Raw genomic sequence first — 54359 nt, 5'->3', positions numbered from 1 at the left:
CACAAAACGCTTCCAAATCCAAGCCCGTCAACGCCCGCATTTGGCGGTCGTCTGTAATCGTATTCACATCTAGCATGCCCAAAAATGCTATTTGGGAACAACTCTTGTGGATATCCTGGCCGGGTTTGCAGCGTAAAGAAGGAACCGGCGCCGTGAGCTACGCCCTGCGGTGGGTGCTGTTTGGGATTGTGGGCGGCAGCACGCTGCTGCTGCTGGGACTGCTCTTCGGTCTGAGCACCCGGTAGCATAGCGCACCTGCGCCACGGCTTACCGCTGCTCCGTGGCAGCATGCCCCAGCTGCCGCACCAGCAGGTAGCCCAGCAGCAGCAGCGCGGTGAGCAGCAGCGTGGCGCCGTAAGTGCCCGGATAGGCAAATGGATGAAGGAACCGCTCCAGCAGATCCTGCCCCAGCGCCAGCGGATTCGATACCACGTTCCAGCTGTTGTAGCGCAGGAACCGCCCGAAATACACGCCCAGGCTCCCCAGCAGCAGCGCCACCACCACGAATACCCAGCCCCCGCCCCGGCCGAAGGCGCGGGCATACAGGCGCTGCATTTCCTGCAACGAGCAGAAGCCCAGCATCAGCCCGTTCCAGGCGAAGGACAGAATCAGGACCAGATCGTACCACCCGGGCACCGCGGGCCAGGTGTACAGGTGAAAGAAATCGGTGATGAGGTAGGGCGCGTTGGGAAAGAAGACCAGCCACACGCCCGTAGCGGGCAGCAAAACCCGGCGTCGCACCGGTCCGGCCGCCAGGCTCAGCATGGTACTCATTCCGAAAGGCACCACGGCCAGAAACAGGTTCCAGAGCAGGAAAACGTAGGTGAGCTGGTGCGTGAGGTAGATGCGGCCCGCCAGCAGCGCCACGCTCGCGGCCATGGAAGCCCCAAACAGCAGCAGCAGCCCCAGCCGCTGGCGCATGTAGTCGAAGGAAAGCAGCGGCGGGGAAGCAGGCATAAGGCAGCAGGGGTGCGGAAAGCGAAGTACGGAAATTTTGCGCGGGCCGCGAAGGCCGCCGGCGCAGAATGCACTGGCCCGGTCTTACCCACCGTTCCTGCGTACCTTTGCCTGCCCGGAATCCGGCTTGCCGCCTTTTCCGCATCTTGCCCCGCTCCCACTAATCCGGACCGCCCCAATGAGGCTTACCCGCGTGCCCCTGCTGCTGTGCCTGCTCACCAGCTCTCCGCTGGCGCTGCCCGGCTTCGCCCAGCAGCCTGCTTCCCGTCCTGCCACCAAGGCCCTGCCGCGGCCAGCTGCGGCAGCACCGAAAACAGCTTCACCCAAAGCCCCGACGACGTCCGCCCGCCCGACTCCGACCGGCCAGCCCGCCGCGAAACCCTCGGCGGCGCCCAAACCGGCCGGCGCCGCAGCCCCCGCCCGAACCGCCGGGCCGGCTACGGCAGCGACGCCCAAACCGGCGGCGCCCAAGCCCACCGGTCCGCCCCTGCCGGCCAACCTGGGCGGGGCCGACCCGAACACCCGCTACCAGAACGGCAAAACCCTGATCGGCCAGACGCGCTACGAGTTGGCCATGCAGGAGCTGGAGCCCATTGCCCAGCCCAAAGCCCGCTTTGCGCGGGCGCCAGAAGCGGCCTACCTGTACAGCATTGCCGCCACGCGGGCTAAAAAATGGGCCGAGGCTGAGCAGATGCTGAACCTGCTGCGTACCGAGTACGCCACCTGGCCCGGCCTGGCCGACGCATTTTTTCTGCAGGCTCAGGTATCCTTCGAACTGAGTGAGCCCGAAAATGCCCTCCAGATGCTCAGCCAGCTGCCCGCCGGCCAGCTCATGACGGAGCGCGAAAACATGAAGGCCCAGTACGCGCCGCGCATCAAGGACAAGCTGGTATTCCAGAAGCTGCTGCAGACCTACCCCCAGGATGCCGCCCTGGGCCGGGCCTACGCCGACAAGCTCGCCACCGGCGGCTGGTACACCGAAGCCGACAAAGTCACCCTCGACCAGCTGATCACCCAGCTCAGCCTCGACCGTAGCCGCTACACCCCGCGGCCGCGGCCCGCCAAAAAGAGCAGCTACAACGTGGCCGTGCTCCTGCCCTTCGAGTTCAACGACCCGAGCTGGGAGAAAATCCGCAAAAACCAGTTTGTAACGGACCTCTACGCCGGCCTGCGCCTGGCCCAGGACTCCCTGCAGCGGGAAGGCCGCCCCGTGCAGCTGTTTTCCTACGACACCGGGGCCGACACGCTCCAGCTCAAGCAGGTGCTGGCGCTACCCGAGCTGGCCGGCATGGATCTGATCATCGGGCCGGTGTACAAGTCGGGCAGCAAGCTGCTGGCCCGCTACGCCCAGCAGCACCAGATTATCTGCGTCAATCCGTTGTCGCAGGACGGGGACCTGGTGCTGGATAATGGCTGGCACTACCTGTTTGAGCCCAGCTCGGCCACCCAGGCCCGGCAGGCGGCCCAGCTTGCCTTCAGCCAGTTTACGGCCCGCACCGCCGTGGTTCTGTACGAAGACACCAAGGACGAGGCGGCCTTCGCCCAGGCCTACAAGACGGCCTACGAAACGCTGGGCGGCAAGGTGCTGGCCCTACGCCGCATCAACTCCGACGTGGACGAATCCCTGGCCGCCGGCTTCGCGGGCCTCGACTTAAAGTCCGTCGGCCACCTTGTGGTAGCTTCCGACGCCCGCAAGATCGGGCCCTACACCCTGGGCGTGCTCCAGGCGCAGGGCGTGCGGGTGCCCCTGCTCACCTATGCTTCCTGGTTGGATAATGCCCGTCTCAGCCTCGGCCAGCTCGACGCCCGCGACGTGTATTTCATCCAGCCCAAGTACCTCGACAAGACGCTGCCCGGCGTGCGCCGCTTCCGCCAGCTGTATCTGCAGCGCCAGAACCTGCCACCGTCGGTGTTTGCCTTCACCGGCTTCGAGCTGCTGTATTACTTTGGCTCCCAGCTCCACCAGCACGGCCCGGCATTTCAGCAAAACCTGGCGGCCTCCGGCGCGGTTTCGGGTAGTGTATTCCAGGGCGTCGGCTACCCCGGCGGCGCCCACGACAACCAGTACGTGCCCTTTACCAAGCTCGAACGGCTGGAGGTGGAAGTGCTGAACCCGGTGGGCATCCGGTAGCGGCCCGGCCGGTGCCGGCTGCCGGCGTGCAGCCCGGCCACCCGGTATTTTCGAGTATCATTCCCATGGTCCGCCCCGCGCATGCGGCGCGCTACATCCCTCTCTTTCTATGTCTGCTGTTTCTCCCGAACTCCTCTTCCCTACTTCCGACGCGCTGTTTACCCGCGCCAAAAACCACATTCCCGGCGGCGTCAACTCGCCGGTGCGGGCCTTCCGCGCCGTGGGCGGCCACCCCATCTTCATGCAGTCGGCTAAGGGCGCGTGGCTGACCGACGTGGACGGCAACCGCTACCTCGACTTCATCAACTCCTGGGGCCCGATGATTCTGGGCCACGCGCCGGATATGGTGCTGGAGGCCGTGCAGGCCGCTATTCCGGCTTCGCTGTCGTTTGGGGCGCCCACGCGCCGGGAAGTGGAAATGGCCGAGCTGATTAAGAAGATGGTGCCCAGCATCGAGAAAGTGCGGCTGGTAAATTCGGGCACCGAGGCCACCATGTCGGCCATTCGGGTGGCGCGGGGCTACACCGGGCGCGACAAGATCCTCAAGTTTGAGGGCTGCTACCACGGCCACGGCGACTCCTTCCTCATTGCCGCCGGCAGCGGCGCCCTCACCCTGGGCACCCCCGATTCGCCCGGCGTTACCGAAGGCGTGGCCCGCGACACCATCACGGTGCCTTACAACGACCTGGAAGCCACCCGGCAGGCCGTCGAAGCCAACCAGAGCCAGATTGCGGCCCTGATTCTGGAGCCCGTCGTGGGCAACATGGGCCTCGTGGCCCCGGCCGAAGGCTACCTGCAGGGCCTGCGCGAGCTATGCACCGCGCACGGCATCGTGCTGATTTTCGACGAGGTGATGACCGGCTTCCGCCTGGCCCGCGGCGGCGCCCAGGAGCTGTTCGGCATCACCCCCGACATGACCACGCTGGGCAAAATCATCGGCGGCGGCATGCCCGTAGGGGCCTACGGCGGCCGCCAGGACATTATGGACTGCGTGGCCCCGGCCGGCAAAGTCTACCAGGCCGGCACGCTCTCCGGCAACCCCATTGCCACCGCCGCCGGCATTGCCCAGCTCACCTACCTGCAGGAGCACCCCGAGCTGTACGACGAGCTCAACCGCATCACCACCCGCATTGCCGACGGCACCCGCCAGATTGCCGCCGAGCTGCGCCTGCACTACACCGTCAACCAGGTGGGCTCCATGTTCAGCGTGTTCTTTACCAGCCAGCCGGTGGTGAACCTGGAAGACGCCAAGACTTCCGACACCGAAGCCTTCGGCCGCTACTTCCGCGCCATGCTCCACCGCGGCATCTACCTGGCCCCGGCGCAGTACGAGGCGCTGTTCGTGTCCACGGCCATAACCGATGAGCTGGCGGACGTGTACCTGACGGCCTGCCGGGAGTCCATGCGCGAGGCCCACGGGCTGTAGGATTTGGTTTTTGGGGAGTGGTTTTTGGTTGTTAGCTTGTCATCCGGCGCCTGGCTCCGGATGACAAGCAAGACCCGCGGGACTACCGGCCGAAAACAGTTTTTTCGCCCGGTTTCCGAACCACAGCGGCAAGCGGTTACCTTTGCGGCCAAACTGTACTGCTGCCATGTCCCGACTTCGCCTCTTATTCCCGGCAATTTTCCTGCTGTACGTTATTTGCCTGGCTCCTTGCTATGCCCAGACGGAAGCCCCGGCGGCGGCCAACAAGCGCCTGTTTGACCGTACGGTGGATGAGCTCAACTTCCGGACGATGGAAACGGTGTACGACAAGTCGTTTACCCGCAACAAGTTTCCCGTTTCGCTTCGCTCCCACCAGGCCCGCAAGCAGTTCGACGGCTTTGGGGCCAACACGGACCTGAAAAAGCTGTTTCAGAATTACAACGACGCCTCGGAGCGCTTCAAAAGCCGCTTCGGCAAGGGCCGCACCGACCTGGTAGAATTCGAGAGGCAGCTTCGCAGCGTGCTGCTCGATAAGAACTTCGAGTTCTTCATCCGCAACCTGCCCCGCGACGAGCGGGTGGCGCTGATCCGGGCCGAGGAGCGCGTCATCAAGCAGGCGGCCGCCCAGTTCAATGCCTCGGAAGACCCCGCGCCCGATGATCTGGCGGCCGACGGCGCCGCCGTGCCCCCCGCCGATGCCGGCGCCGAGCCCCCCGTTACGGCCCCCATCGAAGACCCCGCGCCCCAGCCCGAAGCCCAGGTCACGGGAACTACCACCATCACCGGCCCCGCCCAGCGCGGCGCGGAGGCCAGCCGCCACGACTGGCTCGACTACCTGACGCTGCTGCTGGCCGCAGCCAGCACCCTGCTGCTGGCCCACGTCATCCTGAACGTGCTGCCCGACCTGCGCGCCCGCCTCGACGGGCTGGCCGAAGAGCTGGAGGAGCAGCGCCCCGATATCGTCCGGCCCAAGCGCCCTGTTGCCGGGGCTTTGCCCGAAGACCGGTACGAGGATGAGGAAGCGAATTAATTAAGAATCAGTAATGAGCAATTAGTTGCTGCTAATGCCCATTTCTGGTCTGTAACAGCAGTAAGCGCCATTACTGAAAATTCTTAATCAGTAATTCTTAATTAGTAATTACCCCACCCATGATTCTGACCGACCAGCAGATTCTCGCCGAAATCCAGCGGGGCAACATCGTCATCGAGCCCTACGACCCCAGCTGCCTCGGCACCAACTCCTACGACGTGCACCTGGGCCGCTACCTGGCTACCTACCGCGACGCCGTGCTGGACGCGCGCAGGCACAACGAAATCGACGTATTTGAGATGCCCCGGGAAGAAGGCTTCGTGCTCCAGCCCGGCGTGCTCTACCTCGGCGTGACGGAAGAATACACCGAAAGCCACGCCCAGGTGCCGTTTCTGGAAGGCAAGTCCAGCGTGGGCCGGCTGGGTATCGACATTCACGCTACCGCCGGCAAGGGCGACGTGGGCTTCTGCAACACCTGGACCCTGGAGATTTCCGTCACCCAGCCCGTGCGCGTCTACCCGGGCATGCCCATCGGGCAGCTTATCTACTTCGCCGTCCAGGGCGACGTGCAGACGTTCTACAACCGCAAGGCCAACGCCAAGTACAACGTCCGCACCGATAAGCCAGTCGAGTCGATGATGTGGAAAAACGAGTGGTAAAGGAATAAAACCTTGTCATTGGGCCGGCCGCAAACCTGTCGTTGCGACGACCGGGCAGCCAGCCGTCAGCTGAAACAGACAGGAGGCCTCAAGGCAGAAAGCCGTTGTGGAAGCATCCGCCGGGGCTTTTCGGCAGTGCGCGGCTAGGGGCACTGTTCAGAATGGCTTGCTGTACGGTGCGCGTAATGACTGCCCTTGGTCGGGCGTTAGACTGGTGGCTCCGGCAAAACTCACCCGAACTCCCTGGCACAGTTTTTCGTTAGTAAAGCCATACCAGCCTTGGTTTAGTGCTTTCGCACTGCCTGCCCGGGCTTTCACGGAACTGTCAAGCTAACGTTTCTATATCATGAGAAAGTCACTTGCTATCGGCGCGCTGCTCCTGGCCACTACCCTCGGCGCGCAGGCGCAGCCTTCGCTGGTTCAGCCCCAGGATAAAACCCAGAGCTCTCCCCGCCTCTCGTCCGACGTGCAGGCCCGCGCCAAGCGCCTCTCCGACCAGATGGCCCGCGACCTGCGCCTCAATGGCTACCAGAGCACCAAGCTCCGCGCCATCAACGAGGACAAAGTAGCCAAGATGGCCGCTATCGAGCGGCGCAACGCCGGCAACGCCAAGCTGATCGACGAGCAGTGCGGACTCGTCTGCAAGGAGCGCGACCAGGAGCTGCGCGCCGTGCTTTCCACCGACCAGTACAGCGACTACTACGATTCCCGCTCGGATTTTTACCGGTTCGACAAGGACTTTGCGGCCCGCGCCGTGAACACCAGCTTCGTTAACTCGGTGCAGAACCCGCTGCCGGCCAGCAGCAAGGGCGCAACCATCGGGCCGGCCAGTACCCCGGCGCCCGCCACCCGCTCCACCAACGTCCGAGGCCGCTAGTCGCGCCACTAGCCTAGCAAAAAGCCCCGCTGAAGTGATTCAGTGGGGCTTTTTTTATGTTCCGGCCGGCTGGTTGGGGGGCTAGTTGCTGCCGCCTTTCGCGGCTTCCTCGTTGAGGTGGTTCATCAGTTCGGTGCACAGGTCGCGCATCTTCTTCACCATCACCATGTCGGAGGTGGCGGTGTGCAGGCTCTCGGCCATGGCCCCGATGGTATCGACGTAGAAGTGCTTCATCTCGTCGACGGGCATGTCCTTGGTCCAGAGGTCGATTTTCATCGTACCGGCCTGGTCCCGGTCCCAGAGGGCAATGTTGATGGCTTTGGCAAAGTGGATATCGGGGCCCGCATCGGTGGCCTGCCAGCTGATGGCCTCGGGTACCTTCTGGTCGTCGAGGGCAATGCTGAAGCGGATTTCGGATTTTTTCATGAGGCGAAAAGAGTATAAAAGAACGTCATGCAGAGCGTTAGCGAAGCATCTTGCGTGAAGCCGTTGGATTAGTAATCCAACATCAGCACGCGAGATGCTTCGCTGCGCTCTGCATGACGTTCAAACTTGGTTTGTTCAGGCCGCGTAACCGCCGCTACACGTAGTTGTTGAGCATCACCGGCATCACCAGCATCAGGATGCTTTCGTTGTCGTCGGGGGTGGTGGGCATGAGCAGGCCGGCGCGGTTGGGGGTGCTCAGCTCCAGGGTGATTTCCTCGGAGTCGATGTTGGACAGCATCTCGGCCAGGAAGCGGGCGTTGAAGCCGATTTCCATGTCCTCGCCGTCGTACTGGCAGGGCAGCTTCTCGTTGGCTTCGTTGCTGAAGTCGAGGTCTTCGGCCGAAATGGTCAGCTCGGAGCCGGCCAGGCGCAGGCGCACCTGGTGGGTGGTCTTGTTCGAATAGATCGAGATGCGCTTCACCGAGTTCAGGAAGTCGGCGCGGCTGATGATGAGCTTGTTGGGGTTGCTGACCGGAATAACGTTTTCGTAGTCGGGGTACCGCTCGTCGATCAGGCGGCACACGAGGCGCATCTGGTTGAAGCTAAAAAAGGCGTTGGAGTTGTTGAACTCCACGCGCACGGTGGTCGCCTCGGAGGGCAGCGCGCTTTTGAGCAGGTTGAAGGCCTTGCGCGGAATAATGAGGTTGGCGGTCTGCCCGGCGCCCACGTCGGAGCGGCGGTAGCGCAGCAGGCGGTGGCCGTCGGTGGCCACGAACGTCACCTGGTTGTCGGCCAGCTGCACCAGGATGCCGGTCATGGCCGGGCGCAGCTCGTCGGTGCTGACGGCGAAGATGGTCTTGTTGATAGCCCGGGAAAGCGACGACGACGGCATCTCAATCGGGGCCGAGCCTTTCACCACGGGCACGCGGGGGAAGTCGGTGGCATTCTCGCCGGCAAGCTTGTAGCGGCCGTTGGAGGAGCTGATTTCGATGGTGTAGGTTTCCTCGTCCAGGGTGAAGGTCACGGGCTGGTCGGGCAGGTTCTTGAGCGTGTCGAGCAGGATGCGGGCCGGGGCGGCAATGCGGCCACTCTCGCGGGCTTCCACAGGCAGCTCCGTAATCATGCTGGTTTCCAGGTCGGAGGCCGTAATCGTCAGCTTGCCGTCCTCGATTTCGAAGAGAAAGTTCTCCAGAATCGGCACCACGGGATTGTTCGTGACCACGCCGTTGATGCTCTGGAGCTGCTTGAGCAGGGCGGAAGACGAGACGATAAACTTCATAGGGGCGGAGGGTTTCGGGCGTTTGGGGAAGAGGACAAAGATAGGGAACCGCCGCGGGGTTTTCTAGCGCCCCAGGGGCCGCAATGGCAAGCCGTCGGCCGGCCCTAGCCGGGGCAAAGTAGCGGAAACCCGCAACCTGATTCGACAAAACGCCGAATAAATTAAACTCCGCTATTGTACGCGGGGCCAAAACCGCTTTATTTGAGTCCTTACTCCCGATGCCCGTCCGCTGATGCCCGCCCCTTCCCTCTACCATCTGGTCTACCAGAGCTCTGCCACCGCCCCCTTCAGCGACCAGGACCTGGAATCCATTCTGCGGCAGTCCCGCGCCTGGAACATGGCCCACGAGCTGACCGGGGTGCTGCTCTACAGCCACGGCAACATTATGCAGGTGCTGGAAGGCACCGAGGAGGAAGTGCGCTACATCTTCGGGCACATCGAGCGGGACTACCGCCACATCCGGCTGGTCAAGCTTTCCGACGGGCCCATTGCCCGGCGCAACTTCTCGCAGTGGAGCATGGGCTTCAAAACCGTCGACCCGCAAGACTTTGAGCACCTAAACGGCTACCTCAACCCCACCCGCCCCGGCTACCTGACTACCTACTCCGACAACGAGAACATTTCCCTCCACGAGCTGCTGGCCACCTTCGTAACGGAAAACGAGATTCGGTACTAGCAACTGGCCAGACTTGTAACAATTTTCGTTGTAACAATCTATATTGTTACAACGAAAATTGTTACAAGTCTTTTTTCACGTTGTTTTCTACCGCATGGCTGATTCCATCCGCACCCAACTTGGGCTAACCCAGGAACGAATGGCCGACTGGCTGGGCATGAGCCGCGTGAGCGTGACGCTGGCCGAGCAGGGCCATCGGTCCCTGCCGCACAGCGCTGCCCTGCAGGAAGGCCGCCTCTCTTTTGCCCGCCTGGGCCGGGTGCTCGACGCAACTGGGCAGACCCGCCCCGCCCCGCCGCCCCTGCCCCCACCCGCTCCCGACCCGGAGCCTCTGCTGGCCCGCCTCGATTACTGCCAGCACCACCTGCGTAATCTGCGCTACAAGCTGAAGCTGATGCAGGCGCGGGCCGCCCCCTACGAGGCCCGCCTGAAAGCCCTGCCCGCCCTGCGCGCCTGGACCGGCCCCATCCGCAACCCCGCGCTGGAAGAAAGCTGGCTGGCCCTGTTTGAGGCCGAAGCCGTAAGTACCCTGCTCGACGACTGCGGGACCGGGCCGCAGAAGCTGCTGACAGCGCGCATCGCCGGACTGGAGCGGGAGGCCGAGGTGCTGGGGGAGCTGGGGGAGGAAGGGCACCAATAAGGCGTCAAAGTCCTTATCTTGTCTGAACAGGCAAACCGCCTTCCGATGAACAAGCAGACGATCTTAGAGCCTGTTAAAAATTAGAATTTTCGAATGTTCACCTCGCTTAAACAGGGTAAAAACAGCATTTCTCGTAGCCAGCCAAGTAAGCGCTCTACTTCAAAATTGTCATTAGATGCAGAAAATGGCATCGCGCAACATAGTGCTTCGCTAATTTTTAACAGGCTCTAAAACTTGGCATACCGCTGCTTGCGCCGCCACGCCCGCACCGCGCCGAACAAGGCCAGCAGCAGCAGCGGCACCCCGAGGTTAAGCAGCTGCCAGCGGCGCTTCTGCTCGATGACTTTGAGCTTATCTAGGGGGCGCAGGGTGATTTGCTTGCCGCGCACCGAAATCAGGCCGCTTTCGTCGAGCATGTAGTCCACGGCGTTGAGCACCAGCTCGCGGTTGGCAAACTCGGTGTTGGCGAGGCGGTCGAAGCCCAGGCGGTAGGGCCGGCCGGTTTTGGCGTCCAGTTCCGAGCGGATAAAGTCGCCATCAGACAGCACCAGCACCTTCGCGGGCCGGGCCTGGGCCGACTGCGCGGGCTGAAACTGGGTGGTGCCGGGCACGGCGCGGTTGGCGTAGAGCGAGCGGAACTGCCCTTCGAGCAGGTAGCCCACGGGCTTGAAGCGGGACTTGTAGAGCCTCTGCTCGGGCTCCAGGCGGGCGTCGTTGAGGTTGATGGGCACGGGCGAGGGCAGCACCCGGGTGTAGCGGGAGGTAAAGAGCAGCGGCGTCTTGCGGATGCCCACGGCCCGCACCGTGTCGAGGCTGCTGACGAACTTGGTGTACACCGCGTCGAGGTTGCGGGTGATGGGGTGCTGGCTGAAGTTGTTGATGAGCGGGTAAAACTGCCAGGGCATGGGCTCGACCTTGGGCTTGTCGCCGCTCATGCCGGTGATGAGCGGAATCACGCCGGAGTTGAGGTCGAGCAGCAGGTCGGGGTTGATGCGCACGCCGTACTTGAAGAGCAGGTCGTCGAGGCCGACCTGGAGCGGGAAGGACAGCATGCCGCCGCGGTTGGCGCTGTCGAGATTGACGCGCATGGCATCCACAAAAAACAGCGCGCGGCCGCCCTCCACGATGAACTTGTCGAGCTTGAACTTCTCGGGCTCGGAGTAGGCCGTGGCGGGCTTGGCCACGATGATGGCGCTCAGGCTGCTCAGATCCTGGGCCCGCACCTTGTTCAGGTCCACGCGAAACACGTCGTAATGCTCCTGCAGAGAGCCGATGATGTCGCCGGCTTCCACGTTGCTCAGCTCGCCGTGGCCTTCGAGCACGCCGATGCGCTTGCGCGGGCCGGGGCTGAGCTTGCGGATGGCGCTGGCCAGCGCGTATTCGAGGCCCTCGATGCTCTGGTTGAGGCGCACGTCGGAGGGGGCGGCCTGGTTGCCGCGCAGCAGCAGCACCTGCTCCTCCTTGCCGCCCGCCGCCACCGTGGCCCAGGGAAAGATAATTTTCTCCACCCGCTTGCCGTTTTCGTTGGCCCCGAGGTTGGTTGGCTTCAGCCCTTTCTTAAACAGGGACGCATAGTAGTCGTTACGGGCCTTTTCCGTGGGCGCCGCCGACGGGTCGACAAACACGAAGTGCAGGTTGGCACCGCCGTACACCTGCATTTCGTTCAGCGTCTCGCGCACCGACTGCTGCAGGCGGCGGAAGGCGGGCGGAAAGTCGCCGTCGAGGTACACCGTCACCGTCACGGGCTGCTTGAGTTCTTCGAGCAGCTGCCGGGTAGCCGGGGCCATGGTGTAGCGCTTTTCCTGGGTCAGATCGAGACGGAAGAAGAACTGCTGGCCGATGAAGTTAAAAATCAGCAGCAGGCCGATAACGGCCCCGAAGCGGAGCCAGTCGCGGCGGCGGGAAGTGGGGGGCGTGGTAGGCGTGGGTTGGGTTTCAGGCATTGTTCTGTCGTGGACCCCTCCCCCCCGGCCCCCTCCCCAAAGGGAGAGGGGGTGCCAGACGAACCAGGGCTTTAGAGTAGTAATCAAAGCCCCTCGCTTTGGGGGAGGGGTTGGGCTAGGGGTTGGGCTAGGGGTGAGGCGTTACCAGTTCCGGCTTTGCAGCACCAGCTTCGTACCGAGCAGCATAGCCGCCACCAGGGACAGGAAATACGTCAGGTCGCGGGAGTCGATCAGGCCCTTGCTGATGTCGCGGTAGTGGGCGGCAATGCCAAGCTGGCCGATATAGTAGGCCGGCGCGCCGTCGAAGACCGACGCCAGCGAGTCGAAGCCGGAATACACCAGAAAGCAGCCCACCACGGCCACCAGAAAAGCAATGATCTGGTCGCGGGTGATGGCCGAGGCAAAGATGCCGATAGCCGCAAACACCGCCGCCAGCAGCGCCAGGCCCAGGTAGGAGCCCACCGTCGCGGCCGAATCGATGTTGCCCACCGGCGCGCCGAGCTGGTAGACCGAGTAATAGTAGAGCAGCGTGGGCACCAGGGCCAGCAGGGCCAGCAGCAGGCAGGCCAGGTACTTGCCGCCGATGATCTGCCCGTCGGTGAGCGGGCGGGTGAGCAGCAGCTCAATGGTGCCGGCCTTCTTCTCCTCGGCGAAGGTGCGCATGGTGAGGGCCGGAATCAGAAACAGGAAAATCCAGGGCGCCATGCTGAACAGCGTCTGCAGATCGGCGTAGCCGTAGTCGAGCACGCTGCTGTCGGGAATCACCCACACGAACAGGCCCGTGGCCACCAGAAACACGCCGATGACCACGTAGGCCACCGGGGAGTTGAGGAAGGAGTTGAATTCTTTGCGAAGGATGGCAAGCATGTAGTTAAGATGCTGATGTTAAAAGAACGTCATTCCGAGCGAAGTCGAGGAATCTCGCGTGCTGATGTTGGAGTACTAATCTGACGTCAGCACGCGAGATGCTTCGACTTCGCTCAGCATGACCGACAACTATGGTGATTCACTTCGTCAACTCCTGAAATACCTGCTCCAGGCTTTGCTCTTCCTGCCGCAAACCCAGCAGCACCCACCCCTGCTGGGCGGCCAGCCGCGAAATGGCCCCGCGCTGGTCGGTGCCGGCGGCGGCCCGGATGCGGTAGGTGTGGCCCGCCTCGGCCTCCACGTGGCGGATACCGGGCAGGGCCTGGAGCGGCGTTACGTCAATCGGCTGCTCAAACTCAGCGCGGATGATGGTTTCCCCCGCGGCTTTGCCGCCCAGCTCGGCCACCGGGGAGTCGGCCACCAGTCGGCCGCGGTTGATGATGACGGCCCGGCTGCACAGGGCCGTGACCTCGGGCAGAATGTGGGTGCTGAAGATGACGGTCTTGTCCTGGCCCAGCTCCCGGATCAGCTGGCGGATTTCCTGGATCTGGTTGGGGTCGAGGCCGGTGGTGGGCTCGTCCAGGATCAGCACGCCGGGGTCGTGGATCAGGGCCTGGGCCAAGCCCACGCGCTGGCGGTAGCCTTTCGACAGCGCCCCGATCAGCTTGTTCTGCTCCCGCCCCAGCCCGACCCTGTCGACCAGCTGAGCCACGCGCTGGCGCAGCCCGGCCCCGCGCAGCCCGTGCACCGAGCCGATAAATTCGAGGTACTCGTGCACGTACATGTCGAGGTAGAGCGGGTTGTGCTCGGGCAGGTAGCCCACCCGGCGGCGCACCTCCAGCGGGGCCGTGCGCACGTCGAAGCCGTCGATGAGCACGGTGCCGGCCGTGGGCGGCACGTAGCCGGTGGCCATCTTCATGGTCGTGGACTTACCCGCGCCGTTCGGCCCCAGAAAGCCCAGGATTTCGCCCTTGCCCACCGTGAAGCTGATGTCGTCCACGGCCTGCTGGGGGCCGAAGGTTTTGGTAAGATGCTGGATTTCGACCATTTTATGAGTTGCCAGTTGTCGGTTGTGGGTTACCGGTTGCCGGTTATCGGTTTTTTTTAATGTAGCCGTCAGAACGAACTGGCAACTGGCAACCCGCCACTGGCAACTCATTTCCCGGGCTGCAAAGGTCGTACATCTACCTCCGATATCAGCACGCCGGGCGGGGATTCCAGCACGTGCAGGATTGTCGCGGCCACCTCTTCGGGCTGCAGCTTACGCGGATTGGGCGCTGCGCCCGGCGTGGCGCCGTTGAAGTAGGTTTCTACCGAGCCCGGATTTACGCAGGTCACTTTGATGCCGTCGGCGCGCACTTCCTTGAACAGGGACTCCGAAAAGCCGCGCACGGCGAACTTGGTGGCGCAGTAGCCGGCCATGTTCTCATTGCCCACGGTGCCGGCCAGCGAGGCCACGTTGATGATGTGGCCCAGCTGCTGCCTTTTCATCTGCGGCAGCACCGCCCGGCAGCAGTAAAACGGGCCGTGCACGTTGGTATCGAACATCGTGCGCCAGTCGTCGGCCCCGAAGCCATCCACGGGACCCATAATCCCCTCGCCGGCGTTGTTGATGAGCACGTGGACTTCCTGGCCCACTTCCCGGCGCGTATTCTCGTAGGCTTCCTGCACCGAAACCTCACTGCGCACGTCGCACTCGATAAACTGAAACCGCTCGTGCGCCAGCCCGTCCGGCGCGGTGCGGCCCCAGCCGGCCACGATGGCGCCTTTGGCCAGCAGCGCGGCGGCCGTGGCGTGGCCGATGCCTTTGCTGACGCCTGTCAGAATAACTATCTTGCCGGTCAGGTCCATAGTATGCGTGATGTTTGGAATGGCTAGTAAGCGGCAAGGTAACGTCCTGCTGCGGCTTTTGAGCAGGTGGGCCGGTATGGCAATGGTGCTGCTGCTCGGAGCCTGCGGCGAGGACCACGAAACCGACTGCCTAAAAAGCACCGGCAAAGTAGTCACGGAGCGCCGTGCCCTGGCGCCGTTCGGCATTGTTACGGCCTACGACAACGTGGACGTGACGCTGGTGCAGGACGCGGAAACCTACGCCGAAGTGCGGGCCGGCCAGAACCTGCAGTCCGACCTGGAGCTGACCGTTGCCGACGGCCACCTCACGATTCGCAACACCAGCCGCTGCAACTGGGTGCGTCGCTACGACACGCCCCGCGAAGTCACCCTGCACCTGCCCCGGCTCACCGACCTGTTCCTGCGGGGCCAGGGCAATGTGCGCACCGCCGGGAATTTCCGGGCCGACACGCTGTTCTGCCACCTCGTCGGGGCCGGCGACTACGACCTCGACATCAGCAGCAACTACCTCAACCTGGACATGTACGAGCTGGGCGACATCAGCATCCGCGGCCGCGCCGACGACTGCCACCTGACCGTGGGCGGCAGCGGCCGGCTCCGCGCCCAGGGCCTGCAAACCCAGCAGTGCTACGTCAAGATGACCCGGGATTCGGAGGGCGACGCCTTCGTGGCCTTCACCGGTTTCCTGGACGTAGTGCACGATGGTACCGGCACGGTACACTACCAGGGCAACCCCCAGCAGGTCGGCGTCCGGATCACCGATAAGGGCAAAGTGGTGCAGGGCAATTAAGGATTGCCGGCCGCTAGATGTCGCCCAGCTGGGGCCGGATCAGCAGCTCTTCAATTACCGCCTGGGGCGACAGGGAATAGGCTCCGAAAGCGGCAGCGGCTACGTCTTCGGGCCGGATAAACCGCTCGGCGGGCAGATCGACGCCTTCCCAGCTGGCGGTGAGCGTGGCCCCGGGCAAAATGGCCGTTACCCGCACCCCGTGCTCCTGCAGCTCGGCCCGCAGTACTTTGGTCATGCCGTAGAGGGCAAACTTGGCAATGCAGTACGAGCCCCCGTTGGGGTAGGCCATGATGCTGGCCGTGGAGCACATGTTGAAGATATGCCCCTGGCGCCGCTGAATCATGGCCGGCAGCAGGGCCCGCGTCAGGTCGTAGGCGCTGTACAGGTTTACGTCGATCATCTGGCGCAGCTGGGAGCCGTCGGCGGGCTCATCCTGCAGGCGGCCGGGAATAAAGGCGCCGGTGTTGTTGACCAGCACCTCTACCGGCACGCTCAGGCCCTGAACAAACGCCGCGAAGCGCGCCGTCTCGGCGGCCTGGCTCAGGTCGGCGGCCAGCGTGTGGACCGGCACGCCCGGCGTCTGCTGCTGCAGGGCGGCGGTCAGCTCGGCCAAGCCGGCGGCCGAGCGGGCGCAGGTAACCACGCCGAAACCCGCCTGGGCAAACCGCAAAGCCACGGCCCGCCCGATTCCTTTCGTACCACCCGTGACAACGATATATTTTTGCATTCCTTTGCTTCCGGTTGAGGTTTTTACGTATGGACAGCTAGCTGGCCTACCGGGCCTGCGCCTGCTTCCTTGCTGGCGCAAATTTCCGCTTTCTTTCTTCTCTTTTACTTTTTATGGTTAAAACCTTCGGCGAGTTCCTGATTTTCATGCAGAGCATGCTTACCAGGAAAGAGCGGTTCGCGGTGCTGTGGCAGCGCACCCTCGATGAAGCCATCCTCATTGGCATCGACTCGGTGTTCATCGTCGCCATCGTCTCGGCATTTATCGGGGCCGTTACCTGCGTCCAGATTGCCTACAACCTGATTAATCCGCTGATTCCCAAGTCCACCATCGGCTTCATGGTGCGCGAGATGACGATTCTGGAGCTGGCCCCCACCATCACCAGCATCGTGCTGGCGGGCAAAGTCGGCTCCAGCATTGCCGGCGGGCTGGGCACCATGCGCATCACCGAGCAGGTGTCGGCGCTGGAAGTGATGGGTATCAACTCGGCCTCCTACCTGGTGCTGCCGCGCATCATTGCGGCCATGCTCATGTTTCCGCTGCTGGTTATTCTGGCCATGGTGCTGTCCATCACGGGCGGCTACCTGGCCGGCACGCTGTCGGGCGCCATGTCGGCGCAGGAATACGTGGAAGGCATCCGCACCGATTTTGTGCCTTACAACATTGCCTTCGCCCTGATCAAATCGGTGGTGTTTGCCTTTCTGGTATCCGCTATTTCCTCGTTCAAAGGCTACTATACCGAAGGCGGCGCCCTGGAAGTAGGCGCGGCCAGCACCGGCGCCGTGACCAACTCCATTATTGCCATTCTGCTGGCCGACTACGTGCTGGCGGCCGTACTTCTATAATAGGGTCTTGGGGACTTAGGGTCCTGGTTTTTGGTTATTGGCTGACTTGGGCCTTGACCTCAATGCCAGAAACGATAAACCAAAAGCCAGGCACGAACAACCAAGACCCCAAGGTTCCAAGACCTCAAGACCCCAAATGATCGAGATTCATAACATTCAGAAATCCTTCAATGGCAACCCCGTCCTGCGGGGCATCAACTGCACGTTCGAAACGGGCAAGTGCAACCTGCTGCTCGGCGGCTCGGGCACCGGCAAAAGCGTGCTGCTGCAGTGCATTGTGGGGCTGATGAAGCCCGACATCGGCAGCATCACTTTCGACGGGATGGTGTTTACCAACAACAAGGTGGACATCAAGCAGGAAATCCGCCGCAAAATCGGGATGCTGTTCCAGGGCGGTGCGCTCTTCGACTCGATGACGGTGTACGAAAACACCGAGTTCCCGCTCAAGATGCTCACGCCCGAGATGAGCCGGGAGGAGCGCCGCGACCGGGTGGAGTTTTGCCTGAAGCGCGTGGGCCTGGAAAATGCCGGTACCAAGATGCCCTCCGAAATTTCGGGCGGCATGAAAAAGCGCGTCGGCATTGCCCGCGCCATTGCGCCCAACTGCACCTACCTGTTCTGCGACGAGCCCAACTCCGGCCTCGACCCGGCCACCAGCATCAAGATTGACGAGCTGATTCACGAAATCACCCACGAGTACGGCATCACTACCGTCGTCATCACCCACGACATGAACTCGGTAGTAGAAATCGGCGACCATATCATCTTCCTGCACAAGGGCCAGAAGCTCTGGGACGGCAACAAGGACGAAATCCTGAATACCACCGTCCCCGAGCTCAAGGAATTCATCTTCAGCAGCAGCCTGGTGCGCGCGGCCAAGAAGGTAGACGACGAAAATGAGGGCGGGCTGGCCGCCATTGTGGAAGAAAACCTGAAAGAAGAGCAGGATAAAGAAGCCAACAGCTAAGCGGGCGGCTCAAATCAGACCCCAAAAAAGCCCTGTGCAAGATTGTACAGGGCTTTTTTGGGTCCACTGCTTACGCTTACCGGCGGCCCAGGCTCTCAACGTGCGCCAGATGGTGGCGCCCATGCCAGGCGTACAGAGCCAGGGCTTCATCCAGGGTGAACTCGCGCTCCAAGCCGGGATGGTAGAAGGTACGCCGCCACTGCGCCTCGGTCAGGTGCTGCAGCAGGATGGTCCAGCGCTGATGCAGCGCTTCGAGCAGCAGCAAAGACACCGTGATGGGCGTTGCGTCCACGTCGGGCAGCTCGGCCCAGGCTTTCTCGTCGTAGGGCCGGATGGTGGGGTTGTCCTCAGTCAGGGCCAGGCGGTAGCGCGTGTAGCAGTTCAGGTGGGAGTCGGCCAGGTGGTGAATCACCTGCCGGCCGCTCCAGCCGCCCGGGCGGTAGGGCTGCAGCAGGGCCTGGCCGCCCACTTCCCGGGCGGCGGCCCGCAGTTGGGCCGGCAGCGCGGCCAGCTGCTCGGTGTAGGCCGTGCGCTCGGCTGAGCTAAGCGGTCCGGTGGGCAGCTCGGCCCGGCCGATGGGGAAGCGCAGGTGGTCGTCGGAAGGGGCGGTAGTCATGGCGGCAAAGTAAGCAGGAAAGGCTGCCCCGCCAACGGAACAGCCTTTCGGGTGAAGCAGGCCGCGGCCGAATCTAGCCGTTGCGCTTGTTGAGCTCGTCGCGGATTTTGGCCGCTTTCTCGTAGTCTTCCTTTTCCAGAGCCTGGGCCAGCATCTTGGTCAGCTCATCCAGCGACACCTGGCCGCTGGGGTCGCGGGGGGCCGGCTCGGGCTTGGTGCCGGCCGTCAGGTCATCGTCCTCGTCCTCGTCGTCCTCGTCGGTGTCCTCATCGGCATTCTCGTCGAGGTCGCTGAGGATGATGCCGGCCTCGCTGAGCACGCTTTCCACCGTGAAAATCGGCACGCCGAAGCGCAGGCCGATGGCAATGGCGTCGGAAGGCCGGGCATCCAGCTCGAAGGTGGTCGCGCCGTCGGTGCAGACGATCTTGGAATAAAATACGCCTTCCTTCAGATCCGAGATCAGCACTTCCAGCACCGCCACGTGGACGTGCTCGGCAAACGACTTAAACAAATCGTGGGTGAGCGGGCGGTTAGGGCTGATTTTTTCGATCTGAATAGCAATACTTTGGGCCTCGAACATGCCAATGATGATCGGCAGACGCCGGTTGCCGGTTTTCTCGCCCAGAATCAGGGCAAAAGAACCAGACTGCGACTGGCTGGACGACAGGCCCAGGATTTCAAGCTGAATTTTTTTCAAGGGTCTTGGGACTTAGCTTCCGCGGACCTGCGGTAGGGTCGTTGGGACTTCGGTGAGGGCCTTCCTACGTACAAAGAAAGTAAAGGCCCCGTAATCGGCGGGCGAAACGGGTAAAAAAATTGGGAATCCGGAACAATCTGGCTACGCCACGTTCCGGATTCCCAACTCAGGGCTGCTTAGCCCAACTCTTTCACCGCCTGGGTAAGCTTGGGCAGCACCTCGAATACGTCGCCGACGATACCGTAGTCGGCTGCTTTGAAGAACGGTGCCTCGGGGTCTTTGTTGATGACCACAATCACCTTGCTGGAGTTCACGCCGGCCAGGTGCTGAATAGCGCCCGAAATACCGCAGGCAATGTACAGGTTCGGCGACACGGTGATGCCCGTCTGGCCCACGTGCTCGTGGTGAGGGCGCCAGTCGACGTCGGACACGGGCTTGGAGCAGGCCGTAGCCGCGCCCAGCGCCTTGGCCAGGTCTTCGATGAGGCTCCAGTTTTCGGGGCCTTTCATGCCGCGGCCACCGGAAACCACCTTGTCGGCTTCGGGCAGCAGGATGCCGCCGGCCTGGTCCTGCATCACCACCTGCTTGGGCGCATCGGCGAAGTCAGTATCAGCCAGGGCGGCGGAGAAGCTTTCTACCGGGGCCGTTTTGCCGGCTTCGTGCAGGGCCTCGATGGAGTTTTTCTTGACGGCAATGATTTTCCGCTCCCCGGACAGCACCACGTCGGCAAAGGCTTTGCCCGAGAAGGCGCCGCGCTTCACCGTGAAGCTGCTGCCGCTGGCTTTGGGCAATTCCACCACGTTGGTGGCCAAGCTGGCCTGCAGCCGCACCGACAGGCGCGAGCCTACCGAAGCGCCGATGTTGGAATTGGCCAGCACGATGATCTTGGAGTCTTCCTGGGCGGCAGCGGCGGCGATGAGCTTGGTATAGGCGCCGTTCACGAAGTCCTTCAGCCGGGGCTCAGCGTCGTAGAGCACCTTGCTGATGCCCTGCTCGCCGAGCTTGGCCAGGTTGGCTTCGGTAGCGACGCCCACGGCCACGGCCGTGGCCGTGGTGCCGAGCATCTGGGCCACCTGGCTGCCGTAGGAAGCCACTTCCAGCGAAGACTTTTTTACTTCGCCGTTATCACATTCAACAACTACTAGAACGGACATATTCTTGGTTTTTTGTTTTTGGTTCTTGGTTTTTGGAAACTCAGATTGAGACTGGCTTCAGGGAGTTGGACAGCATCCAAAAACCAAAAACCAGTAACCAAAAACCAATTAAATCACCTTGGCTTCGTTGCGGAGCAGCTTGATCAGGTCGCCGGCGGTTTCGGCCGGGATGAGCTTCACCCCCTGCTTCTTGGGCGGCAGCGCGTACTCGGCTACTTCGGTGCGGGGCCCTTCGCCCACGGCTTCCACCACTTTCAGCGGCTTGGTGCGGGCCGTCATGATGCCGCGCATGTTCGGAATGCGGGGCTCGCACATCGGCTGCTGGCACGAGGCCACAAACGGGGCGCTTACTTCCACAATCTCCTTACCGCCTTCGATTTCACGCTCCAGCGTGGCTGTCGTGCCGCTCATATCGAGCTTCATGGCCGGGGCTACGGTCGGGATACCGAGCATTTCGCCCACCATGCCGTGCACCTGGAAGCCGTTGTAGTCGATGCTTTCCTTGCCCATCAGAATCACGTCGTAGGCTCCTTCTTTGGCTACGGCGGCAATCTGCTGGGCCACGAAGTAGGCATCTTTCGGCGCGGCATTCACGCGGATGGCGTCGTCGGCCCCGATGGCCAAAGCCTTGCGGATGTTGGGCTCGGTGTCGGCCTCGCCAACGTTGAGGACGGTGACCGTACCGGCGCCCTGCGCTTCTTTGAGCTCAATGGCGCGGGTCAGGGCGTATTCGTCCCAGGGATTAATCACGAACTGCACTCCGGCCTTGTTGAACTCCTTGTTATCGGGCGTGAAGGAAATCTTGGTGGTCGTGTCGGGTACGTTGCTGATGCAAACGAGAAACTTCATCTACGGCTGCTTGGGATGGAAGATAAACTACGGGAAAGCCCCTAATTTCGGGCGAAGATACAGAAAACTCCCTCCCGATGGATATTACGCCCACGCGCCTCGCCCAACTCCTGCGCTTCTACGCCGATGATCCGAACGACCCGTTCACCATCTACGCCATTGCCACCGAGTACCGCGCCGCCGAGCCCCACCGGGCCATGACTTACTACCAGACCCTGCTCGACGAGCACCCCGACTACGTGGGCACCTACTATCACGCCGGCAAGCTGCTGGAGCAGTTACAAAAGCCCGAAGACGCCGAAAAGGTTTACCGCCGCGGCCTGCAGGTGAGCCGGCAGGCCGGGCAGCTGCACGCCGCCAGTGAGCTGCAGCAGGCGCTAAACCAGCTGCTGGGCCTGGACTACGAGGACGAATAGCGCGCTGCCGTTGCGTGGCAGGGGCCGCTGGCCGCTCCGCTCCTACTGCACCGCCACGCCGCTGCCCACCAGAAGCTTTTGAAAAAACAGCAGGTGATAAGGCAGCGCGTTCTGCCAGTAGTCCCAGGTGTGGGCCCCGGGCCGCTCGGTGTAGTCGTGCGGGGTGTGGTTGTAGAGGAGGCGGCGGTGGACTTCCCGGTTTATGTCGATCAGAAAGTCGTCGGTGCCGCAGTCGAGGATGAGCGGCAGCCGGCTGGCCCGGAGCTGATCGGCCATGTTCACGACTGAGTTGGCGGCGTACAGGCCGGGGTTGGCGCTTTCGGCCCCCAGAATCGGCTCGAACAGGCTCCGGCGGGCCTGGGCCTCCTGCGGAGTGAGCTTGCGGTTGGTAATCGACAGGTCCAGCGCCCCGCTCATGCTGCCGGCGGCGGCAAACAGCTCCGGGTGGCGCGCCGCCAGGTACAGCGCCCCGTGGCCGCCCATCGACAGGCCGGTAATCACGCGGCCCTTGCTGCTGCGGACCGTGCGGTAGGTATTGTCGATTTTGCCGATGACGTCCCGGGTGAGGTAGGTTTCAAACTGGCTGGCCTTATCCAGCGGGCTATCCAGGTAGAAGCTGAACGTTTCGCCCTCGGGCAGCACGATGATCAGGTTGTACTGGTCGGCCAGGGCATGGACGAGGTTTTTGTCGGGGGTTTTCCGCAGCCAGTCGCCGAAGTGGCCGTAGGCGCCGTGCAGCAGGTAGAGCACGGGGTAAGCGGCCTTTTTATTCTTGGCGTACGAGCCGGGCAGCACCACCGCCGCGCGGTAGGTTTTCTGCATGGCCGCACTCGGAATGGCCACCGTATCGACCCGGGCGGCGAAAACAAAAGCACTTTGGCTGAGCAGCAGCCCGAAAAACAGCAGACGGAGCGTAGTCATAAACGAAATGGGAAACGGGGCGAAAAACAAGGCGGCCGCTTTTGGCAAAACCGGGCCGGGGCGAAGGTAAATAATCCGGGGCTTGGCTATCTTGCTTCCCTATTCCCAGCTTGCCTCTCCTGCTCCATGACCTTCCTCCCTTTCTCCGAAACCCACTGGCCCGCGGCTCGCGCCATTTACGAGGAGGGCATTGCCACCGGCACCGCCACATTTACTACCGAAGCGCCCGAATGGGACGAGTGGCACCGGAGCCACCTGCGCCACAGCCGCCTCGTGGCCACCGACGCCGCCGGCTTGGTGCTGGGCTGGGCGGCCCTGTCACCGGTATCGGGACGGTGCGTGTACGGGGGCGTGGCCGAAGTCAGCGTGTACGTGGGCGCCGCGGCCCGCGGGCGGGGCGTGGGCCGGGAGCTGCTGCGCGAGCTGATTGATACCTCAGAGCAAAACGGTATGTGGACTTTGCAGGCCAGCGTTTTCCCCGGCAACGAAGTCAGCCTGCGCCTGCACCGGGCGCAGGGATTCAGGATAGTCGGCCACCGGGAACGAATCGGGCAGCTGCGCGGCCGGTGGCAGGACACGCTGCTGCTGGAGCGCCGCAGCCTTATCGTCGGCACCGCGGTCTGATTGTTCAGCTGTTTTTAGGGTTATGCTGCCTGTGCCGACGCCTCAAAATCCGGGCGCAGTTTGCAGCATGGGCTTTCCTGCCTTCTGGCAGGCTCACTCCTTCGACGCTGTCACGGCAACCCCCAAAGCCTTTCGCCCGTGCGGAAGGCTTTTTTACTATATTCAGCCACCGCTCTATTCTGCCCCAACCTTTGCACCAACCCATGCCGCTCCCCTCCATCACCTCGTCGCCGCCGGCCTGGCCGCCCCTGCCCCTGGCCGACTGGCAGCCCACGCTGACCACCCTGCACCTGTGGACGCAGATTGTGGGCAAAATCCGGCTGGCCTGCACGCCCCTGGTCAACCACTGGTGGAATGTCCCGCTCTACCTCACCGCCCGCGGCCTGACCACCTCGGCCATGCCCTACGAAGACCGCTCCTTCCAGATTGATTTCGACTTCATCGACCACCAGCTGCTGCTGCAGTGCAGCGACGGGGCCCGCCGTACCCTGAAGCTGGAGCCGCGCAGCGTGGCCCGCTTTTACCACGAGGTGCTGCGCCTGCTGGCCGAGTTGGGCATCCGGGTGAAAATCTGGAAGGTGCCCGTAGAACTTGAGGAGCCCATTCCCTTCGACGAAGACGAGCAGCACGCCAGCTACGATGCCGCGGCGGCCCACCGCTGCTGGCTGGTACTGAGCAGGGCCGGCCGGGTGCTGGAAGTATTCCGGGGCCGGTTTGCGGGCAAATGCAGCCCCGTCCATTTTTTCTGGGGCAGCTTCGATCTGGCCGTCACGCGCTTCTCGGGCCGCCGGGCCCCCGCCCGCGAAGGCGCCGACCGCATCACCCGTGAAGCCTACTCCCACGAGGTTATCAGCCACGGCTTCTGGCCCGGCACCGGCAACCAGGAAGCCGCTTTCTACGCCTATGCGGCCCCGGTCCCGGCTGGGCTGGCTGAGCTTCACGTCCACCCGAAGGAGGCTTTCTACAGCGAGGCCCTGGGCGAATTCCTGCTGCCTTACGAAGCCGTCCGTACCGCCGCTCACCCCGAGCAGCAGCTGCTTTCCTTTCTGCAGAGCACCTACGAAGCCGCCGCCATGCTGGCCCGCTGGGACCGGACGGCCCTGGAGCGGCTGGATTAGCACTGGGCCGCCCGGCGGGCTGCCGCAACTTGTGTAGGCAGGTTGCAGCGGGCCGCCGGGCCGGCGAGGGTCAGCAGAATACGGCAGTCAAAAAAAGCCCTCATTTCTGCAACCTCAGGCTTTATCACCCCGTAAAATGCACGTTTTACCCAGGCGGGCCGAACTTTAAAGCCGGCGCTGGCGTCAGAGGGCATGCGCAAGACCATTCTGCTTGGGCTGGCCGTGCTACTCAGCGCCGCCACCCGCACCTTGGCCCAAACGGAGACCATCGAGTACAAAGACTCGCCTTTCGTCCGCCAGATTCGCCCTGACCGCTCCGGGCAAACCATCACCACCAACATGCTCTACCCGGGCCAGTTTCAGGTAGACGCCACGGGGAATCACCATGACCCGTTCGGTCCCACCGGCGCCCTGGGTCGCCCCGCCTCAACCGGCGTGCTGCGCGTGGGTTTCTTCAATACCATCGAGCTGCGGGCGGCCCAGAGCTACGTGGCCCCGCTGCCCGGGGCCGGGCGCACTACCCCGGACGGCAGCCCGGCAGCAGGGCCAGCCGGGCTGGCCCCGCTCACGTTAGGCGCCAAATTTCTGGCTTCCAGCACCCAGAATAGTCGTTCACAGGTGGTGGTGCTGGCCGAGATGACCATGCAGAACGGCGACAAATCCTTCCCCAACAAGATCCTGGAGCCCGGTGGGCGTCTGCTGGTGTCTCAGATTATCGGCAACAACTTCCGGCTCGAATCCAACCTGGGCTTCCGGCAGCGCGGTTTCCGGGCCGCCGATACCAAGCTGGGGCAGTATCTGGGCACGCTGGCGTTGCACGGCCCGCTGGGTCGCCAGTTCAACTTCTTCGCCGAAGGCTACACCACTTGGCGGCAGCAGCAAAAGCTGGCTCCCAGCTTCACCAGCGGCGTTTCCTGGCGCCCCTATCCGGGCCTGCGCTTCGATCTGACGGCCGGCAGCAGCCTCTCCCCGGCTTCAGCTGTTCCCAGCAAGGGCCTCACTGTGGGCGGCGGCCTGAGCTTCCGCCTGCCCCTCCACTAGCTCGCTTCAGCGGGGCACGCCGGTAGCCGGGCGCGCATAGCCGGGCTACTTTTTTAGCCGGTACTTGCTGATTCAGGATCTTTATTTATATTTGAACAATAATAAATATTCTTAAAACAGGACATGAGTAAGTTCTACTCGTTGTTGGCAGTTGCGGCAACCTTGCTGCTAACGGCCCCATCCGCCCGGGCGCAGTCGGCGGATATTCCCCGGCAGGCTTCCCTGACGGGTTTCGGCGACCCGGAGCCAGCCGATCCACGCTACGTGAAAGCCAGCGAGCTGGCTCTGCTGCAGGAGCCGTTTCAACCGCTCAGCAAAACCTACGGCGAGCCTGAGCAGGAACCTATCCGGTTGGCTAAGCCGAAAAAAAAACCGGCTTCCGACGCGGCCCCGACCCGGGCGCTGCCCAACTCCAGCATGTCGCTCCGCAAGCACTAACGGTCGGAGCCAAGGCTCCGTAGTTTCAGAAAGGCCCGGATTTCCTGAGGAAATCCGGGCCTTCGCCGTTAGCGTTTTTTAGTTACTGCTTCCGGCACAATCCGGGTTGGTGTTTGTGCCCCGGAGATAATGCCGGTAGCGCTGCGCGCAATGCCGGTGATAACGGCTGTCATGTTGGGCAAATCCAGGCTTTCCACCTCGTCGTCCACGCTGTGGTAGCGCTTGTCGGTCGGAATCTGGTCGGTGCTGATGGTGTGGGCCGGCACGCCAAGCCGGGCCAGGGTAGCATTGTCGGAGCGGTAAAACAAGTTCTGGTCAGGATACGGATCCGGTTCGAAGCGAAAGGGCGTGCCCACCAGGTTTTGCTGCAGCAGCTTACCGAAGTCTGACTTGTCGAAGCCCGTGATAAAAGCCGTATTCGGCCCGAACTTGGCCTGCTTGCCAATCATTTCGATGTTGAACATGGCTGCTACCTGCTCGGATACCACCTGCCGCGAAAAGTAGCCCGAGCCATAGCCCCCGATTTCCTCCCCCGTAAAGGCGACAAACACCAGGGTGCGGGCATTGTCGTCCTTCTTTTTGAAGTGCTCGGCCAGCGCTACCACCGCCGTGGTGCCGCTGGCATCATCGTCGGCACCGTTGGCAATCGAGTCGCCGGCCACGGCGGGCAGCAGGCCCAGGTGGTCGTAGTGGGCCGAGAAAACTACCAGCTCCGCGGCCCGGGCCTTGTCTTTGCCGGGCAGCACGCCCACAACGTTGCGCAGCTCGATGGTGCGGATGCTGGTGTTGGCCGCCACCCGGAATTTTACGGCGGCATTCGGCGTCGGCATCAGCACCACCACGCTGGAAAAAGCCGTGGGCTTTTCGGCGTGCAGCCGGTTGGTGCGCAGGCGCTTGGCCAGCCGGGCAAACTCGGCCGCATGGGCCGGGTCCAGGATGACGAGCAGGTTCTCCGTGGGCTCCAGAATCTGGCGAAACAGCTGGGGTGGCAGCGCCTGCTCCCCGATTACCATCACGCGGGCGGCCGGGTCGTCCTCATCGGTCCAGTTGAGCTTGGCTTCTCCGGACACCAGCAGGGCTTTGTCTTTGGCAATGCTGACGCCGTTGACGGTGACGAAAAGTGCGGCGGTGCGGGTTTCGTAAGCCGGAAAAGTTTGTTCGTAAGTGGTCAGCCCCGGCAGCAGGCCCAGTCCCAGCCGCTGAAACTCGCCGCTCAGATACTGGGCAGCTTTCAGGCCACCGGGCTGCGCAGTGGCCCGGCCCTGCATATCATCGGCCGACAGGGCGCGCACCACCCGCTCCACGGTAGCGGCAGAAACGGTGGAAGAAGCAACAGGAGAAGGACCAGGTTTTTTTTGGGCTAGCAGTGCTATAGGATATAAGCAGCCACATAGCAGGGCGAAAAGGATTCTTTGCATCATGCAAAATAACCCTTTTGCAAAGTTATTGAGTAGATTTTCCCGCCGATCGGCAGAAATTTCGCCGTTTTTCTGCTATTCCTCCGCCTCAGATATGGTAAGCCAATGGATTTTACCCGTTTCGTTTCGCTCGGGCTGCTGCTGGCCAGCGGCCTGACCACCGCTTGTCAGACGCCTGCGCCCGCCACCGGAGCAACGAGCCGGCCGGTTTCCCCGACGGCTTCGGCTACCACGCCCCCGGCAGCGCTGCGCAACACGCGCTGGGTGCTGCGGACCCTCGGGAGCCAACCCGTAGCGGCCGCCGACGCGCGGGAGCCTTACCTGCTGCTCCGCGCCACCGAGCAGCGGGCGGAGGGCCACGGCAGCTGCAACCGCTTCACCGGCCCGTTTGAGCTGCCCGCCGCGGGCCAGCTGCGCCTGGGCCCGCTGCTGGCTACCCGCATGGCCTGCGCTGACCCGGGCGCTACGGTCACGGAAGCCGGCTTTATGCGGGCCCTGGAAGCGGCCCGCACCTACCAGATCAGCGGCGACACCCTCCGGCTGTACGACGAGGCCGCTGCCCAGCCCACCGCCGTGCTGCATGCCGTATACCTGCGGTAGCCCTCCATAAGCAAGGGGCTGGAAACGACGCCTACGTCATTTCCAGCCCCTTGCTTATATCTTACGTTCCGTCTTAGCCCAGCGTCAGTACCAGGTCGTCGGCGTTTACCAGCGTGCCTTCCACCAGCTGCAGGCTCTGCACCGTGGTATCGTCGGGGGCGGTGATGGTGGTTTCCATCTTCATGGCTTCGATGATAAACAGCGGCGCGTTTTTCTTGACCGGCTGTCCGTTCTGCACCAGCACCTTCGAAAGCATGCCCTGGAGCGGGGCCCCGATCTGGCGCGGGTTGGCCTTGTCGGTTTTCTGGTTGCGCACCGTCTTCACTTCCACCGACCGGTCGCGCACTTCGAGGTTGCGGGTCTGGCCGTTGAAGGAGAAGAACACCGTACGGTTGCCGTCGTCGTTTACCTGGCCCACCGAGCGCAGCTTCACGATGACCGATTTGCCGCGGGCAATGTCGATGATGGTTTCCTCCCCGGGCCTGAGGCCGTAGAAAAACACCCGCGTGGGCACCACCGACACGTCGCCGAATTCCTGCAGGTGCGCCCAGTACTGCTCGAATACTTTCGGGTAGAGCAGGTACGACAGCAGGTCGGTGAATTTGCCGCCGGCGCCGAACTTGGTTTCGAAGGCTTTCATCTCCTTCTTGAAGTCGATGGGCTTGAGGTGCTCGTTGGGCCGGTCGGTGAAGGGCTTTTCATCCTTCAGAATCAGCTTCTGCAGCTCCTTGGGCCAGCCGCCCTCGGGCTGGCCGATGTCGCCGCGGAACAGGCTCTGCACCGACTCGGGGAAGCTCAGGGTGTGGCCTTTCTCCAGCACGTCGGCCGTGGTCAGGTTGTTGGTGACCATAAACAGAGCCATGTCGCCCACCACTTTCGACGACGGCGTGACCTTCACGATGTCGCCGAACAGCTCGTTCACGTCGGCAAAGGTGCTTTTCACCTGCTCGAACCTGTCGCCGAGGCCCAGGGCCGCCGCCTGGGGGCGCAGGTTGGAATACTGCCCGCCGGGAATCTCGTGCTGAAATACTTCCGAAGTGCCGGCTTTGAGGCCCGACTCGAACGGGTAGTAGTACTCGCGCACCGTTTCCCAGTAGTTGGAGAATTCGTTGAGGCTTTCCTGGTCGAATTCACGGTGCCGGGGCTGTCCGCGCAGCATTTCCACCACCGAGTTGAAGTTGGGCTGCGACGTCAGACCCGACAGCGAACCGATGGCCACATCAATCACGTCCACGCCTGCTTCCACCGCTTTCAGGTAGGTAGCGGGCTGCAACGATGAGGTATCGTGGGTGTGCAGGTGAATCGGGATTTTGACCGTGTCGCGCAGGGCCGTAATCAGCTCAGTGGCCGCGTAGGGCTTCAGCAGGCCGGCCATGTCCTTGATGGCCAGAATGTGGGCGCCGGCATCCTCAACCTGTTTCGCTAAGCGCAGGTAGTAGTCGAGCGAGTATTTCTGGTTGCGCTTGGGGTCGAGAATGTCGCCGGTGTAGCAGATGCTGGCCTCGGCCAGGCCCTGGGTTTTCTTGCGCACGAAATTGATGCAGGACTCCATGCCCGGCATCCAGTTCAGCGAGTCGAAGATGCGGAACACGTCGACGCCGGTTTCCCAGGCCTGCTGCACAAACCGCTCGGTGAGGTTGTCCGGATACGCCTTGTAGCCCACCCCGTTGGCCCCCCGAATCAGCATCTGGAGCAGAATATTGGGCACGGCCGCCCGGATTTTGGCCAGCCGCTCCCAGGGGTCTTCGTGCAGAAAGCGCAGGGCCACGTCGAAGGTCGCGCCGCCCCACACCTCCATCGAGAACGTCTGCGGGTGCATTTTGGCGTAGCGCTCCGCCACCTTCAGCAAATCGAAGGTGCGCATGCGCGTGGCCAGCAGACTCTGGTGGGCGTCGCGAAAAGTGGTGTCGGTGTAGTGAATCAGCGGGTCCTCGCGCAGCCATTTGGCGAAGCCCTCGGGGCCCAGCTCGGTGAGCTTGTCCTTGGTGCCGGGCTGATAGGGCGCCACCGGATCGAAAGCGGGCAGCCGGGGCTTGCGCAGCTCCCGGTTGGGGTCCACGAGGCCCTTCACGTCGGGGTTGCCGTTGACGATGATGTCGCCCACGAAGCCCAGCACCTTCGAGCCGCGGTCCTGGCGGGCCTTGTACTTGAACAGCTCGGGCGTGTCCTTGATGAAGTCCACGTTGGCGTGCCCGCTCACAAACTCGGGGTGGGCAATGATGTTCTGCAGAAACTGGATGTTGGTGCGCACCCCGCGGATGCGGAACTCGTCCAGGGTGCGAGCCATCTTGGAGGCCGCGCCTTCCAGCGTAGGCGCGTGGGCCGACACCTTCACCAGCAGGGAGTCGAAAAACGGCGAAATCTTGGCGCCCTGGTACACCGAGCCCTGGTCGAGGCGGATGCCGAAGCCCCCGGCCGAGCGGTAGGCCACGATGGTGCCGTAGTCGGGCTTGAAGTCGTTTTCGGGGTCTTCGGTGGTGATGCGGCACTGAATGGCGTAGCCCGTTTTCAGGGGCCGCCCGCCCACCTCCAGCCCGATTTCGGGGGCCGAAAGCCTATAGCCGTCGGCAATGTAGAGCTGGGTTTTGATCAGGTCGATGCCGGTTATCATCTCCGTCACGGTGTGCTCCACCTGAATGCGCGGGTTCACCTCGATGAAGTAGATGCGGTCCAGCTCGGGGTTGACCAGGAATTCGACGGTGCCCACGTTGTTGTAGTTCACGGCCCGGCAGATGCGCAGGGCGTACTCATACAGCAAATGGCGCTGGTGGTCGGCCAGGTCGAGCGACGGGGCTACTTCCACCACTTTCTGGAAGCGCCGCTGCACCGAGCAGTCCCGCTCGTAGAGGTGCACGATGTTGCCGTAGTCGTCGGCCACGATCTGCACCTCGATGTGCTTGGGCCGCTCCACGTATTTTTCCAGGAACACGGTGTCGTCGCCGAAGGCTTTCAGGGCCTCGTTGCGGGCCTCAAAGAAGCCGCGCTCCAGCTGCTCATCGTCCCGAATCACGCGCATACCGCGCCCGCCACCGCCCGAAGCCGCCTTCAGCATCACCGGGTAGCCGATCCGGTTAGCCTCGCGCTGAGCCGTTTCGAAGTCGTTCAGGTCGTCGATGCTGCTTTCGATGATGGGCACCTGGCACTGCACAGCCACGCGCTTGGCGGCCACTTTGTCGCCTAAGGCTTCCATTACTTCCGGGCGCGGGCCCACGAAGCGGATGCCTTCCTCGCCGCAGCGGCGGGCCAGGGTAGCGTTTTCACTCAGGAAGCCGTAGCCGGGGTGGATGGCGTCGACCCCATTCTCCTTGGCGACGCGCAGAATGCCCTCAATGTCGAGGTAAGGCTTGAGCGGGTCGTCGTCGCGGCCGATCTGGTAGGCTTCGTCGGCTTTGTAGCGGTGCAGGGAGTAGCGGTCTTCGTAAGTGTAGACGGCCACGGTGGGAATTCCTAGTTCCGTGGCGGCGCGCAGTACCCGGATGGCGATTTCGCCGCGGTTAGCGACCAGCAGTTTGCGAATGTTCATAACTCAGAAAAGGCGTTTTGGCGGGTGGTGGGCATTCAGGACCGAAAGCTAGGCAAAAGCCCGGCAAGACCCGGAGGGCAGCAGCGAATTTTTGCTGAATTGACGGTATTCGCAGTCATCCTATTCTACCAATTGCGGATTTAGGTTACAATATATAAACCTTGGGTGCGCGGCCTAGTTGTCAGCGCAAACTTCCTTCCCGCTTTCCGCATGGATTTTTCGCAAAAGAATATTCTCGTTGTCGGTGCCTCCTCGGGCATCGGGCTGGCTACGGCCGAGCTACTCCACAAGCTGGGCGCCCACCTGTTCACGGCTTCTCGCCACCTGTCGCCGGAACTGGAAGCGCTGGGCACCACTTTCCTGCCCTTCGATGCCACCCAGCCCCTGCCCGCCGAGCTGCTGACGGCGCTGCCCGAAGTGCTGCACGGCGTGGTGTATTGCCCCGGCAGCATCAAGCTGCGCCCCTTCGAGCGGATTCCGCTGGACGATTTCCGCGCGGAGTTCGAGCTGAACGTAATGGGCGCCGTGCAGGTGTTGCAGGCCGTGATGAAGCGGCTGAAAAAGGCCGAAGGCGCGTCGGTGGTGCTGTTCAGCACGGTGGCGGCTACTACCGGCATGAGCTTCCACGCCAGCATTGCCACCGCCAAGGCCGGGCTCGAAGGCCTTACCCGCGCCCTGGCCGCCGAATACGCCGGCAGCAGCGTCCGCGTCAACGCCGTGGCCCCGTCGCTGACCGATACGCCCCTGGCGGCAGCGTTGCTCAACACGCCCGAGAAGCAGGAAGCCGGTGCCAAGCGCAGCCCCCTGCAACGCGTAGGCCAGCCCCTGGACCTGGCTTACATGGCCTCCTTCCTGCTTTCCGACCACAGCTCCTATATCACCGGCCAGATTATGCCGGTTGATGGCGGCATGGGACGGCTGAAGTAGGGGCTTGGTTTTTGGGGTCTTGGGGTCCTGGATTTTTCTGACTTTCAGCCTGGATGAGGCATAACCGGCTTAAGGACCTTGCTCCTGCCCCGCTGCCAGCCGTTTTCGCCACTCCACTTCAGACCTCAACAAAGCTTCTGCTTGTTCGTAGAGTTTTGAGCGGGAAAACAGGAAGGTTCTGCGCAAGCCCAGAATGACAGCCTTTCCCGCAACCAAGACCCCAAGACCCTAACCAACCAAGACCCCGAATGAAAATCGTCATCTTCTGGCACCGGCGCGACCTGCGTCAGCACGATAACGCGGGTCTGGCGGCGGCGCTGCAAAGCGGTTTGCCCGTAGTACCACTCTTCATCTACGACCGCGAGATTCTGGACTTACTGCCCAGCCGCAAGGATGCCCGCGTCACGTTCATCTATGACCAGGTGGAACGGCTGGGCGGGCTTACGGCCCAGGCAGGCGGCACTTTTCTGGCCTACTACGGCCGTCCTGAGGAGGTATTTGCGCAGCTGGCCCAGCGCTACGAGGTGGCCGCCGTGTATACCAACGAGGACTATGAGCCCTACGCGGCGGAGCGGGACGCGGCTATTGCGCAAGTGCTGCACGGGCGCGGCGCGGAGTTTCACGCTTTCAAGGACCAGGTGATTTTCGCTAAAGACGAGCTGCTGGGTAAGTCCGGCAAGCCGTCGAAGGTGTTTGGCGCCTACAGCAAAGCCTGGCTGAATGCCTTGCGCGACGAGCAGCTGGAGCCGTATCCATCCCGGGAATTCTTCCGGGCCGAAAACCTGCTGCCGCTGCCGGATGCTCCGGCCCGGCCGACGCTGGCCGAAATGGGCTTTGAGCGCTACGAGCAGTTTGTGCCCGCCGCCGAGCTGCCCGCCGCGGCCCTGGTGGAGAACTACCACAACACCCGCGACCAGCCCGGCCTGGTGAACAGCAGTACGCGCCGCTCGGTGCACCTGCGCTTCGGTACGCTGAGCGTGCGGGAGCTGATGCGGCAGGCCCGGGAGCTGAACCCCAAGCTGCTGGGGGAGCTGATCTGGCGCGACTACTTCATGATGCTGCTCTGGCATTTCCCTTTCACCGCCTCCGAAAGCTACGACCCCAGGCTGCGCCAGGTACCCTACCGCAACAACGAAGACGAATTCAACGCCTGGTGCGAGGGCCGCACCGGCTACCCGCTGGTCGACGCCGGAATGCGGGAGCTGAACCAGACCGGCTACATGCCCAACCGGGCCCGAATTGCGGCGGCCGGCTTTCTGGTCAAGCACCTGCTCATCGACTGGCGCTGGGGCGACGGGTACTTCGCCGACAAACTGCTCGACTACGACATGGCCAACAATGTGGGCAACTGGCAGTGGATGGCGGGCACCGGCGCCGTGGCCGCGCCCTGGTTCCGGGTGTACAGCCCCCAGAATCAGCTGGAAGCCTACGACCCGCAGCTGGCCTACGTGAAAAAGTGGGTACCCGAATTCGGCACCACCAGGTACGTCAAGCCGCTGGTCGACCACAAATTCGCCCGGCAGCGCGCCATCGACACCTTCCGCGCCGCCTACCGGGCGGCGGGAGAATGAGGGCTCCGAATAACGTCATTCCTAACAACGTCATACCTCGGCTGCGCTCGGTATGACGTTCTTTCGCTCTGCGTGACAGTCTAACCGGAAATACGCCCGAACTTAACCCGACAGATCCGCAACCTCAACCCAACCCACCGGTTATACCACTATGGAAAAAGAGCGCATCAAACAGGCTTACCTCAGCTACGTGCTGAATAAAAACACCCCGCCCGCGTCCGTCTTCAAGCTGACGCAGAAGCTGGGCCTTCCCGAGGCCGAATTCTACCGCCACTATGCCACCTTCGCCGCCATCGACCGCGAAATCTGGGGCGACTTCGGGCGCGATGCCCGGGAGCGGGCGGCGAAGGAGCCGGTGTGGGAAACGTACGGGGCCCGGGAAAAGCTGCTGGCCTTCTACTTCACCCTACTCGAAATTCTGAAGCAGAACCGCAGCTACGCGCTCTGGTCGCTGCGCAAGTATATGCCGCCGGTGCCGGGCCTCACACCCCGGGTGCTCGACGACTTCCGCCAGGACTTCGAGCACTTCGTGGCAGACCTGCTGCGTCAGGCCCGCCAGACCGAGGAGGTAGCCTCCCGACCGCTGGTACAAGACCAGTACCCACGCTTTTTCTGGGCCCAGGTGATGTTCGTGCTGGGCTTCTTCGCCAAGGATGATACGCTCAACTTTGAGCGCACCGATGCCGCCGTGGAAAAGGCCGTCACCCTCAGCTTCGACCTGGTAGGCCGCAACTCCCTGGATTCGGCCCTGGACTTCGCCCGCTTCCTGATTCGCCGCCGCTAATGCCGGACCTGTCTGATACGCCGGGCCGGGACCTGAATTCGGCCCCGGCTGATGACGCGGCGGAATCCCGCCAGCTCTCCTCCATTCCAACTACCAAGGTGGCGCGGGCGGCCCGCTTCGCCAAAACGGGGCTGAAGGTGGGCGCCAACTACGTGAAGCACTACGCCCGCCGCTCGGTAGGCGCCGAAAGCAGCACCGACGACCTAAACCAGGCCAACGCGGCGGAGCTGTACGGTACGCTGAGCGAAATGAAAGGCTCGGTGCTGAAGGTGGCGCAGATGCTGGCCATGGAGAAAAACCTGCTGCCCGCTGCTTACGCCGACCAGTTTGCCAAGGCCCAGTACCAGACCCCGCCGCTGTCGGGCCCGCTGGTGGTCAAGGTTTTCCGGGATGCCTTCGGCCGCTCGCCCTACGAGCTTTTCGAAGAGTTTGACCTGAACGCACGCCAGGCTGCCAGCATCGGCCAGGTGCATTTTGCCCGCCAGAACGGCCAGCCGCTGGCCGTGAAGGTGCAGTATCCCGGCGTGGCCGACAGCATCCGCTCCGACATCCGGCTGGTGAAGCCCATTGCCCTGCGCGTGATGGGGCTCGATGAAGCTCAGGTGCGGCCCTACCTGGAGGAAGTGGAAACCCGGCTGCTGGAAGAAACCGATTACGCGCTGGAATTGCGGCGGGGCACCGAAATCGGGGCCCGCTGCGCCCACTTGCCCCACCTGGAGTTTGCCCGCTACTACCCCGAGCTTTCCTCCCCCCGCATCCTGACCATGGACTGGCTGGGCGGTCAGCACCTGAAGGAGTTTCTGCCGGCCAATCCCAGCCAGGAAATCCGCAACCAGCTGGGCCAGGCACTCTGGGACTTCTACGCCTTCCAGATGAACACGCTCCGGCAGGTGCACGCCGACCCTCACCCCGGCAACTTCCTGCTCCGGACCGAGCACGGCGGCACCGTGGGCGTGCTGGACTTTGGCTGCGTGAAGGAAATTCCGGCCGACGTGTACACGCTGTTCACATCCCTGCTCACGGCCGAAACCCTGGCCGACGAAACCCGCCTAGCCGCGCTGCTGACCGAGGCCGGCATCCTGCGCCCTGAGGATACGCCCGCCCGCCGCGCCTTTTACCTCAGCACCATGCAGGCCTCGCTGGAGCTGGTGGGGCGCCCCTTCCGCCAGCCTACCTTCGACTTCGGCGACCCCGCGTACATGACGGCGCTCTACGCCCTCGGCGACGACCTGATGCAGCAGCCCGAGCTGCGCCAGCAGCGGGAGCCGCGCGGGTCGGAGCACTTCATCTACCTGAACCGGACGTACGTGGGTTTGTATGCTTTGCTGACCGAGCTGCGGGCCGTGGTGCAGACCGGAGCCGCGTGAGTTTTGGTTTTGCCAAACTATTCCGGTAGGCTTGAGTTGTATTTGCCGACCGGTGGCGCATTTATGTAGCTACATCAAATGAGCTACTGGTCGGCATTCCCACTCTTCACCATTTTTTCATCTTATGAAAAAGATCTGGACCCTTTGCGCCGCGCTGCTGAGCGTGGCCACAATGGCTTCGGCGCAGAGCAAAATAAGCTGCTGTACCCGGCCTGCGGCCAATGCCACGGAAACCTTTGCGATGCTGGCTACCAACGAAGACTTTTCCGGCGGCCACGACTCGCCTCTGCCCTACGCCTACGAGGGTCAGGGTGAAATGATTGAGTTCAAAACCACCGATGGCCAGACCGGCAAAGGCTTTGAAATCAAGAGCAACGTGCGCTCCGACAAGTACCTGTTCATTATCCACGAGTGGTGGGGGCTGAATGACTACATCAAGAAGGAAGCCGCCACTTACGCCAACGAGTTGAAAGGCGTCAACATCATTGCCCTCGACCTCTACGACGGTCAGGTAGCCACTACCCCCGATGAAGCCGGCAAGCTGATGCAGGCCGTGAAAACCGAGCGGGCCGAGGCTATCATCAAAGGGGCCCTGCTGCACGCGGGACCCGGTGCCAAAGTTGCCTCCATCGGCTGGTGCTTTGGCGGCGGCTGGAGTCTGCAAACGGCGCTGCTGGCCGGCCCGAAAGCGGTGGGCAGCGTGGTGTACTACGGCATGCCCGAAAAGGACGTGGCCAAGCTCAAAACGCTGAATACCGACGTGCTGGGCATTTTTGCCACCCAGGACAAGTGGATCAACCCCGAGGTGGTGGCCCAGTTCCAGAAGGACATGGTTGCGGCCAAGGAGAAAGTGACCATCGTGAGCTACGATGCCGACCACGCTTTCGCCAACCCTTCAAATCCCAAATACAGCAAGGAATATTCGGCCAAAGCCCACGAGCTGGCGCTGGCTTACCTGCGCAAGAACTTCAAGCTGAAGTCGTAGCCCCGGCGGCCTGCTTGCAGGCGTTATCAGTTTGCAGAAAAGCCCGATTGCGGAAGCAGTCGGGCTTTTTCTGTGGCTTAATGCCCGAGACAATAGTTCGGGAAAGCTGATACATTTAGCTCACTGCTTTGGCACCGCCCTGCCGGAGCCGGCAGGCCTCATTGTCCCATAAAATCCCTCATTATGGCAACGCTCCCCGATCTGCTGACTGAATACGGTGAAAGCCACCATAACCCGACCAACAAGCTGGTGCACTGGGTGTGCGTGCCGCTGATTATGTTTTCCCTGCTGGGTCTGCTGTGGTCGGTACCAATGCCGAAGGCCGTGCAACAGCTGAGTCCCTGGCTGAATCTGGCCACCCTCGTTATGGGGCTGGCAGTGATGTATTACCTGCGCCTGTCGGTGCGGCTGTCCATCGGCATGGTGCTGGTGTGGGCACTGATGGCTGGCGCCCTGCGGCTGGTAGAAGCCGGGGCCGCCCTGCCGCTGTGGACCGTGTGCGTCCTGATTTTTGTGCTGGCCTGGATCGGGCAGTTCTGGGGGCACAAGGTGGAAGGCAAAGAGCCCAGCTTTCTGAAAGACCTGCAGTTTCTGCTCATCGGTCCGCTGTGGCTGCTGCACTTCGTGTACCGGGCCCTGGGCTGGCGGTATTAGGTGAAGTGGTGAAAGGTGAAGTGGTGAAAAAGCGTTTGTCATCCTTCACCTTTCACCACTTCACCATCTCACCGCACCGGCTCCAGCTCCCAACCGGTCGAGAGCAAAGCGGCCAGCTCGGCTACGCTTTCGGTGAGCTGCTCCCAGCTGTTGAGCACGAAATACTGATCCTGCAGGTGCTGCTCGCTGTAGGGCGTGTGCAGCACGGTGGCCAGATCGAAGGGCTGCCGCCGGGGGATGTCGCCGAGGCAATGGTGGATTTCGCCCGACGAGGAGAGCAGGCCGGCCCCGTACATCCGGGCCTCGCCCCGCTCCAGCACCAGTCCGAACTGCACGGTGAAGCCATAGAGCCGCTCCAGCCGGGCCAGCGCCGGCGCATCGTGCAGATGCTGGGCGGCTACGTGGCCCAGAAAGTGCAGGAAATCGGCGAAGGCGCGGTCCATCAATAGCGGTACGTGGCCAAATACGCCGTGAAACAGGTCGGGCTCCTCAATGAAGTCGAATTGCTGCATGGAGCGAATCCAGACCGTGGCGGGGAACCTGCGCTGGGCCAGCAGGCCGAAGAAATCGGCGTCGTTGAGCATGCCACGCACGGGCTCCAGCTGCCAGCCGGTGGCCTGGTGCAGCCGCTGGCTGACTTCGGCGAAGTCGGGGATAGCGCCGCGGTGCAACCCCACTTTGGCCAGGCCCTGCCCGAAGGCCGTGGCGGCGCGCTTGTGCAGCAGCGCCGTCTGGCGGTCGAACAGTACTTTCCAGACCAGCTGATCCTGGGTAGTGTAGCGGGCGTAGTCTTGCTGTAGCATGGCAGAGGCATAAAAAAGCCCGGCTCCTGGAAGGAGTCGGGCTTTCGTGTGATTTCAGAGTTTGGGTAGCATGACTACTTACTTTCCGGAATGGCAACGCCGCCCGACTTCGTCCCGCACGGGACGAATATTGGTTAGGCAGAAGCGTTTCGCGGACTGGTTCATCATGACAGGGGCAAATATAGAAAAGCATTAAGATAAGTTGTGTCCCGACCCGGTATATTTTTCGATCCGTAGCTAACCAGGGCTCAGCAAGAGGGTAACTAACACGTTTTCAGAACGAAGTCCCTACGCAAACGCCTGGCCCGTTAAAAAGCCGCCATTACGCAGGGCAGGATCTTCAAGGCTGAAAGCGGTACATATTCCGGACGATAAACGCCGGAGCTGCCGCGTGCTTCACTTCCTTGGCCGCGGAAAAAAGCCGGGGGCCAAGCGACACGGTACGCCGCAACAGACAAGTTTTACCGTCGGCGCGTCCCGGCCCTGCCAGCACTACTTTGCAGGGTCTGGTCCGGCAGCCGGGTTTTGCTTATCACCTGCATGGGCGTGCCATCCCAGACGATTTGGCGGCCGTCGGCGGAAAGCGGAGCTTGTCGTGGCCTTTCACCTGCCCGCCTTCCGCTTCCTGGCAGATAAAATCGAGCACCAGCTCCCGCGGCGCCGACTGCATCCCGTTCAGCTGCGTGGGCAGCGTCACCAGGCGTTGGCTACCGTAGTCGAGGTAGGTCAGGGAGCCACGCCACGGCTGCACGGCGGCCTTCAGCTCCTGCATGATGACGGCAGCGGGCAGCGGCATTGGTCTGGGCCGGGGCCACGCCCGCTGTTGGCAAAAGCAGCAGCAGAGCCCCATCGGCCCGGCGCGAGGACGGCGGGCGGGCACCAGACAGGAGCTTTTTCATCTCGGGCAGGGCCTAGGAACTACAGCTGGCCGTTGGGTTCGTAGCCCATGCTCAGCCGGGTGTCGCCGGAGATTTTCAAATCTACTTTTACCTGTTGCGTCGAGGGGTTCAGCAGCACCGCCGTGGAGCCGGCCATGAAGCGCAGCGTGCCCCGGGCCCCGGGCGCCAGCGTAGTTTTGCCGAAGATGCCGCCGTCCCGGGGCCGCTCCTTGATTTCGACGGACACCTTGCCCACGTTGTGCGCTTCTACCTTGAAGCTGCCAGGCTGCCCGCCGCCGAGCACGAACTGCTTGCCCGGCTCGATAACGAGGCCGGAGCGGATGCCGGCCCAGCAGGCAGTGGCTGCTACGAATACGGCGACGAGCGTCAGGAGCAGAAATACGGGACGGAAGGAGGATGAAGTACGCATGTCAGCAAGGGGTTGAAGTGGAACGATGTCCCAAAGAAACGGCCCCCTGTCCCCTGAAACGCCCCGATTTACAGCCTGGGACGTCCCAATACATAGTTTGGCACCTGCGCCCCTACCCTTCGCGCCCGGCCGCGCCGGGGGTAATGCCCCGCAGCTTTTTGAATACCCGGTTGAAGGTGGACTTCGAGTTGAAACCCGCTTCCAGCGCCACCGCCAGCAGGGTGTAGTGCCGGAATTTCGGGTCCCGCAGCCGCTGCTCGGCTTCCCGCACCCGGTACTCGTTGATGAAGTCGTTGAAATTCTGCCCGCAGCCGGCGTTGATGACGCGGGAAAGCCAGGACGTGTTGGTGCGCAGCTGGGCGGCCAGCTCACCCAGGGTCAGCTCGGGCGCAAGGTAGGGGCGCTCGGCTTCGAGGTGGCGCAGTAGGCGCGTGGTCCAGCGCGTCAGCTCGGCATCGGCTTCTGGCTGGGCCACTGCGGCCGGAATAGTCAGTTGTACTTCGACCGTGGCAGCGGATGCCGCCGTTACCCTGGTTTCGCAGGAGGGAGTTGGGACCAGCAGCGACGTTGGCAAAGCCGTAGAAATTGCGGCCGGATCCGGGAAGGCCGGAGCTGCGGGGGTGAAATCTGGCGCTGCGGGGGCGGGCTGAAAACGCAGGCCGGCGAGGCGGTGGCCGGTGAGCAGACCGGCAATGCTCAGGTAATAGATCAGCAGGCCCGTGAACAGGTAGTCGTACCATTCTTCGTAGTAGCTCAGGGGGCTGACGAAGCTGCTGATCAGGCCAAAGGCCAGCGTGACGCCGGTGCCCGCCAGCACGGCCACCAGCACGTTGCGCAGCCACCGGAACCGGATCTGGTCGGTATCGGAGAAGTTGTCGTTGAGGTAGCGGGCGTAGGCGCGGTACTCGCGCAGGGTGCGCACGGCGTAGGCCAGCACCAGCACGTAGCCCAGCACATCGAGCCAGTAGCCGATGGGCTGAGTATCAATCCAGGCCAGCAGCGGGCCTTTCGTGCCGAAATGCGCGGGTAGCGGCCGGCCCCGCAGCCCATACCACCAGCCGATATCGTAGACGAACAGCAGCAGCCGCAGGCCCACGTATACCAGGGCCGGAGCGAAATGGCGCCAGTGCGGCCGGCCGAAGCGGAAGTCCTGGTTGGTGAGGCTGCGAAAGTAGAAATAGAGTGCCGGCCCCACCGCCAGCCAGTTGCTGAAGGGCCAGTAAAACATGAACGTGGTGCGGGCATCGTGCGAATCATACCAGCCGCCGAAGCCCAGCATCCACTGGGCCAGCCGCCCCGCGAACAGCAGCAGCAGCAGGGCCAGCCAGCCGTCGGCCGCCGCCGCTTCCCGCCCCCGCCGTGCCCAGAGTACCCCGCTCACCACCAGCCCCTGCACGAAAAACGGCAGCAGCAAGCCACTGTACAGGTTGAAGTCGAAGCCCATGCTGTAGGTAGTGGCTGGGTTAGGTTGATTTCCCGTCTGCATCGGTCATCCTGAGCGGAGCAGAGCCTGGGGCATTGCGGTGGCAAATAGGCAAGCTTTTTCGAAGCACAAAGCCCCTTACCGTGGTGGGGTAAAGGGCTTTGCTGGTTTCACTGGCATCAGCGTTTACAGGAGGAAGGTCCTTCACTAGGCTTCGCGCCGTGCAGGATGACAGCCCAAAAAAACGTAGTCCCATAAACGAAAAACCAGGCTATTCCAGCTCCTCGCGCAGGGCGTACACTTTGCGCAGGTTGCGGATCAGCCGCGCCGACTCCGCGAAGTTCAGGGTCTGGGCCCCATCGGAAGCCGCTTCTTCGGGCTTCTCGTGGGCTTCGTAGATGATGCCGTCGGCGCCGGCCATCACGCCGGCCAGGGCCATGGTCGATACGTACTCGCGGATGCCGATGCCGTGCGAGGGGTCCACGATGACGGGCAGGTGGGTTTTCTCCTTCAGAATGGGCACCGCGTTCAGGTCCAGGGTATTGCGCGAGGCCGTTTCGAACGTCCGGATGCCCCGCTCGCAGAGAATCAGCTTCTCGTTGCCGCCCGAAAACACGTACTCCGCCGACGAGAGCAGCTCCTCGATGGTGCCCGAGATGCCGCGCTTGATCATTACCGGCTTGTCTACGCCGCCCAGCGCGTCGAGCAGGTTGAAGTTCTGGGTGTTGCGGGCGCCCACCTGAAACACGTCCACGTAGTCGTGCATCTCCTCCACCTGCGACACCTGCATCACCTCGGTCACGATTTTAATGCCGCGGGCCCGGGCCATGCGGTGGAAATCCTTCAGGCCCTCCATGCCCAGCCCGCGAAATGCGTAGGGCGACGAGCGGGGCTTGAACACGCCCCCGCGCATGATGCGCACGTCGTTGTCGACCAGGTGCTGCATGATCAGCTCCATCTGCTTTTCGCTCTCGATGCTGCACGGCCCGGCGGCCAGCGTGAGGCTGCCCTCGCCGATGAGCACCCCGTCGCCGAGGTCGAGCACCGTGGGACGAACCCGCCACTTGCGGCTCACCAGCTTGTAGTCGTCCGACACGCGGTGAATGTCGAGGATGCCGGGCAGCTGGCCGATGGTGCGCAGGTCGATGTCAGCTTTGCCAATGGCCACCAGGTAGTGGGCGCGCTGGGTGGTGACTTCGGTGGCTTTATACTTGAGGTCCTGAATACGGGCCAGGATATCCGCCTTGGCGGCTTCGGAGATGGTGGGTTCGAGTTGGATGATCATGCTAGGAAGAGAAAATTCGTTTGTCATGCTGAGCTTGCCGAAGCATCTCGCGCGCTGATGTAGGATTAGTCATCAGACGACACCACGCGAGCTGCTTCGGCTGCGCTCAGCATGACGGTCTTTTAAACATTAGGCCAGCACTGAACATTAGGCCAGCACTGACTGCACGAAGCGGGTAGCGGCGGCCGGGGCATCCGCGGCTCCCTCCAGCGCCCGGATGAAGGCCGACCCGATGATAGCGCCTTCGGCATACTGGCAGGCGTGCTGAAATGAAGCTTTGTCGCCGATACCGAAGCCGATGAGGCGGGGGTTGCGCAGCTGCATGTCTTCGATGCGCTGGAAGTAGGCATCCTGCACGCCTTCGGCCTGAGTGTTGGCCCCACCCGTGGTGCCGGGGCCCGAAACCAGGTACAGAAACGAGTCCGTCAGCTCGTCGATGCGGCGGATGCGCGCCGGGGCGGTCTGGGGCGTAATGAGGAACACCGGGCGCAGGTTGTGGCGCCGGAAGATTTCCTGGTACTCAGCCACGTAGTCGTCCAGCGGCAGGTCGGGCAGAATCACGCCGTCGACACCCACGGCCGCGGCTTCGCGGCAGAAGTTTTCGACGCCGAACTGCATCACCGGGTTCAGGTAGCCCATCAGCAGAATCGGCGTGTCGGGCACCGACTCCCGGATACCCTGCAGCTGGTGGAACAGCACCCGCATATTCATGCCGTTGGCCAGCGCGGCGGTGCTGCTTTGCTGAATCACGGGGCCGTCGGCCAGCGGGTCAGAAAACGGCATGCCGATTTCGATCAGGTCGGCTCCGGCGGCGGACAGGGCCTGCAATACGGGCACGGTGGCGTCGAGCGTGGGGTAGCCGGCGGTAAAGTAGACGTTGAGCAGACCTTTCTTTTTTCGGTCGAAAGCTTCGTGGATTCGGTTGTTCATATCTTTTTCTTGTCTGTTATCCTGCGCTTGCGAAAAGCCTTATGGGATAAGCCCAAGCCGTTGTTGCGACTCGTTTTCAGGCAATAAGGTCCTTCGCAGGCTCAGAATGACAGATTTCAGTCTTACTTAATCTTATCGGCGTACTTCATGTAGGTATCCAGGTCCTTGTCGCCGCGGCCGGAGAGGTTGATGACGACCACCTCGTCGGGGCCGGCGCCCAGCTGGCCCAGGGCCGCCAGGGCGTGGGCGGTTTCCAGGGCCGGAATGATACCTTCGAGGCGGCTGCACTCGGCTACGGCCCGCAGCGCCGGCTCGTCTTCGATGCTGATAAACCGCGCCCGGCCCGAAGACCCCAAAAAGGCGTGCAGCGGTCCGATGCCGGGGTAGTCGAGGCCCGCCGACAGCGAGTAGGGCTCCGTAATCTGGCCGTCCTCGTCCTGCATCAGCAGGGTGCGGGCGCCGTGGATGATGCCGGGCTTGCCCAGTACCGAAGTAGCCGCCGAATGGCCCGAGTCGATGCCGTGGCCGGCCGCTTCCACGGCTACCAGCTGCACCGAGGGCTCGTCGAGGAAGTGGTAGAACGCGCCGGCGGCGTTGGAGCCGCCGCCCACGCAGGCCACCACGTAGTCGGGCAGCTCGGAGCCGGTTTTTTCCAGCAGCTGCTTGCGCATCTCCTCGCTGATGATGGACTGCAGGCGCGCCACCAGATCGGGGTACGGGTGCGGGCCCACCACCGAGCCGATGATGTAGTGGGTATCGACGGGGTTGCTGATCCAGTCGCGGATGGCCTCGTTGGTGGCGTCCTTCAGGGTCTGGCTGCCGCTGGTGGCGGGGCGCACTTCGGCGCCCAGCAGGCGCATGCGCTCCACGTTCGGGCGCTGCCGCTCCATATCCACCGAGCCCATGTACACGATGCACTCCATGCCCATCAGGGCGCAGACGGTGGCCGTGGCCACACCGTGCTGGCCGGCGCCGGTTTCGGCAATGATGCGCGTCTTACCCAGGCGGCGGGCCAGCAGAATCTGCCCTACAGTGTTGTTGACCTTGTGGGCCCCGGTGTGACAGAGGTCCTCACGCTTCAGGTAGATGCGCGTGTTGTACTTGGCCGACAGTCGCTTGGCCTCAAACAGCGGCGTGGGCCGCCCGACGTAGTCGCGCAGCAGTTGCTGGTACTCCCGCTGAAAGTCCGGGTCGGCCAGAATCTGGAGGTAGCTGTCCCGCAGCTGCTCCACGTTGGGGTAGAGCATTTCGGGAATGAAGGCGCCGCCGAACTCGCCGTAGTAGCCGCGGGCGTTGGGGGCGTAAGAGGCGGAAGTGCTGGTTAGAGAAGCCATAAAAAGAGTTTTTCAGAAGAAAGAAAAGGGTGCTTAACGGGCCGCGGGACTGACGGCGGCGGAATGCGGCCGGCGGACCAGCCCGAACATCTGCTCCAGCTGCCCGGCATCCTTGCGGGCCGGGGCGGTTTCAAACCGGCTGTTCAGGTCGAGGCCGAGCAGGCCGGGCAGCGGCAGGCGCAGCAGCTCCGGGGCATTGGCCAGCTCGAGCCCGCCGGCCAGCAGGTAGGGCACCGGCAGGTGGTAGTCGCGCAGCAGGCGCCAGTCGAAGGCCGTGCCGTTGCCGCCGGGCTGGGGGCCTTTGGTGTCAAACAGAAAGTAGGAGCAGTACGGCACGTAGGGTTCCAGCGCACGCTGATCGAACGAGCTGCCCACGGCAAAGGCTTTGATGACGGCCACGCCCGCCGCCTGCAGCGCGGCGCACTGGGCGGGCGGCTCGTGGCCGTGCAGCTGCGCTAGGTCGAGGCCGTAGCGGCGCACCTGCGCCAGCACGTACTCGGTGTCGGCATCCACAAACACGCCCACGGTGCGCAGCCCGGCGGGCAGCCGCCGCAGCAGCGCCGCGTCCAGCTCCTGGCCCACGTAGCGCGCCGAGCCGGCGTGGAAGATGAAGCCCATAAAGTCCGGCTTCAGCGCCGCCACTTCCGCGATATTGGCGGCGTACTTCATCCCGCACACTTTCAGGCGCAGGCCGGGGGCAGTAGATTCGGAAGGAGCGGCAGGGGACGTGGATTCCATGGGGTCGGCAGGCGGTGGGGCTAACTACAACAGCGTTACGGCTTCGGTGGTGCGCAGCTGCTGCACCAGGGCGGCGCAGGCTTTTTCGGGGCGGCTGTGACGCATGAAGGTTTCCCCGATCAGGAAGCCCCGGTAGCCCACGGCCCGCAGCGCCTCAATGTCGGCGGCGGTGGTCAGGCCGCTTTCCGTCACCTTCACGTACTCGGCCGGAATACGCTGGGCCAGCTCCCCGGAGGTGTCGAGGCGCACGCTGAAGTCGTGCAGGTTGCGGTTGTTCACGCCCACCAGGCTGACGGCGTCGGGGTGCAGGGTGTTTTCCAGCTCCTGGGCATCGTGGATTTCGAGCAGCACTTCCAGGCCCAGGCTTTTGGCCAGCCGGCCCAGGCGCAGCACTTCCTCCCCCGAAAGTACCGCCGCAATCAGCAGCACGGCGTCGGCGCCGATGCTCTTGGCCTCCAGAATCTGGTATTCGTCGATGACGAAGTCCTTGCGCAGAATCGGGCAGAAGTTGAACCGCCGGGCAATGACCAGGTCCTCATTCTTGCCGCCGAAAAACTCGGTGTCCGTCAGCACCGACAGGGCCGAGGCGCCGGCCTGCATGTAGCCCAGCGTGGTGCGCTCCACCGGGGCGTGGGCATTAATCATCCCTTTGCTCGGCGACTTGCGCTTGAACTCGGCGATGATGCCGCTCAGATCCTCACGCTGGAGGTAATGGCACAAACTCAGCGGCTGGCTGCCGAAGCTCAGGCTGCGCTCCAGCAGCTTGGCCGGCACCAGGCTCTGGCGCTCGGCTACCTCGCGGCGCTTGTGGGCAATGATTTTATCGAGAATGGTGGGAGTGCTCATGGGTTTCAGGTAAAAAAGCGGGAGCAGCAGTTTGTTCAGTTTTTCTGCTGCGGATAGTGATTCAGAATTGGGGGCGGCCGCCGGATTACGCGGCCAGCAGCTTGCGCAGCGCCGCGCGGGCCCGGCCCGCATCCAGCGACTCCCGGGCCTGGTCCAGGGCCGCCGCAAACGACAGCTCGGGCTGCACGCAGCGGATGCCCAGGGCCGCGTTGGCCGTCACCACGTCGCGCTGGGCGGCGGTGGCGCGGCCTTCGAGCACGTTCACAAACAGCGCCGCCGACTCGGCAATGGTGGCGCCGCCGGCCAGCTCCGCGGCCTGATAGGCGGGCAGACCCAGGTCGGCGGGCAGCAGCAGCTGCTCGCCCCGCGCCGACACGACCTTGGCCGCGCCGGTCAACGACAGCTCATCGTAGCCGTCCAGGGCGTGCACCACGGCGTAGCGGGTGTCGGTTTGCTGAAACAGGTAGTGGTAGAGGCGCAGCAGCTCCAGGCTGAACACGCCCGCCAGCTGGGCCGTAGGCCGGGCCGGATTGACCAAGGGGCCGAGGATGTTGAAAAAGGTGCGCACGCCCAGCTCCCGCCGCACGGGACCCGCATGGCGCATGGCCGGGTGAAAGGCCGGCGCGTGCAGAAAGCAGATGTTGGCTTCATCCAGCTGCCGGCGCAGCGCATCCGACGACGCCTCGAAGTCGTAGCCGAAGTGGGCCAGAATATTCGAGGAGCCGCAGATAGACGACACGCCGATGTTGCCGTGCTTGGCCACCTTGTGCCCCGCCCCCGCCACTACGAAGCAGGCCAGCGTGGAAATGTTGAACGTATCCTTGCCGTCGCCGCCCGTGCCCACGATATCGAGCAGGTCGCGGGTCCCCAGCTGGGGGTCGCGGCAAAGGTCGAGCAACGCGTCGCGGAAGCCGGCCAGCTCGGGCACGGTGATGGGGCGCATGCGGTACACGGCCAGAAAGGCGGCGGTTTCGGCCGCATTGGCGGCGCCCTGGCCCAGCTGCGACAGCGCCGCGTGGGCTTCGTCGCGGCTCAGGGTCTGCTGCTCAAAAAGGGGGGCAAGAAACTGTTTCACTTCGTAGAATAAAGCGCCGGCCCAGGGCTGGGTGGCGTGAGGGTGAGGGTGAAAAGGCAGGCTGAAAAAGTGGACTACCCGCCTTCCAGCCAGTTGCGCAGCATCTGATGGCCGTGCTCAGTGAGGATAGACTCGGGGTGAAACTGCACGCCGCGCACGTCGTAGCGGCGGTGGCGGAAGGCCAGCACCTGGCCGTTGGCATCCTGGGCCGTCACTTCCAGCTCGGCCGGCATGGTGTCGGGCGTCACCACCCAGGAGTGGTAGCGCCCGACTTTGAACCGGGGGGGCAGGCCATGAAACAGCCGGTCGTCGGTGGCCAGGATATCGGCGTCGGTGGCAATGCCGTGCAGCACGGCGGGCAGGTTGTAGAGCTCCGCGCCAAACGACTCGGCAATACCCTGGTGGCCCAGGCACACGCCCAGCATGCGCTTGGTGGGCGCGTAGCGCCGGATTACGGCCGGCATCAGCCCCGCCTCCGAGGGCACGCCCGGCCCCGGCGACAACAGAATGGCATCGTACTGCTCGATGTCGTCGAGGCTGATTTTATCGTTGCGCACCACCGTGGTGGCGGCCCCGTAGCCCAGCTCGCGCAGCACCTGCACCAGGTTGTAGGTGAAGGAATCGTAGTTGTCGAGAACGAGGATTTTCATAATTGGGGACTTGGATAGTTGGGGTCTTAGGGTCTTGGTTGGTTGGGGGCTTGGACAGTTGGAATCTTGGGTTAAGGCGTAGATGATGGATGAGGTGGAAACCACTATCCAAGACCCCAAGCCCCTAACCTCCCACCCGCTCGGCTTCCTGCAGGGCTTTGCGCAGGGCGGCCAGCTTGTGGTGCACCTCGTTGAGCTCGGAGTTGATGTCGGACGCGGCCACCACGCCGGCCCCGGCCTGGAAGTAAAGCTGGCCGGCCGTGCTCAGGAAGGAGCGGATCATGATGGCGTGGTTGAAGTCGCCGTTGAAGCCCAGGTGGCCCAGGCAGCCGCCGTAGTAGCCGCGGCCGGTGGGTTCGAGCTCGTCGATGAGCTGCATGGCGCGGTGCTTGGGGGCGCCGGAAAGCGTGCCGGCCGGAAACGTATCGGCCACCACCTGCAGGGAGGCCGCGGCCGGCTCGAGCGTGGCGTTTACCTCGCTCACGAGGTGAATTACGTGGGAGTAGAACTGGATTTCGCGGAAAGTCTTGACCCGCACGTTGTCGCCGTGGCGGGCCAGGTCGTTGCGGGCCAAATCCACGAGCATCACGTGCTCGGCGTTTTCCTTGGGGTCGTCGGCCAGCTGCTGGGCCAGGGCCGCGTCCTGGGCATCGTGGCCGGTGCGGCGGAAGGTGCCCGCAATCGGGAACAGGCTGGCCTCGCGGCCCTTGATCAGCAGCTGGGTTTCGGGCGAGGAGCCGAAGATCTTGAAGTTGCCGTAGTCGAAGTAAAACAGGTAGGGCGAGGGATTGATGGAGCGCAGGGCGCGGTACACGTTGAACTCGTCGCCGACGAAGCCCTGCTGGAAGCGGCGCGACAGCACGATCTGGAACACGTCGCCGCGGCGGCAGTGCTGCTGCCCGCTGGCCAGCACCCGCAGGAACTCCTCGTCGGTGAAGTTGGTCTGCTCCGCCCCAGCCAGCCCGAAGCCGAACTCCGGCACCACCGGGTTGCGGATCAGGTTCACCAGCTGGCGCAGGCCGTCGTGGTCGGTGGGCTCGTCGGCCAGCGTGTGCTCAAACACGAACAGCTCGTTGCGGAAGTGGTTGATGGCGATGACGTAGCGGTAGGTGCCATACATGATTTCCGGAATGCCGCCCGCGGCCTGCTTCTCGCCGTTCAGCGTCAGGTCTTCGAAATACTGCACGCCCTCGTAGCCGATGTAGCCGAACAGCCCGCCGGTGATGAAGTCAAACTCGCTTTTCTCGACCTGGAAAGCGTCGGCAAACTCCTGCAGCCGCTGCAGGGCCAGCCGCGGCGAGGCCAGCGTCTCGGTGGTCACCGAGTCGTCGGGCAGCGTGAGCTGCAGCACGCCCCGGCTCACCTGAAAGCGGGCCAGCGGATCGAAGGCCAGGTAGCTGAAGGCATTCTGCTGGCCGTGGTAGTCGGAGCTTTCCAGCAGCAGGCAGTTATCGTACCGGTCGCGCAGCCGCAGGTAGAGGCCCACCGGCGTCACGGTATCGGCCAGCAGGCGCACGTGGCGGGTTTTCAGCGAAATGGGTTTCAGGTTGTTCATCGGGGCGGGGAAGAAGCGGAAGCGGGAAGTAAGCGGGGCGGCGGGCAATAAAAAAAGCCCGGCGGCTGGCCGGGCTTTCCTATATGGTCGATGCGAGGGTATGACAACACCTTACCGCACGCACAGGTTTTCCCGTCCGGAGTTTCGGATAGGCCACCACCAGGCTTGCTGTGCGTTTTGAAAGGTCATGGAAAGTGTTGGAGGCGGGTTAATGTCCGCCGGTAACGGTGCAAAGATAGAGTCAGTTTTGGGCCGCGCAAGCAATTTTTCGGTTTTTTCCCTGAAAACATGGCAACCCGCGGGCTCTTTCGTTTGCAGATTCGCAGTTTGCCTTTGCCTTACTCCTTGAGCAGGGACTGGGTTCCGGTATGCTTGCCGGCCGTCAGCTGCAGAAAGTAAGCGCCTTTGGCCAGGCGGCTCACGTCGACGCTCTGGCCGGCCCGCACCCGGCTTTTGAGCACCACCCGCCCCGTCGAATCGAGCACCTCCAGCTTGGCTTCCTTCACCGTTTCGGGCAGCTGCACGGTCAGCGTGCTCCTGGTGGGGTTGGGGTAGGCGCTGAACGCCAGGGCCAGCCGGCCGCCGTTGGTGCCCGTGGGGATGACCGGGGCGTATAGCCACTGGTAGGCGGCCGCAAACTCGCGCTTCCAGAACCACTCCGCGTGCTGGCCGTCGGCGCGGGTAGTGTAGCTCAGGTTGGCCGCCGGCACGCCGCCGGCCTGCAGCGCGTCGCGCATGGCCTGCATCAGCGGCACCATCGTCTGGCTTTCGGTGGTGCCACTGACGAAGTAAAACCGCGTGTCGGGGTTGGCCGGGTGCTGCTGCACGTACTGAAACAGCGGCTGCTGGGCAAACCAGAAGGCCGGCGAGAACACGCCCACCTTGCTGAATACGCTCGGGTACTTCAGCGCCGCGTAGGTCGAAATCAGGCCGCCCATGCTGCTGCCGGCAATGCCGGTGTACTCGCGGCCGGTGAGGGTGCGGTAGTTGGTATCGATGTAGGGCTTCAGGGTCTGCACCAGGAAATCCACGTACTGGTCGCCCTGCCCGCCGCCGTACTGGGGGTTGTTCCAGGGCGAATACTCGTTCAGCCGCTGGGCGCCGTCGTTGTCGATGGCCACCACAATGCTGCCGCTGGCATCGAGGCCGCTCTGCTGGAGCTGGCGCAGGGTTTCATCCACGCCCCACTCGCCCGAGAAGCTGGTGCAGGCATCGAACACGTTCTGGCCGTCGTGCATGTAGAGCACGGGGTAGCGCTTGGTGCTGTTGGCCGCGTAGTCGTTGGGCAGATACAGCCACACGCGGCGGGTGCGCCCCAGCTGGGGTATCGGGAAGCTGGTGCTCATCACCTGCACGTTGGGCTGCACGGCCGTGCTCTGGCAGCTGCCGCCCCCCGACAGATCCTTCCAGTTGAGCACCTGCAGCAGCACGGTGGCCGGCGCGCTGCCCACGGTATAGGTGCGGTTGGCAATGTCCTGGTTCTGCCCATCCGACTCGACCGACGCCCAGGCGCCCCGGGTGAACTTGTACTCCACGGCGCCCGTGCCGGCCGGCAGGGTCAGCTGGTAGGTGCCATCGGCATTTTTGGTCAGGGCGTGGGCCGCGCTGCCGGGGTTCCAGCTGTTGAACGAGCCGGCCATGTACAGCACGGCAGTGGCCGGAGTATTGGCCGGTACTCCCGTGATTTTAAAGGTCACCTGGGCCTGCGCCAGCGTGGCAGTCAGCACGGTCAGCAGGAGTAGAAGGCTTTTTTTCATGGGTGGGAACAGCTTGGCCGGAAGCGTACGGAGTGGGCGAATACTCACCGGACGGTTCAGCAGCCGGTTTTTTGCGTTAATAGTTACCTTGCCCGCTAAATCGGGCGGTGGGCAAGATACCGACTTTATCCGGCACCAGAGCGTGGGAAGGCTATTTTGCGACTTGCCAGCAGGCTCCGTTAGTGGCGGCGGCGGGCCTTTATCCCCGCTCCTGCTGCTGCCCTAACGCGGCCGTCGTCAAGGCCCGGCTCGGCCCGCTGCCATAGCCAGGCGGAAGAGCAGCAAAAAATAGCTGGCATAATGCACCAGGTTATTGAATTATTCAAAGGCAGACGCCGAACTACCACCGAGGGAAAGGTGGCAGGTAGGTGACTACCTACTAACTCAGGCACAGGATTTCCCCGCCTTGCCGCCGGCCCGGGCCTACTTTGGACGGGGAAATAAAACCCCGCTAATTGACTGACAGAATGAAAATTGCGCGAACCAGCCGTTTGCCTGCCAAAAATAGCATTACAACTATTTAGGTTGCTATTTAGGCGAGTCTTGTATTTGTGGTTTTTAAAACTTTATCTTTCGCAGTTTATTAACACTTTAGGCGCTGCGAAACGGTACGAAAGGCCGGGAAAAATAGACTTCTGTGAGGAAGCACGTCCCCCCTGGGTTTGTTCTGATTCTCATCCCACTCACCGCCGCCCACTCGGCAACTAATTCCCACATCTAACCCATTTTCAATGAAACACCCCTACCTGCTGAAACTATTGTTTCTGCTGCTGTTCATTTGCGCCGGCTCTACCGGCGCTTTCGCCCAGACTGGCTCCGTGAGTGGCCGGGTTGTAGATGAGAAAAGTGAAGGCATGCCCGGTGTGACGGTTCTGATCGAAGGCACTTCCCTCGGCAACTCCACCAACGCCGACGGCACCTACACTATTCAGAACGTCCCGGCGGGTCCGCACACGCTCGTGGCTTCCTTTGTCGGCTTCAACTCGTCGCGCAAGTCCGTGACCATTGCGGCCGGGCAGAATGTGGACGTCAACGTGAACCTGACCGAAAACACGACCCTGCTCAGCGAAGCCGTGGTAGTGGCCTACGGTACGCAGGAGCGCCGGGAAGTAACGGGTTCGGTCGCCACCATCAAGGCCGACCGGATCCTGAACAACTCGGTACCCAGCTTTGATGCCGCTTTGCAGGGCCGCGCGTCGGGCCTGCAGGTGGTGCAATCGAATGCGGCGGCCGGTTCGGCCGTGCGTATCCGGGTCCGCGGCACCGCTTCGATTACGGCGTCGGGCGAGCCGCTGTACGTTATCGACGGCGTACCGGTCGACAACACCGATATCAGCGACCCGGACTTTGGGCGCAACAGCGTGAAAGCCAACAACCTGAACCCGCTGGCCGCCATCAACCCGAACGACATCGAGTCGATTACGGTGCTGAAAGACGCCTCGGCCACGGCCCTATACGGTTCGCGCGGCGCCAACGGCGTGGTGCTCGTCACCACTAAGCGCGGCAAATCGGGCAAAACCACCTTCAACATCGGTTACTACACCGGCGTCAGCGAAGCTACCCGCCGCCTGCCCATGCTGAACGGCTCGGAGTGGCTGCAGCTTTATAATGAGGCCCGGGTAAACGACGGCGGCACGCCGCTGGGCCCGAACGAGTCGGTTTCCGTGAACGGCATCACGTTCACGCCCAACTCGGTAGCCGGCACCAACACCGACTGGATTGACCAGGCGCTGCGCACGGGCTCGGTAAACGATGCTTCGGTATCGGCGGCGGGCGGCAACGAAAAGACCCGCTTCTTCATGGGCACGGGCTACCGCAAGGAGAAAGGCATTCTGCAAGGCAATGACTTCACCCGCCTGAGCGGCCGCATCAACCTCGACCACAGTGCCACCGACAAGCTGGACCTGGGCGCCCAGATCAACCTGAACTACGTGGACAACAACCAGGTGCCCACCTCCTTCAACGGCGGTATCGGCACGGCGCAGTCCTCGGCCCTGCCTATTTTCCCGGTGTATAACCCCGACGGCACCTTCTTCGGTACCCAGCTCGGCAACACCGGCACCAACATCGTGGCCCAGCGCGAGAACACCTACGTCTCGAAGGGCCTACGCACGCTGGCCAACCTGTATGGTCAGTACAAGATCATGACCGGCCTGGCCTTCCGCTCGGAACTCGGCCTGGACTTGTTCAACCAGCTGGAGCGCCGCTACGAGTCGCCCGTAAACCGCTACTTCACCGGCGTCGATGCCAACGGCGTAAACCTGCCCCGCATCGGCCTGGGCACCACCAGCGAGCGGCAGCTGAACCGCTTCAACTACAACACCAACAACCTGCTCACCTACGAGAAATCGATTAACGAGCAGAACCAGCTGAAGCTGCTGCTGGGTTTCAACGCCCAGAAGTTCAACAACCACGACCTGGCCGCCAGCGCCTCCAACAACGCCGTGGGCTTTGTCAACCCGTACTTCTCCCAGGGCCTCAACAACCTGGCCATTGCGCCCGGCGCCCCGAAAGATCTGTCGGTAGCCACTACGGGCACCAGCAGCCGCGACTACTACACGTTCCTCTCCTACCTGGGCCGCGTCAACTACGTGTTCAACAACCGCTACCTGTTTGAGGCCAGCGCCCGGATCGACGGCTCGTCGCTGTTCGGCCCCAACAACCGCTACGGCTTCTTCCCCGGCGCTTCCGCCGGCTGGATTATCAGCGAGGAGGCTTTCATGCAGAACATGTCGGTGGTGAGCTTCCTGAAGCTGCACGCCAGCTACGGCCTGACCGGCAACGCCAACATTCCGAGCTTCCAGTACCTGGGCCGCTACCAGCAGACGGGCAACTACACCGGCCAGCCGGCCAGTGGCCGC

The 54359-nt window shown here is 62.9% G+C and carries 51 protein-coding genes (1 of these 51 only partly in view); 23 read left to right on the top strand and 28 right to left on the bottom strand.

The annotated features are described in order from the left end of the window. Positions 1–267 precede the first annotated feature (267 nt). Entirely contained in the window at positions 268–957 is a 690-nt protein-coding gene (locus tag ABD842_RS07350) for a DUF1361 domain-containing protein (protein WP_345112135.1), read from the bottom strand. A gap of 178 nt (positions 958–1135) precedes the next feature. On the opposite strand from ABD842_RS07350, the gene ABD842_RS07345 reads away from it, so the two are divergent. The 5 genes from ABD842_RS07345 to ABD842_RS07325 all read left to right on the top strand — a co-directional run bounded on the left by ABD842_RS07345 (position 1136) and on the right by ABD842_RS07325 (position 7080). After that, positions 1136–3088 (top strand): ABC transporter substrate-binding protein, encoded by a 1953-nt coding sequence (locus tag ABD842_RS07345; protein ID WP_345112132.1) that lies wholly within the window; start codon positions 1136–1138, stop codon positions 3086–3088. Positions 3089–3197: 109 nt separating this feature from the next. After that, positions 3198–4514 (top strand): glutamate-1-semialdehyde 2,1-aminomutase, encoded by a 1317-nt coding sequence (gene hemL / locus ABD842_RS07340; RefSeq protein ID WP_345112130.1) that lies wholly within the window; start codon positions 3198–3200, stop codon positions 4512–4514. A 166-nt stretch (positions 4515–4680) separates the two neighbouring features. Next, a complete protein-coding gene (locus tag ABD842_RS07335) occupies positions 4681–5544 on the top strand; it encodes a hypothetical protein (protein ID WP_345112128.1) in 864 nt (287 codons plus the stop codon). A gap of 119 nt (positions 5545–5663) precedes the next feature. Continuing rightward, positions 5664–6203, top strand: a complete 540-nt coding sequence (dcd, locus tag ABD842_RS07330; RefSeq protein ID WP_345112125.1) for a dCTP deaminase — start codon at positions 5664–5666, stop codon at positions 6201–6203. Between the two features lie 346 nt (positions 6204–6549). Then, on the top strand, positions 6550–7080 hold the full coding sequence (locus ABD842_RS07325) for a hypothetical protein (RefSeq protein WP_345112123.1): 531 nt from the start codon (positions 6550–6552) through the stop codon (positions 7078–7080). An 81-nt stretch (positions 7081–7161) separates the two neighbouring features. Here ABD842_RS07325 and gldC read toward each other — a convergent pair whose 3' ends face one another. Together gldC and dnaN are read right to left on the bottom strand one after the other, a co-directional pair. After that, on the bottom strand, positions 7162–7506 hold the full coding sequence (gene gldC / locus ABD842_RS07320; RefSeq protein WP_345112120.1) for a gliding motility protein GldC: 345 nt from the start codon (positions 7504–7506) through the stop codon (positions 7162–7164). 154 nt (positions 7507–7660) lie between these two features. After that, the gene (gene dnaN, locus ABD842_RS07315) at positions 7661–8785 is read right to left on the bottom strand and encodes a DNA polymerase III subunit beta (RefSeq protein ID WP_345112117.1); all 1125 of its coding nucleotides are present in this window, start codon (positions 8783–8785) and stop codon (positions 7661–7663) included. 232 nt (positions 8786–9017) lie between these two features. On the opposite strand from dnaN, the gene ABD842_RS07310 reads away from it, so the two are divergent. Together ABD842_RS07310 and ABD842_RS07305 are read left to right on the top strand one after the other, a co-directional pair. Next, positions 9018–9461, top strand: a complete 444-nt coding sequence (locus ABD842_RS07310; RefSeq protein ID WP_345112114.1) for a BLUF domain-containing protein — start codon at positions 9018–9020, stop codon at positions 9459–9461. Positions 9462–9555: 94 nt separating this feature from the next. Next, a complete protein-coding gene (locus ABD842_RS07305) occupies positions 9556–10101 on the top strand; it encodes a hypothetical protein (protein ID WP_345112113.1) in 546 nt (181 codons plus the stop codon). Between the two features lie 227 nt (positions 10102–10328). On the opposite strand, the gene gldG is transcribed toward ABD842_RS07305, so the two are convergent. The 4 genes from gldG to ABD842_RS07285 all read right to left on the bottom strand — a co-directional run bounded on the left by gldG (position 10329) and on the right by ABD842_RS07285 (position 14762). Next, positions 10329–12044, bottom strand: a complete 1716-nt coding sequence (gldG, locus tag ABD842_RS07300) for a gliding motility-associated ABC transporter substrate-binding protein GldG (protein ID WP_345112111.1) — start codon at positions 12042–12044, stop codon at positions 10329–10331. A 141-nt stretch (positions 12045–12185) separates the two neighbouring features. Then, positions 12186–12911, bottom strand: a complete 726-nt coding sequence (gene gldF / locus ABD842_RS07295) for a gliding motility-associated ABC transporter permease subunit GldF (RefSeq protein ID WP_345112108.1) — start codon at positions 12909–12911, stop codon at positions 12186–12188. A gap of 139 nt (positions 12912–13050) precedes the next feature. Further along, positions 13051–13959 (bottom strand): gliding motility-associated ABC transporter ATP-binding subunit GldA, encoded by a 909-nt coding sequence (gene gldA, locus ABD842_RS07290; RefSeq protein WP_345112105.1) that lies wholly within the window; start codon positions 13957–13959, stop codon positions 13051–13053. Between the two features lie 107 nt (positions 13960–14066). Continuing rightward, positions 14067–14762: an SDR family oxidoreductase gene (locus tag ABD842_RS07285; protein ID WP_345112102.1), complete on the bottom strand. Its 696-nt coding sequence runs from the start codon at positions 14760–14762 to the stop codon at positions 14067–14069. 76 nt (positions 14763–14838) lie between these two features. Here ABD842_RS07285 and ABD842_RS07280 point away from each other — a divergent pair, with 76 nt between their 5' ends. Further along, positions 14839–15552, top strand: coding sequence for a head GIN domain-containing protein (locus ABD842_RS07280; protein ID WP_345112100.1), 714 nt, complete (start codon positions 14839–14841; stop codon positions 15550–15552). Between the two features lie 13 nt (positions 15553–15565). On the opposite strand, the gene ABD842_RS07275 is transcribed toward ABD842_RS07280, so the two are convergent. Then, positions 15566–16279: an SDR family oxidoreductase gene (locus ABD842_RS07275; protein WP_345112097.1), complete on the bottom strand. Its 714-nt coding sequence runs from the start codon at positions 16277–16279 to the stop codon at positions 15566–15568. A gap of 113 nt (positions 16280–16392) precedes the next feature. On the opposite strand from ABD842_RS07275, the gene ABD842_RS07270 reads away from it, so the two are divergent. Both ABD842_RS07270 and ABD842_RS07265 read left to right on the top strand, forming a co-directional pair. After that, a complete protein-coding gene (locus ABD842_RS07270; RefSeq protein WP_345112093.1) occupies positions 16393–17124 on the top strand; it encodes an MlaE family ABC transporter permease in 732 nt (243 codons plus the stop codon). Between the two features lie 136 nt (positions 17125–17260). Further along, positions 17261–18091, top strand: coding sequence for an ABC transporter ATP-binding protein (locus tag ABD842_RS07265; RefSeq protein WP_345112090.1), 831 nt, complete (start codon positions 17261–17263; stop codon positions 18089–18091). Between the two features lie 76 nt (positions 18092–18167). Here ABD842_RS07265 and ABD842_RS07260 read toward each other — a convergent pair whose 3' ends face one another. From ABD842_RS07260 to ABD842_RS07245, 4 genes are all read right to left on the bottom strand, one after another. Beyond that, positions 18168–18707 (bottom strand): YfiT family bacillithiol transferase, encoded by a 540-nt coding sequence (locus ABD842_RS07260; protein WP_345112087.1) that lies wholly within the window; start codon positions 18705–18707, stop codon positions 18168–18170. A 73-nt stretch (positions 18708–18780) separates the two neighbouring features. After that, positions 18781–19404 (bottom strand): bifunctional nuclease domain-containing protein, encoded by a 624-nt coding sequence (locus tag ABD842_RS07255; protein ID WP_345112084.1) that lies wholly within the window; start codon positions 19402–19404, stop codon positions 18781–18783. A gap of 176 nt (positions 19405–19580) precedes the next feature. Next, positions 19581–20558 carry an electron transfer flavoprotein subunit alpha/FixB family protein gene (locus tag ABD842_RS07250; RefSeq protein ID WP_345112081.1) on the bottom strand — a complete coding sequence of 326 codons (978 nt, stop codon included), beginning with the start codon at positions 20556–20558 and terminating at the stop codon, positions 19581–19583. Between the two features lie 108 nt (positions 20559–20666). Continuing rightward, positions 20667–21407 carry an electron transfer flavoprotein subunit beta/FixA family protein gene (locus ABD842_RS07245; protein ID WP_345112079.1) on the bottom strand — a complete coding sequence of 247 codons (741 nt, stop codon included), beginning with the start codon at positions 21405–21407 and terminating at the stop codon, positions 20667–20669. Between the two features lie 77 nt (positions 21408–21484). Between ABD842_RS07245 and ABD842_RS07240 the strand changes: the two genes are divergently transcribed. Continuing rightward, positions 21485–21823 carry a tetratricopeptide repeat protein gene (locus ABD842_RS07240; protein ID WP_345112077.1) on the top strand — a complete coding sequence of 113 codons (339 nt, stop codon included), beginning with the start codon at positions 21485–21487 and terminating at the stop codon, positions 21821–21823. Between the two features lie 42 nt (positions 21824–21865). Here the strand turns inward: ABD842_RS07240 and ABD842_RS07235 are convergent, their stop codons facing one another. Then, positions 21866–22744, bottom strand: a complete 879-nt coding sequence (locus ABD842_RS07235) for an alpha/beta hydrolase (protein ID WP_345112075.1) — start codon at positions 22742–22744, stop codon at positions 21866–21868. A 126-nt stretch (positions 22745–22870) separates the two neighbouring features. Here ABD842_RS07235 and ABD842_RS07230 point away from each other — a divergent pair, with 126 nt between their 5' ends. The 4 genes from ABD842_RS07230 (at position 22871) to ABD842_RS07215 (ending at position 25965) form a co-directional block, all read left to right on the top strand. Next, positions 22871–23368 (top strand): GNAT family N-acetyltransferase, encoded by a 498-nt coding sequence (locus ABD842_RS07230; RefSeq protein ID WP_345112073.1) that lies wholly within the window; start codon positions 22871–22873, stop codon positions 23366–23368. 203 nt (positions 23369–23571) lie between these two features. After that, a complete protein-coding gene (locus ABD842_RS07225) occupies positions 23572–24486 on the top strand; it encodes a DUF5996 family protein (RefSeq protein WP_345112070.1) in 915 nt (304 codons plus the stop codon). Positions 24487–24678: 192 nt separating this feature from the next. Then, a complete protein-coding gene (locus ABD842_RS07220) occupies positions 24679–25527 on the top strand; it encodes a hypothetical protein (protein WP_345112068.1) in 849 nt (282 codons plus the stop codon). 123 nt (positions 25528–25650) lie between these two features. After that, a complete protein-coding gene (locus ABD842_RS07215; protein ID WP_345112066.1) occupies positions 25651–25965 on the top strand; it encodes a hypothetical protein in 315 nt (104 codons plus the stop codon). 68 nt (positions 25966–26033) lie between these two features. Here ABD842_RS07215 and ABD842_RS07210 read toward each other — a convergent pair whose 3' ends face one another. Beyond that, the gene (locus tag ABD842_RS07210; protein WP_345112063.1) at positions 26034–27260 is read right to left on the bottom strand and encodes a M20/M25/M40 family metallo-hydrolase; all 1227 of its coding nucleotides are present in this window, start codon (positions 27258–27260) and stop codon (positions 26034–26036) included. A 228-nt stretch (positions 27261–27488) separates the two neighbouring features. Here ABD842_RS07210 and ABD842_RS07205 point away from each other — a divergent pair, with 228 nt between their 5' ends. Continuing rightward, on the top strand, positions 27489–27983 hold the full coding sequence (locus tag ABD842_RS07205) for an META domain-containing protein (RefSeq protein ID WP_345112060.1): 495 nt from the start codon (positions 27489–27491) through the stop codon (positions 27981–27983). Positions 27984–28056: 73 nt separating this feature from the next. On the opposite strand, the gene ABD842_RS07200 is transcribed toward ABD842_RS07205, so the two are convergent. Continuing rightward, the gene (locus tag ABD842_RS07200; RefSeq protein WP_345112057.1) at positions 28057–31506 is read right to left on the bottom strand and encodes a pyruvate carboxylase; all 3450 of its coding nucleotides are present in this window, start codon (positions 31504–31506) and stop codon (positions 28057–28059) included. Positions 31507–31716: 210 nt separating this feature from the next. Between ABD842_RS07200 and ABD842_RS07195 the strand changes: the two genes are divergently transcribed. The 6 genes from ABD842_RS07195 (at position 31717) to ABD842_RS07170 (ending at position 37794) form a co-directional block, all read left to right on the top strand. Beyond that, a complete protein-coding gene (locus ABD842_RS07195; RefSeq protein ID WP_345112054.1) occupies positions 31717–32433 on the top strand; it encodes an SDR family NAD(P)-dependent oxidoreductase in 717 nt (238 codons plus the stop codon). A 248-nt stretch (positions 32434–32681) separates the two neighbouring features. After that, the gene (locus tag ABD842_RS07190; protein WP_345112051.1) at positions 32682–34004 is read left to right on the top strand and encodes a cryptochrome/photolyase family protein; all 1323 of its coding nucleotides are present in this window, start codon (positions 32682–32684) and stop codon (positions 34002–34004) included. 151 nt (positions 34005–34155) lie between these two features. Beyond that, on the top strand, positions 34156–34788 hold the full coding sequence (locus ABD842_RS07185) for a TetR family transcriptional regulator C-terminal domain-containing protein (protein ID WP_345112048.1): 633 nt from the start codon (positions 34156–34158) through the stop codon (positions 34786–34788). Then, positions 34788–36155 carry an ABC1 kinase family protein gene (locus ABD842_RS07180; protein WP_345112046.1) on the top strand — a complete coding sequence of 456 codons (1368 nt, stop codon included), beginning with the start codon at positions 34788–34790 and terminating at the stop codon, positions 36153–36155. Before ABD842_RS07185 ends, ABD842_RS07180 begins: the two co-directional genes overlap by 1 nt. A gap of 124 nt (positions 36156–36279) precedes the next feature. Continuing rightward, entirely contained in the window at positions 36280–37140 is an 861-nt protein-coding gene (locus ABD842_RS07175) for a dienelactone hydrolase family protein (RefSeq protein WP_345112044.1), read from the top strand. A 183-nt stretch (positions 37141–37323) separates the two neighbouring features. Continuing rightward, complete coding sequence (locus ABD842_RS07170; RefSeq protein WP_345112042.1) at positions 37324–37794, top strand: Mpo1 family 2-hydroxy fatty acid dioxygenase; 471 nt, start codon at positions 37324–37326, stop codon at positions 37792–37794. 68 nt (positions 37795–37862) lie between these two features. Here ABD842_RS07170 and ABD842_RS07165 read toward each other — a convergent pair whose 3' ends face one another. From ABD842_RS07165 to ABD842_RS07105, 13 genes are all read right to left on the bottom strand, one after another. Beyond that, on the bottom strand, positions 37863–38597 hold the full coding sequence (locus ABD842_RS07165; RefSeq protein ID WP_345112040.1) for a phenylalanine 4-monooxygenase: 735 nt from the start codon (positions 38595–38597) through the stop codon (positions 37863–37865). A gap of 532 nt (positions 38598–39129) precedes the next feature. After that, entirely contained in the window at positions 39130–39393 is a 264-nt protein-coding gene (locus ABD842_RS07160) for a hypothetical protein (RefSeq protein ID WP_345112037.1), read from the bottom strand. A 122-nt stretch (positions 39394–39515) separates the two neighbouring features. Then, positions 39516–39905, bottom strand: a complete 390-nt coding sequence (locus tag ABD842_RS07155) for a hypothetical protein (RefSeq protein WP_345112034.1) — start codon at positions 39903–39905, stop codon at positions 39516–39518. Between the two features lie 112 nt (positions 39906–40017). After that, entirely contained in the window at positions 40018–41349 is a 1332-nt protein-coding gene (locus ABD842_RS07150) for a helix-turn-helix domain-containing protein (RefSeq protein ID WP_345112031.1), read from the bottom strand. 250 nt (positions 41350–41599) lie between these two features. After that, positions 41600–42613, bottom strand: coding sequence for a 3-deoxy-7-phosphoheptulonate synthase (gene aroF, locus ABD842_RS07145; protein WP_345112029.1), 1014 nt, complete (start codon positions 42611–42613; stop codon positions 41600–41602). A 147-nt stretch (positions 42614–42760) separates the two neighbouring features. Further along, the gene (gene trpA / locus ABD842_RS07140) at positions 42761–43543 is read right to left on the bottom strand and encodes a tryptophan synthase subunit alpha (RefSeq protein ID WP_345112027.1); all 783 of its coding nucleotides are present in this window, start codon (positions 43541–43543) and stop codon (positions 42761–42763) included. Between the two features lie 122 nt (positions 43544–43665). Next, positions 43666–44877 carry a tryptophan synthase subunit beta gene (gene trpB / locus ABD842_RS07135; RefSeq protein WP_345112025.1) on the bottom strand — a complete coding sequence of 404 codons (1212 nt, stop codon included), beginning with the start codon at positions 44875–44877 and terminating at the stop codon, positions 43666–43668. Between the two features lie 33 nt (positions 44878–44910). After that, a complete protein-coding gene (locus tag ABD842_RS07130; RefSeq protein ID WP_345112022.1) occupies positions 44911–45615 on the bottom strand; it encodes a phosphoribosylanthranilate isomerase in 705 nt (234 codons plus the stop codon). A 24-nt stretch (positions 45616–45639) separates the two neighbouring features. Continuing rightward, entirely contained in the window at positions 45640–46461 is an 822-nt protein-coding gene (gene trpC / locus ABD842_RS07125; protein ID WP_345112019.1) for an indole-3-glycerol phosphate synthase TrpC, read from the bottom strand. Positions 46462–46546: 85 nt separating this feature from the next. Continuing rightward, the gene (gene trpD / locus ABD842_RS07120) at positions 46547–47536 is read right to left on the bottom strand and encodes an anthranilate phosphoribosyltransferase (RefSeq protein WP_345112016.1); all 990 of its coding nucleotides are present in this window, start codon (positions 47534–47536) and stop codon (positions 46547–46549) included. Positions 47537–47610: 74 nt separating this feature from the next. Next, entirely contained in the window at positions 47611–48186 is a 576-nt protein-coding gene (locus ABD842_RS07115; RefSeq protein WP_345112013.1) for an anthranilate synthase component II, read from the bottom strand. A 124-nt stretch (positions 48187–48310) separates the two neighbouring features. Beyond that, positions 48311–49741: an anthranilate synthase component I family protein gene (locus ABD842_RS07110; protein ID WP_345112011.1), complete on the bottom strand. Its 1431-nt coding sequence runs from the start codon at positions 49739–49741 to the stop codon at positions 48311–48313. 338 nt (positions 49742–50079) lie between these two features. Continuing rightward, positions 50080–51498 carry an alpha/beta hydrolase-fold protein gene (locus tag ABD842_RS07105; protein ID WP_345112008.1) on the bottom strand — a complete coding sequence of 473 codons (1419 nt, stop codon included), beginning with the start codon at positions 51496–51498 and terminating at the stop codon, positions 50080–50082. A gap of 731 nt (positions 51499–52229) precedes the next feature. On the opposite strand from ABD842_RS07105, the gene ABD842_RS07100 reads away from it, so the two are divergent. Then, positions 52230–54359: the 5' portion of a SusC/RagA family TonB-linked outer membrane protein gene (locus tag ABD842_RS07100; protein WP_345112005.1), read on the top strand. Its footprint extends 1059 nt past the window's final position; 2130 of the gene's 3189 nt are visible here — the first part of the coding sequence; the start codon lies at positions 52230–52232; its stop codon lies off the right edge, out of view.

This window comes from Hymenobacter algoricola, assembly GCF_039539525.1.
GTDB lineage: Bacteria > Bacteroidota > Bacteroidia > Cytophagales > Hymenobacteraceae > Hymenobacter > Hymenobacter algoricola.
Note: the sequence above shows the minus strand (reverse complement) of the source record. Positions and strands in the feature narration are given on the sequence as shown.

Bases quoted from the DNA above. Each gene is read 5' to 3' on its own strand.
- ABD842_RS07240 (WP_345112077.1), top strand. From the start codon at position 21,485: ATGGATATTACGCCCACGCGCCTCGCCCAACTCCTGCGCTTCTACGCC.
- hemL (WP_345112130.1), top strand. From the start codon at position 3,198: ATGTCTGCTGTTTCTCCCGAACTCCTCTTCCCTACTTCCGACGCGCTG.
- ABD842_RS07195 (WP_345112054.1), top strand. From the start codon at position 31,717: ATGGATTTTTCGCAAAAGAATATTCTCGTTGTCGGTGCCTCCTCGGGC.
- ABD842_RS07205 (WP_345112060.1), top strand. From the start codon at position 27,489: ATGGATTTTACCCGTTTCGTTTCGCTCGGGCTGCTGCTGGCCAGCGGC.
- gldG (WP_345112111.1), bottom strand. From the start codon at position 12,044: ATGCCTGAAACCCAACCCACGCCTACCACGCCCCCCACTTCCCGCCGC.
- ABD842_RS07160 (WP_345112037.1), bottom strand. From the start codon at position 39,393: ATGCCGCTGCCCGCTGCCGTCATCATGCAGGAGCTGAAGGCCGCCGTG.
- ABD842_RS07185 (WP_345112048.1), top strand. From the start codon at position 34,156: ATGGAAAAAGAGCGCATCAAACAGGCTTACCTCAGCTACGTGCTGAAT.
- ABD842_RS07130 (WP_345112022.1), bottom strand. From the start codon at position 45,615: ATGGAATCCACGTCCCCTGCCGCTCCTTCCGAATCTACTGCCCCCGGC.
- ABD842_RS07275 (WP_345112097.1), bottom strand. From the start codon at position 16,279: ATGCAAAAATATATCGTTGTCACGGGTGGTACGAAAGGAATCGGGCGG.
- ABD842_RS07250 (WP_345112081.1), bottom strand. From the start codon at position 20,558: ATGTCCGTTCTAGTAGTTGTTGAATGTGATAACGGCGAAGTAAAAAAG.
- ABD842_RS07215 (WP_345112066.1), top strand. From the start codon at position 25,651: ATGAGTAAGTTCTACTCGTTGTTGGCAGTTGCGGCAACCTTGCTGCTA.
- ABD842_RS07260 (WP_345112087.1), bottom strand. From the start codon at position 18,707: ATGACTACCGCCCCTTCCGACGACCACCTGCGCTTCCCCATCGGCCGG.
- ABD842_RS07270 (WP_345112093.1), top strand. From the start codon at position 16,393: ATGGTTAAAACCTTCGGCGAGTTCCTGATTTTCATGCAGAGCATGCTT.
- gldC (WP_345112120.1), bottom strand. From the start codon at position 7,506: ATGAAAAAATCCGAAATCCGCTTCAGCATTGCCCTCGACGACCAGAAG.
- trpB (WP_345112025.1), bottom strand. From the start codon at position 44,877: ATGGCTTCTCTAACCAGCACTTCCGCCTCTTACGCCCCCAACGCCCGC.
- trpA (WP_345112027.1), bottom strand. From the start codon at position 43,543: ATGAACAACCGAATCCACGAAGCTTTCGACCGAAAAAAGAAAGGTCTG.
- ABD842_RS07175 (WP_345112044.1), top strand. From the start codon at position 36,280: ATGAAAAAGATCTGGACCCTTTGCGCCGCGCTGCTGAGCGTGGCCACA.
- dnaN (WP_345112117.1), bottom strand. From the start codon at position 8,785: ATGAAGTTTATCGTCTCGTCTTCCGCCCTGCTCAAGCAGCTCCAGAGC.
- ABD842_RS07265 (WP_345112090.1), top strand. From the start codon at position 17,261: ATGATCGAGATTCATAACATTCAGAAATCCTTCAATGGCAACCCCGTC.
- aroF (WP_345112029.1), bottom strand. From the start codon at position 42,613: ATGATCATCCAACTCGAACCCACCATCTCCGAAGCCGCCAAGGCGGAT.
- ABD842_RS07245 (WP_345112079.1), bottom strand. From the start codon at position 21,407: ATGAAGTTTCTCGTTTGCATCAGCAACGTACCCGACACGACCACCAAG.
- ABD842_RS07350 (WP_345112135.1), bottom strand. From the start codon at position 957: ATGCCTGCTTCCCCGCCGCTGCTTTCCTTCGACTACATGCGCCAGCGG.
- ABD842_RS07280 (WP_345112100.1), top strand. From the start codon at position 14,839: ATGGCAATGGTGCTGCTGCTCGGAGCCTGCGGCGAGGACCACGAAACC.
- ABD842_RS07345 (WP_345112132.1), top strand. From the start codon at position 1,136: ATGAGGCTTACCCGCGTGCCCCTGCTGCTGTGCCTGCTCACCAGCTCT.
- ABD842_RS07220 (WP_345112068.1), top strand. From the start codon at position 24,679: ATGCGCAAGACCATTCTGCTTGGGCTGGCCGTGCTACTCAGCGCCGCC.
- ABD842_RS07230 (WP_345112073.1), top strand. From the start codon at position 22,871: ATGACCTTCCTCCCTTTCTCCGAAACCCACTGGCCCGCGGCTCGCGCC.
- ABD842_RS07200 (WP_345112057.1), bottom strand. From the start codon at position 31,506: ATGAACATTCGCAAACTGCTGGTCGCTAACCGCGGCGAAATCGCCATC.
- ABD842_RS07110 (WP_345112011.1), bottom strand. From the start codon at position 49,741: ATGAACAACCTGAAACCCATTTCGCTGAAAACCCGCCACGTGCGCCTG.
- ABD842_RS07225 (WP_345112070.1), top strand. From the start codon at position 23,572: ATGCCGCTCCCCTCCATCACCTCGTCGCCGCCGGCCTGGCCGCCCCTG.
- gldA (WP_345112105.1), bottom strand. From the start codon at position 13,959: ATGGTCGAAATCCAGCATCTTACCAAAACCTTCGGCCCCCAGCAGGCC.
- ABD842_RS07115 (WP_345112013.1), bottom strand. From the start codon at position 48,186: ATGAAAATCCTCGTTCTCGACAACTACGATTCCTTCACCTACAACCTG.
- ABD842_RS07150 (WP_345112031.1), bottom strand. From the start codon at position 41,349: ATGGGCTTCGACTTCAACCTGTACAGTGGCTTGCTGCTGCCGTTTTTC.
- ABD842_RS07325 (WP_345112123.1), top strand. From the start codon at position 6,550: ATGAGAAAGTCACTTGCTATCGGCGCGCTGCTCCTGGCCACTACCCTC.
- ABD842_RS07285 (WP_345112102.1), bottom strand. From the start codon at position 14,762: ATGGACCTGACCGGCAAGATAGTTATTCTGACAGGCGTCAGCAAAGGC.
- ABD842_RS07170 (WP_345112042.1), top strand. From the start codon at position 37,324: ATGGCAACGCTCCCCGATCTGCTGACTGAATACGGTGAAAGCCACCAT.
- dcd (WP_345112125.1), top strand. From the start codon at position 5,664: ATGATTCTGACCGACCAGCAGATTCTCGCCGAAATCCAGCGGGGCAAC.
- ABD842_RS07165 (WP_345112040.1), bottom strand. From the start codon at position 38,597: ATGCTACAGCAAGACTACGCCCGCTACACTACCCAGGATCAGCTGGTC.
- gldF (WP_345112108.1), bottom strand. From the start codon at position 12,911: ATGCTTGCCATCCTTCGCAAAGAATTCAACTCCTTCCTCAACTCCCCG.
- ABD842_RS07105 (WP_345112008.1), bottom strand. From the start codon at position 51,498: ATGAAAAAAAGCCTTCTACTCCTGCTGACCGTGCTGACTGCCACGCTG.
- ABD842_RS07190 (WP_345112051.1), top strand. From the start codon at position 32,682: ATGAAAATCGTCATCTTCTGGCACCGGCGCGACCTGCGTCAGCACGAT.
- ABD842_RS07180 (WP_345112046.1), top strand. From the start codon at position 34,788: ATGCCGGACCTGTCTGATACGCCGGGCCGGGACCTGAATTCGGCCCCG.
- ABD842_RS07305 (WP_345112113.1), top strand. From the start codon at position 9,556: ATGGCTGATTCCATCCGCACCCAACTTGGGCTAACCCAGGAACGAATG.
- ABD842_RS07155 (WP_345112034.1), bottom strand. From the start codon at position 39,905: ATGCGTACTTCATCCTCCTTCCGTCCCGTATTTCTGCTCCTGACGCTC.
- ABD842_RS07335 (WP_345112128.1), top strand. From the start codon at position 4,681: ATGTCCCGACTTCGCCTCTTATTCCCGGCAATTTTCCTGCTGTACGTT.
- trpC (WP_345112019.1), bottom strand. From the start codon at position 46,461: ATGAGCACTCCCACCATTCTCGATAAAATCATTGCCCACAAGCGCCGC.
- ABD842_RS07235 (WP_345112075.1), bottom strand. From the start codon at position 22,744: ATGACTACGCTCCGTCTGCTGTTTTTCGGGCTGCTGCTCAGCCAAAGT.
- ABD842_RS07310 (WP_345112114.1), top strand. From the start codon at position 9,018: ATGCCCGCCCCTTCCCTCTACCATCTGGTCTACCAGAGCTCTGCCACC.